At 74.2% G+C, this 56,054-nt stretch carries 50 protein-coding genes (1 of these 50 running past the window's edge); 22 read left to right on the top strand and 28 right to left on the bottom strand.

Annotation, left to right across the window (positions count from 1 at the left end):
* The 5 genes from ACFWXO_RS09735 to ACFWXO_RS09715 form a co-directional block, all read right to left on the bottom strand.
* A protein-coding gene (locus ACFWXO_RS09735) for a SagB family peptide dehydrogenase (protein ID WP_380523050.1) crosses the window boundary here: on the bottom strand, positions 1–1,608 show its 5' portion. It extends 18 nt beyond the left edge of the window; only the first 1,608 of its 1,626 coding nucleotides appear in the window; the start codon lies at positions 1,606–1,608; its stop codon lies off the left edge, out of view.
* Positions 1,609–1,634: 26 nt separating this feature from the next.
* Complete coding sequence (locus ACFWXO_RS09730) at positions 1,635–3,320, bottom strand: TOMM precursor leader peptide-binding protein (protein ID WP_380523049.1); 1,686 nt, start codon at positions 3,318–3,320, stop codon at positions 1,635–1,637.
* On the bottom strand, positions 3,313–5,328 hold the full coding sequence (locus ACFWXO_RS09725) for a hypothetical protein (RefSeq protein ID WP_380523048.1): 2,016 nt from the start codon (positions 5,326–5,328) through the stop codon (positions 3,313–3,315). Before ACFWXO_RS09725 ends, ACFWXO_RS09730 begins: the two co-directional genes overlap by 8 nt.
* 120 nt (positions 5,329–5,448) lie before the next feature.
* Complete coding sequence (locus ACFWXO_RS09720; RefSeq protein ID WP_380523047.1) at positions 5,449–5,613, bottom strand: thiomuracin/GE37468 family thiazolyl RiPP peptide; 165 nt, start codon at positions 5,611–5,613, stop codon at positions 5,449–5,451.
* Positions 5,614–5,681: 68 nt separating this feature from the next.
* The gene (locus ACFWXO_RS09715; RefSeq protein ID WP_380523046.1) at positions 5,682–6,806 is read right to left on the bottom strand and encodes an LLM class flavin-dependent oxidoreductase; all 1,125 of its coding nucleotides are present in this window, start codon (positions 6,804–6,806) and stop codon (positions 5,682–5,684) included.
* Between the two features lie 380 nt (positions 6,807–7,186).
* On the opposite strand from ACFWXO_RS09715, the gene ACFWXO_RS09710 reads away from it, so the two are divergent.
* The 6 genes from ACFWXO_RS09710 to ACFWXO_RS09685 all read left to right on the top strand — a co-directional run bounded on the left by ACFWXO_RS09710 (position 7,187) and on the right by ACFWXO_RS09685 (position 14,115).
* Positions 7,187–9,265: a radical SAM protein gene (locus ACFWXO_RS09710; protein WP_380523045.1), complete on the top strand. Its 2,079-nt coding sequence runs from the start codon at positions 7,187–7,189 to the stop codon at positions 9,263–9,265.
* A gap of 201 nt (positions 9,266–9,466) precedes the next feature.
* A complete protein-coding gene (locus ACFWXO_RS09705) occupies positions 9,467–9,883 on the top strand; it encodes a winged helix-turn-helix transcriptional regulator (RefSeq protein WP_375891027.1) in 417 nt (138 codons plus the stop codon).
* A gap of 160 nt (positions 9,884–10,043) precedes the next feature.
* Complete coding sequence (locus tag ACFWXO_RS09700) at positions 10,044–10,964, top strand: NADP-dependent oxidoreductase (protein WP_380523044.1); 921 nt, start codon at positions 10,044–10,046, stop codon at positions 10,962–10,964.
* 213 nt (positions 10,965–11,177) lie between these two features.
* The gene (locus tag ACFWXO_RS09695) at positions 11,178–11,918 is read left to right on the top strand and encodes a (Fe-S)-binding protein (protein WP_375891023.1); all 741 of its coding nucleotides are present in this window, start codon (positions 11,178–11,180) and stop codon (positions 11,916–11,918) included.
* Positions 11,915–13,408 carry a lactate utilization protein B gene (locus tag ACFWXO_RS09690; RefSeq protein ID WP_380523043.1) on the top strand — a complete coding sequence of 498 codons (1,494 nt, stop codon included), beginning with the start codon at positions 11,915–11,917 and terminating at the stop codon, positions 13,406–13,408. Before ACFWXO_RS09695 ends, ACFWXO_RS09690 begins: the two co-directional genes overlap by 4 nt.
* Positions 13,405–14,115: a lactate utilization protein C gene (locus tag ACFWXO_RS09685; RefSeq protein ID WP_380523042.1), complete on the top strand. Its 711-nt coding sequence runs from the start codon at positions 13,405–13,407 to the stop codon at positions 14,113–14,115. Before ACFWXO_RS09690 ends, ACFWXO_RS09685 begins: the two co-directional genes overlap by 4 nt.
* Positions 14,116–14,157: 42 nt before the next feature.
* Here ACFWXO_RS09685 and ACFWXO_RS09680 read toward each other — a convergent pair whose 3' ends face one another.
* The 3 genes from ACFWXO_RS09680 to ACFWXO_RS09670 all read right to left on the bottom strand — a co-directional run bounded on the left by ACFWXO_RS09680 (position 14,158) and on the right by ACFWXO_RS09670 (position 17,986).
* Positions 14,158–16,161 carry a fructose-specific PTS transporter subunit EIIC gene (locus tag ACFWXO_RS09680; RefSeq protein WP_380523041.1) on the bottom strand — a complete coding sequence of 668 codons (2,004 nt, stop codon included), beginning with the start codon at positions 16,159–16,161 and terminating at the stop codon, positions 14,158–14,160.
* Positions 16,162–16,268: 107 nt separating this feature from the next.
* Entirely contained in the window at positions 16,269–17,228 is a 960-nt protein-coding gene (gene pfkB, locus ACFWXO_RS09675) for a 1-phosphofructokinase (RefSeq protein ID WP_380523040.1), read from the bottom strand.
* Positions 17,225–17,986, bottom strand: coding sequence for a DeoR/GlpR family DNA-binding transcription regulator (locus ACFWXO_RS09670; RefSeq protein ID WP_380523039.1), 762 nt, complete (start codon positions 17,984–17,986; stop codon positions 17,225–17,227). The genes pfkB and ACFWXO_RS09670 overlap by 4 nt, the downstream gene beginning before the upstream one ends.
* A 333-nt stretch (positions 17,987–18,319) precedes the next feature.
* On the opposite strand from ACFWXO_RS09670, the gene ACFWXO_RS09665 reads away from it, so the two are divergent.
* Entirely contained in the window at positions 18,320–18,595 is a 276-nt protein-coding gene (locus tag ACFWXO_RS09665; RefSeq protein ID WP_380405335.1) for an HPr family phosphocarrier protein, read from the top strand.
* 100 nt (positions 18,596–18,695) lie between these two features.
* Here ACFWXO_RS09665 and ACFWXO_RS09660 read toward each other — a convergent pair whose 3' ends face one another.
* Positions 18,696–19,643 (bottom strand): alpha/beta hydrolase family protein, encoded by a 948-nt coding sequence (locus ACFWXO_RS09660; RefSeq protein ID WP_380523038.1) that lies wholly within the window; start codon positions 19,641–19,643, stop codon positions 18,696–18,698.
* 173 nt (positions 19,644–19,816) lie between these two features.
* Between ACFWXO_RS09660 and ACFWXO_RS09655 the strand changes: the two genes are divergently transcribed.
* The 4 genes from ACFWXO_RS09655 (at position 19,817) to ACFWXO_RS09640 (ending at position 23,403) form a co-directional block, all read left to right on the top strand.
* Complete coding sequence (locus ACFWXO_RS09655; RefSeq protein WP_380523037.1) at positions 19,817–20,431, top strand: TetR/AcrR family transcriptional regulator; 615 nt, start codon at positions 19,817–19,819, stop codon at positions 20,429–20,431.
* A 238-nt stretch (positions 20,432–20,669) separates the two neighbouring features.
* Positions 20,670–21,020, top strand: a complete 351-nt coding sequence (locus ACFWXO_RS09650; RefSeq protein WP_380523036.1) for a hypothetical protein — start codon at positions 20,670–20,672, stop codon at positions 21,018–21,020.
* A gap of 209 nt (positions 21,021–21,229) precedes the next feature.
* Complete coding sequence (locus tag ACFWXO_RS09645; protein WP_375891007.1) at positions 21,230–21,820, top strand: carbonic anhydrase; 591 nt, start codon at positions 21,230–21,232, stop codon at positions 21,818–21,820.
* 119 nt (positions 21,821–21,939) lie between these two features.
* Positions 21,940–23,403, top strand: a complete 1,464-nt coding sequence (locus ACFWXO_RS09640) for a SulP family inorganic anion transporter (protein WP_380523035.1) — start codon at positions 21,940–21,942, stop codon at positions 23,401–23,403.
* Between the two features lie 115 nt (positions 23,404–23,518).
* Here the strand turns inward: ACFWXO_RS09640 and aspA are convergent, their stop codons facing one another.
* The 5 genes from aspA to ACFWXO_RS09615 all read right to left on the bottom strand — a co-directional run bounded on the left by aspA (position 23,519) and on the right by ACFWXO_RS09615 (position 29,589).
* The gene (aspA, locus tag ACFWXO_RS09635; protein ID WP_380523090.1) at positions 23,519–24,928 is read right to left on the bottom strand and encodes an aspartate ammonia-lyase; all 1,410 of its coding nucleotides are present in this window, start codon (positions 24,926–24,928) and stop codon (positions 23,519–23,521) included.
* A gap of 76 nt (positions 24,929–25,004) precedes the next feature.
* Positions 25,005–26,033: an asparaginase gene (locus ACFWXO_RS09630; RefSeq protein ID WP_380523034.1), complete on the bottom strand. Its 1,029-nt coding sequence runs from the start codon at positions 26,031–26,033 to the stop codon at positions 25,005–25,007.
* A gap of 81 nt (positions 26,034–26,114) precedes the next feature.
* A complete protein-coding gene (locus ACFWXO_RS09625; protein ID WP_380523033.1) occupies positions 26,115–27,635 on the bottom strand; it encodes an amino acid permease in 1,521 nt (506 codons plus the stop codon).
* A complete protein-coding gene (locus ACFWXO_RS09620; RefSeq protein ID WP_380523089.1) occupies positions 27,632–28,309 on the bottom strand; it encodes a FadR/GntR family transcriptional regulator in 678 nt (225 codons plus the stop codon). The genes ACFWXO_RS09625 and ACFWXO_RS09620 overlap by 4 nt, the downstream gene beginning before the upstream one ends.
* 197 nt (positions 28,310–28,506) lie before the next feature.
* A complete protein-coding gene (locus ACFWXO_RS09615; protein WP_380523032.1) occupies positions 28,507–29,589 on the bottom strand; it encodes a lactonase family protein in 1,083 nt (360 codons plus the stop codon).
* A 608-nt stretch (positions 29,590–30,197) separates the two neighbouring features.
* Here ACFWXO_RS09615 and ACFWXO_RS09610 point away from each other — a divergent pair.
* Positions 30,198–31,223, top strand: a complete 1,026-nt coding sequence (locus tag ACFWXO_RS09610) for a ScbA/BarX family gamma-butyrolactone biosynthesis protein (protein ID WP_380523031.1) — start codon at positions 30,198–30,200, stop codon at positions 31,221–31,223.
* A gap of 82 nt (positions 31,224–31,305) precedes the next feature.
* Here ACFWXO_RS09610 and ACFWXO_RS09605 read toward each other — a convergent pair whose 3' ends face one another.
* Both ACFWXO_RS09605 and ACFWXO_RS09600 read right to left on the bottom strand, forming a co-directional pair.
* Positions 31,306–32,814, bottom strand: a complete 1,509-nt coding sequence (locus ACFWXO_RS09605; RefSeq protein ID WP_380523030.1) for an MFS transporter — start codon at positions 32,812–32,814, stop codon at positions 31,306–31,308.
* Positions 32,811–33,335, bottom strand: a complete 525-nt coding sequence (locus ACFWXO_RS09600) for a MarR family winged helix-turn-helix transcriptional regulator (RefSeq protein WP_380523029.1) — start codon at positions 33,333–33,335, stop codon at positions 32,811–32,813. Before ACFWXO_RS09600 ends, ACFWXO_RS09605 begins: the two co-directional genes overlap by 4 nt.
* A 114-nt stretch (positions 33,336–33,449) precedes the next feature.
* Here ACFWXO_RS09600 and ACFWXO_RS09595 point away from each other — a divergent pair, with 114 nt between their 5' ends.
* Complete coding sequence (locus ACFWXO_RS09595; RefSeq protein ID WP_380405365.1) at positions 33,450–34,115, top strand: response regulator transcription factor; 666 nt, start codon at positions 33,450–33,452, stop codon at positions 34,113–34,115.
* A gap of 45 nt (positions 34,116–34,160) precedes the next feature.
* On the opposite strand, the gene ACFWXO_RS09590 is transcribed toward ACFWXO_RS09595, so the two are convergent.
* The 4 genes from ACFWXO_RS09590 to ACFWXO_RS09575 all read right to left on the bottom strand — a co-directional run bounded on the left by ACFWXO_RS09590 (position 34,161) and on the right by ACFWXO_RS09575 (position 39,468).
* Positions 34,161–35,465: a sensor histidine kinase gene (locus ACFWXO_RS09590; RefSeq protein ID WP_380523088.1), complete on the bottom strand. Its 1,305-nt coding sequence runs from the start codon at positions 35,463–35,465 to the stop codon at positions 34,161–34,163.
* A 211-nt stretch (positions 35,466–35,676) separates the two neighbouring features.
* A complete protein-coding gene (locus ACFWXO_RS09585; protein ID WP_380523028.1) occupies positions 35,677–37,071 on the bottom strand; it encodes an FtsX-like permease family protein in 1,395 nt (464 codons plus the stop codon).
* Between the two features lie 5 nt (positions 37,072–37,076).
* The gene (locus ACFWXO_RS09580; RefSeq protein WP_380523027.1) at positions 37,077–37,850 is read right to left on the bottom strand and encodes an ABC transporter ATP-binding protein; all 774 of its coding nucleotides are present in this window, start codon (positions 37,848–37,850) and stop codon (positions 37,077–37,079) included.
* Between the two features lie 250 nt (positions 37,851–38,100).
* Positions 38,101–39,468 (bottom strand): HEAT repeat domain-containing protein, encoded by a 1,368-nt coding sequence (locus ACFWXO_RS09575; RefSeq protein WP_380523026.1) that lies wholly within the window; start codon positions 39,466–39,468, stop codon positions 38,101–38,103.
* A gap of 124 nt (positions 39,469–39,592) precedes the next feature.
* Between ACFWXO_RS09575 and ACFWXO_RS09570 the strand changes: the two genes are divergently transcribed.
* The 6 genes from ACFWXO_RS09570 to ACFWXO_RS09545 all read left to right on the top strand — a co-directional run bounded on the left by ACFWXO_RS09570 (position 39,593) and on the right by ACFWXO_RS09545 (position 43,867).
* Complete coding sequence (locus ACFWXO_RS09570; protein WP_380523025.1) at positions 39,593–40,117, top strand: hypothetical protein; 525 nt, start codon at positions 39,593–39,595, stop codon at positions 40,115–40,117.
* Entirely contained in the window at positions 40,114–40,863 is a 750-nt protein-coding gene (locus tag ACFWXO_RS09565; protein WP_380523024.1) for a hypothetical protein, read from the top strand. Before ACFWXO_RS09570 ends, ACFWXO_RS09565 begins: the two co-directional genes overlap by 4 nt.
* 82 nt (positions 40,864–40,945) lie before the next feature.
* Entirely contained in the window at positions 40,946–41,818 is an 873-nt protein-coding gene (locus ACFWXO_RS09560) for a ketopantoate reductase family protein (RefSeq protein WP_380523023.1), read from the top strand.
* Positions 41,819–41,926: 108 nt separating this feature from the next.
* On the top strand, positions 41,927–42,505 hold the full coding sequence (locus ACFWXO_RS09555) for a DUF6817 domain-containing protein (RefSeq protein ID WP_380523021.1): 579 nt from the start codon (positions 41,927–41,929) through the stop codon (positions 42,503–42,505).
* Positions 42,506–42,614: 109 nt separating this feature from the next.
* Complete coding sequence (locus ACFWXO_RS09550; RefSeq protein ID WP_380523020.1) at positions 42,615–43,013, top strand: hypothetical protein; 399 nt, start codon at positions 42,615–42,617, stop codon at positions 43,011–43,013.
* Between the two features lie 203 nt (positions 43,014–43,216).
* Positions 43,217–43,867, top strand: a complete 651-nt coding sequence (locus ACFWXO_RS09545; protein ID WP_380523019.1) for a transcriptional regulator — start codon at positions 43,217–43,219, stop codon at positions 43,865–43,867.
* Position 43,868: 1 nt separating this feature from the next.
* Here the strand turns inward: ACFWXO_RS09545 and ACFWXO_RS09540 are convergent, their stop codons facing one another.
* Positions 43,869–44,375, bottom strand: a complete 507-nt coding sequence (locus tag ACFWXO_RS09540) for a hypothetical protein (RefSeq protein ID WP_380523018.1) — start codon at positions 44,373–44,375, stop codon at positions 43,869–43,871.
* A 237-nt stretch (positions 44,376–44,612) separates the two neighbouring features.
* Between ACFWXO_RS09540 and ACFWXO_RS09535 the strand changes: the two genes are divergently transcribed.
* Entirely contained in the window at positions 44,613–45,788 is a 1,176-nt protein-coding gene (locus ACFWXO_RS09535; protein WP_380523017.1) for a S1 family peptidase, read from the top strand.
* A gap of 106 nt (positions 45,789–45,894) precedes the next feature.
* Here the strand turns inward: ACFWXO_RS09535 and ACFWXO_RS09530 are convergent, their stop codons facing one another.
* Positions 45,895–47,115: an ROK family protein gene (locus ACFWXO_RS09530; RefSeq protein ID WP_380523016.1), complete on the bottom strand. Its 1,221-nt coding sequence runs from the start codon at positions 47,113–47,115 to the stop codon at positions 45,895–45,897.
* A gap of 200 nt (positions 47,116–47,315) precedes the next feature.
* Complete coding sequence (locus ACFWXO_RS09525) at positions 47,316–48,188, bottom strand: SDR family NAD(P)-dependent oxidoreductase (protein ID WP_380523015.1); 873 nt, start codon at positions 48,186–48,188, stop codon at positions 47,316–47,318.
* 182 nt (positions 48,189–48,370) lie between these two features.
* Between ACFWXO_RS09525 and ACFWXO_RS09520 the strand changes: the two genes are divergently transcribed.
* The gene (locus ACFWXO_RS09520) at positions 48,371–50,122 is read left to right on the top strand and encodes a SpoIIE family protein phosphatase (RefSeq protein ID WP_380523014.1); all 1,752 of its coding nucleotides are present in this window, start codon (positions 48,371–48,373) and stop codon (positions 50,120–50,122) included.
* A gap of 61 nt (positions 50,123–50,183) precedes the next feature.
* Here the strand turns inward: ACFWXO_RS09520 and ACFWXO_RS09515 are convergent, their stop codons facing one another.
* The 3 genes from ACFWXO_RS09515 to ACFWXO_RS09505 form a co-directional block, all read right to left on the bottom strand.
* Positions 50,184–50,819 (bottom strand): hypothetical protein, encoded by a 636-nt coding sequence (locus ACFWXO_RS09515; RefSeq protein WP_375890969.1) that lies wholly within the window; start codon positions 50,817–50,819, stop codon positions 50,184–50,186.
* Positions 50,820–51,022: 203 nt separating this feature from the next.
* Positions 51,023–52,228 carry a trans-sulfuration enzyme family protein gene (locus ACFWXO_RS09510; RefSeq protein ID WP_380523013.1) on the bottom strand — a complete coding sequence of 402 codons (1,206 nt, stop codon included), beginning with the start codon at positions 52,226–52,228 and terminating at the stop codon, positions 51,023–51,025.
* Between the two features lie 163 nt (positions 52,229–52,391).
* Complete coding sequence (locus ACFWXO_RS09505) at positions 52,392–52,790, bottom strand: hypothetical protein (protein ID WP_380523012.1); 399 nt, start codon at positions 52,788–52,790, stop codon at positions 52,392–52,394.
* Between the two features lie 222 nt (positions 52,791–53,012).
* On the opposite strand from ACFWXO_RS09505, the gene ACFWXO_RS09500 reads away from it, so the two are divergent.
* Positions 53,013–54,698, top strand: coding sequence for an LCP family protein (locus tag ACFWXO_RS09500; protein WP_380523011.1), 1,686 nt, complete (start codon positions 53,013–53,015; stop codon positions 54,696–54,698).
* A 109-nt stretch (positions 54,699–54,807) separates the two neighbouring features.
* On the opposite strand, the gene ACFWXO_RS09495 is transcribed toward ACFWXO_RS09500, so the two are convergent.
* Together ACFWXO_RS09495 and ACFWXO_RS09490 are read right to left on the bottom strand one after the other, a co-directional pair.
* Complete coding sequence (locus tag ACFWXO_RS09495; protein ID WP_375890961.1) at positions 54,808–55,467, bottom strand: zinc ribbon domain-containing protein; 660 nt, start codon at positions 55,465–55,467, stop codon at positions 54,808–54,810.
* 96 nt (positions 55,468–55,563) lie between these two features.
* Complete coding sequence (locus ACFWXO_RS09490; RefSeq protein ID WP_380523010.1) at positions 55,564–55,854, bottom strand: hypothetical protein; 291 nt, start codon at positions 55,852–55,854, stop codon at positions 55,564–55,566.
* Between the last annotated feature and the right edge of the window lie 200 nt (positions 55,855–56,054).

The following is a 56,054-nucleotide window of genomic DNA, read 5'->3' as shown; positions in this document are numbered from 1 at the left end:
CTCCACCGGCACGATCACGCGGCCGCCCGGTCCGGTCCGGGCCAGCAGGATCTGGAAGACCGGGGCGTAGCGCTCCTCGGTCAGTCCGAGCACCGCGCGCACCCCCTCGGCCTGGTAGGCGTTGACGATCCGGCCGGAGAGGCCCTGCGCGGCGGCCGCGACGCAGACCCGGTGGGCGAGCAGGCCCGCCTCCTGGTTGAGCACCCGGTAGCCGCGGTCCCCGAAGGTGTCGAACGCCCAGTCACGGTCGACGACCAGGTGGACGACGGCGTTCATGTGCTGGAAGACCGGTCCGGGGATGGTGACGCGTTCGATCGCGGTGAGGGCGTCCGTGCCGGGGCCCGTCGGGCTTCCCGGGCCGACCGGGTGCAGGGCGCCGGTGGCCGGGTCGAGCCGGTAGCAGCCGGCCGGTACGCCGATGAGGTCGGCGACGGTCAGGTAGACCTCCACCGGCACCGGCGCTCCCGCCGGGACGGCATCGCTGCCGACCCCGGTACGGGTGCGGGCCAGCCGCGCCCACAGTGCGAGGCCGTCGACCCGCGAGGCGACCGGGCGGAAGATGCCGGGGCCGGAATCACGGCTCCGCAGCACCTGTGCCAGGTCCGGGTCCGGGACCTCGGTCGCGGGCAGGGCCAGCGGCTCGCGGCCCGACGCGGCGGCCACGGCGGGCCGGACGGGCGGGGCCGGCTCGGCGGCGGCGAAGCCCGCGGTGTCGGTGCGGAAGGAGGCGCGGTTGACGGCCGTGAGCCTCGGGCAGGCCCGCGCCACCGCGAGCCCGCTGCGGACCACCTGCGGCTCGATCGGGTCGACGGTCGCGGACAGGGCCGCCGCCGTCTCCGTCTCCGTGCGGCGGGGGTCTCCGGCGCCCGCACCGGCGAGGTGGAGGGGCAGCACCACGAGGGCCGGCTCCTCGTCGGGGTCGAGTCCGAGCAGCTTGTTGACCGGCTCGTCGAGGAACTGGTGGTGCACCCGGGCCCGCAGTCCCATGGCCCGCGCGACCAGGTCGAGGTTGCCGGTGAGCAGCCCGGCCTCCTGGGTGCACAGCCGGTAGGCGTAGTCGCGGTAGATGTAGGCGGCCTTGGCGAACAGTCCGGAGAGCACGAACACGGCCTCCGGCGGCGCGCCGGCGGTTCCGGTCGCCCTGGCCAGCAGCGGCCGGTGGTCCCCCTCGCGCAGCAGCACCAGCGCGTGGTGCGGGGCGTCGTAGTGGTAGACGCCGTCGGCCAGGCACACGTACAGCTGGACGGCGAACAGGCAGCGGGCGGAGGCGACCATCCGGTGGTAGGGCCAGGTCCCGTTGGTGTCGAACTCCTGCCGGGAGATGCCGTAGCCGTAGCGCAGCAGCGTCGACAGCGCCGGGTCGTCGAGCGCCTCGACCGCGCCGAGCACCCCAGGCACCCGGGTGGTCAGGGGGCGTCGGGGCAGACCCCGGTAGATCTTGAACTTCAACGGCTCGTCCGGGTTGGCGTACTCGGACTGCCGGGTCTCCATCGCCTCGGCGAGGTCCTCCAGGCTGACCCGCAGGAACTCCCGCCCCACGCCGGCCTCCTGCGCGGCCGCGGCCCCCTCGGTCATGGTCTCCTCGTCACTCACGGTCGGATCGGTCACGGCCGGATCGGTCACGGCCGCGTCGCTCACGGGAAGGGATGCGGGTGCGGGTTGCGCACCTCGGGCAGCCGGGGCAGTCCGGTCACCCGCCGGGCCGCGTGCCCGAAGGTCATCGGCACCGAGCCCGGTGCCAGCACCTTGACGCATCTGAATCCTCCCGCTGTGTGTTCCATGGAGGTGGTGTCGACGGCGACGACGTCCATCCCGGCCGCCGCGAAGCGCCGGACGGCCTCGTCGAGGTCCGCGCCGATGTCGGTGTGGCTCGGCCACCGCCAGCGTTCGAGCCCCTGCTGCCAGGTCGACGTGACCGGGTCGTCGAGCAGGAAGGCGTACCGGTCGAACGAGCCCGGATCGGCCGCGCAGAGCAGGTGGTCGGCCATCGACACGACCTCGTCCGGGTGCTCGGCCAGGTGCCGGGCCCGCTCGCCCCACCCCGGGTCGAGCGCGAGGACGCCCACGTACTCGACGGTCTGGCTCAGTTCGTGCAGCGCGGCCAGGATCGCCTCCGCCGGGCTCAGTCCGCTGCCGCCGGTCGACACCGCCCTCGGCCGTCCGGTGCCGCTGACGTCCTCGGCGAGCGTCCAGAACGACGGGATCCCGTGCTCCCGGGTGCTGTCGAGGACGTGCACCCGGTAGCCCTGGCGCTCGATCCGCTCGGCCACCAGCGGGATCCGGCGGTCGGGCACCGTGGCGAGGTCGATCCGGGGCAGCGGCGTCCGCCCGTACCAGGCCATCAGGAAGGCGTCGCGTTCGGCGACTTCGAGGATCCCGTGCAGCACGGCCTCCTCGTAGCAGCCCCCGAGCGCGTTGCCGCTGGAGATCTCACTGGCGAACCTGCGCTCCCCGGCGGGCAGCGGCAGGCGGTAGTGGACGAAGCCCTGCGGCACCAGCACCGGTCGGCCTCGGCCGAAGGAGTAGCCCCACACCCAGTCGGTCTCCGCGTCCTCGGTGAACCTCCGGTACGGGAAGTCCGGGAGCTGGAACCGCTCCTCGGGGTACAGGCCGAGCGTGCGGGGGTCGATCGCGGCCTCGGCCACGTCGGCGTAGCCGGCCCGGACCCCGGTCCGCTTGGCGGGCGCGTACGCGGCCAGCCGTTCCAGCGACTCCGCCACCGCGATGGACCACGCGGAGGCGAAGTCGCGGGTGCGGCCGTAGCCGGCCGGTTCCGTGGCGGTGGCGCCGGGCACGGCCAGGACGGCCCCGGTGAACGGGAACGCGTGCTCGGTGTACGAGGTGACCGAGGGGACCAGGCCGCTCCGCTCGTCCACGTAGGCCGCCCGGAGCGCCTCCCGGTCCAGCGGGCGGACCCGGCTGGACCCGGGTGACGGCTTGGGCCGCACCTCGCGGACGGGTTTCGCGCCCTGCTCGGTGTCGGCCACCGGCACCGAACAGGCCGGGCAGTGCGGATCGTCGAGGAAGGCGTGCCGGGACAGCGCCAGCGTGGCGGTGTCGACGGTCCGGAACCGCCGCGCCCCGGAGTGCGCCGAGGCCAGCCCGGCGACGGTGTCGGCCAGGAAGCTCGGCAGCTCCCGGTCGGCCGCCCCGACGGCCGCTCCGGCGGCCAGCTCGGCGGCCAGCTCGGCGGAGGCCGCCGCGGTGCGTCGGGTGCGCAGGCACTCCGGGCAGCCCGGTGCCCACGGCCCGACGACCACCTGTCGCGGTTCGCGGAGCACCTGCGGCGGTTCGAGCAGCGCCTGCGGCTGGTCAGCCATGGAGGACCACGGCGCGCACCACGAACGGACACGCGCCGGCCACGGCGGCGTCGTGGTCCAGCGGGACGGCGACCACCCGGCCGCCCTCCCGGGTCAGCCCGGCCACGGCCTCCTCCAGCGTCACCGAGCGGGGCGCCGCGGCCCGCTCCGGCGCGGCGGTTGCGCGCAGGTGCGGGGGCAGCTCGGGCACGGGTGCCGGCGCGTAGGCGGGCTGCTCGGTGGCCCGGGCCTGGTAGGCGAGCAGCGTCCGCTCCAGGCCCTGTTCCAGTGCCGCGGCGACGTCCAGGTCGCTCACGTGGGCGACCGTGCCCGCCGGGGTGGTGAAGGCGAAGGTGGGCAGCCCGAGCAGACCGGACAGGTCGTGGACCTCGAAGGACTCCTCGACGATCGCCAGCAGCTTCCGGTAGCGCTCGGCGCGCGGGGTGAGCTCGGCCGTGTCCAGGTCCAGCAGGGGCAGCGGTCCGGTCGCGGTCGACAGGGCCGCGACCACCGCGTCGTTGGCAGCGGCCACCACGGCGGCGCGCACGGCGGCGGCCCAGTCGTCGCCGGAGGCCACGGTCCGCGCGGGGAAGACCTGCGCGGCGTCCACCGCGACCGGCTCGCCGGTCAGCACGTCCAGGCCGTGCAGCCGGTCGCCCTTGCGGGCGTCGACCATGACGGCCGCGTAGCGCTCGAACGCCCGCCGGACGGCGCGTTGGCGCGACTCGACCACGGTCTCGCCGCAGCCGTGGACGGCGAACGGGCCGCCGGCCAGGCCGACCGGGTCCGAGACCACGACCTCGCTGACGAACAGCGGCAGTTGCTCGTGGTCGCGCTCGGTGACCTCGGCCAGGACGCCGGTCCGGGGGTCGACGAAGTCGACCGCGCGCCGGGCCAGTTCCTCGTCGCCGACGGGCGCCGCGGTCGTCAGGGCGGCCAGCCGGGCCGGGTCGTCCGGCACCACGGGCCGGGCGAGCGGGTGCGGCAGGAACGCGTGCTTCGAGGTCTCCAGGCTCTCCAGGTCGAACCGGACCAGGTGGTCGGACCGCCGGCCGGCGTCAGCACCGGTGCCACCGTCGTTGCCGGGGCCCCCGTCGATGCCGGTGAGCTGGCGGAACGCCGCGAAACAGAGCTGGTTGGCGACCAGCGCGACGGTGGGGCCGCGCAGGAACCCGCTCGGGGCCACCTCCGGGTGGTCCCGCAGATCCGCGCCGACCAGGTCGGGTGCGAGCGCGGACAGTCGACGCCACGCGGACTCCCAGGCGGTGGGATCACCGTTCCCCGCGATCACCGGGCCGATCCACGCCTCGTCCCCCGCCACGACGGTCTGGGCGAACGCGGCACCCGCGGCGACCGCGGCCCCGGGGAGCCGGCGGGCACGCTCGACCATGGGTCGGTCGGCGACGTGCAGCACCATGGTGGCGTCGGCGGCCAGCAGGTCGAGGCGCTCGACGTCCGCCTCCAGGTCGACGATCCGCTGCTCCGGGTCCAGCGCCCGGGACGCCTCCAGGTGCTCCTGGACGCGGTCGCGGTCGAACGGCGACTCACCGAACGGAGCGAGCGGGACGGTCCGCACACCCGCGCGCAGCTGGGAGTTGGCCAGCGCCTGCAGCAGCGGGCCGGAGCCGGTCAGCACCACGGGGCCGTCGCGGTAGGTCTCGAAGCGCAGTTCGGGTGAGTCGGTGAAGTACTCGATGAAGGAGATGTTGGCCGCGTAGGTGGCGGCCAGCTCGCCGGACAGGGTGTGCGGACGGTCGTCCAGCACGTTCTTGACGTACCCCTTGGCGAGCAGCAGCATGATCATCTTCGCCACCGCGGCACGGCTGGACTCCGGTACGACGGCGCACAGTTCGCCGAGCGTCCTGGTGCCGTCCAGCATCGGCGCGATCCGCTGGACGAACTCGTAGGTCGAGGCGCCCTTCAGAATCGACCCGCCCAGGTTGCTGCGGATGTACGCACCCTCCGGAACGCGCATGACGTAGACGTCCCCGCGCAGTCGTGGCCGTACCCGCTCGACATCGACTCCCATGACCACCGCTTCTTCACTCACTCATTGATGACTGGCCAGCAGGAAGGACCGAGAGCCACCCGGTCCTCTTTGATGAACACGCACCGGCTAGAGCACATGTGCCAGGAGATCAGCACCGGATCAGGTGCAGGAGCAGCACGGGCAGCAACAGCAGCAGCTGCTCTGGCCGCCGGACGCGGACAGCTCGGTCAGGCCGTAGCCGGCGGTCACCGAAGCGGGGACCACCTCGCCCAGGTCCACCAGCTCGAAGGCGCTCTCGTCCAGCACCAGGTCGAAGTCCTCCATGTCGTTCACCTCCTTTCCCGTCGTCGGGCCGGTGCGACCCCACCCACATCGGGAGCCGGCACCGGCGGTCAGAGTGCTTTCACCTCCGGCAGCACCTGGTCGCAGAAGAGCTCCAGGGTCTGCCGAGCTTCGGGGAGCGGCATCGCGCCGAAATCGATCTGCCAGAGGATCTGGTCGACGCCGCCGATGTGGTCGTTGAAAGCACGGATGCGGTCGATGACGGTGGCCGGAGATCCGACTATCGCGCCGCCTTCGGTGTAGAGCTTTTCGGGCCGCAGATTGCGCAGCATCCAGCCGAATCCGGAATAGCCGCGATAGGCGGAGGATTCCCGCCGGTCCCACGGGTTCACGGCCTCCGCCCACACGTCCAGATAGCGCCGCAGATAGGTCTCGGCGATCTCGGTCGCGCGCTCATCGGTCTCCGCGACCACCAGGGGCAGGCTGGCCGCGACCCGGGGCCGCAGCCCGGAGCCGCCGTGCGCCGCCCGGAAGGCGTCGCGGTAGAGGGTCAGCTGGGCGCGGAACTCGTGGGGCGAGATCATCGGCGTGATCAGGAGCCCCAGCCCTTCGGTGCCCAGCCAGGTGAAGCTCTCCGGTGTGCGCACCGCGGCCCCCCACATCGGCGGGTGCGGCTGCTGGGTGGGCCGGGGCAGTCCGGTCACGTCGCGGTAGGAGAAGAACGGTGTCTCCTCGCTGACCTTCTCCTCGGTCCAGATCCGCCGGACCGCCCGGATGGTCTCGCGGTACCGGTCGACGCTCTCGTCCATGTCGACGCCGAGCGCGTCGAACTCGTCCGGCAGGTACGCCCGGGCGAATCCCACGTCGAGCCGGCCGCCGCTGATCGCGTCCACCTGCGCGGCCTCCGCCGCCAGCTGGATCGGGTGGTGGAAGACCGGGAGGACGCAGCCGGTGATGAGCCTGACCGAGCTCGTCCGGGCGGCGACCGCGGAGAGGAAACCCAGCGGGCTGGGGCAGTAGCCGCCGTAGTGGTGGAGGTAGTGCTCGGTCATCTTCACCGAATCCAGACCGCCCGCCTCCGCCCGGACCGACAACTCCAGCGCGTCGCTGAAATAGTCCTGCGGAGATTTCGTCTCCGGCGTGCAGTCCGGAAGAAATGAAAGCCCGAAGCGCACCGATACCACACTCCCTTTAACAGCCGGATTTTCACCGGATGAATCTCGGGGGTTCGTCACCCGAGCACTCCGGGCCCAGTCGGCACGCCACCGGGTGTTTCGCCGCTGACGCTACATCGGGCCATCAGGACCGTCAATAACGACCGGCATTCCGGACCGTAACTCAAATTAAGCTCAAATCTTCCCGGTATCCCCGGAGATACCTACGGTCCTGGGAGTGCGTTATTGACGCCGGTGCAATGCGCTGGAAATGTTGGCAGCCGCCGGCATCCCGTACAGCCGGGCATTGCGCCGGGGCGGACGACGGCGGAGACGGAACCCGGGCGATGTCGCGCATGCGGGTGTCACGGCGCTGTGAGCGATCACGAGGAGCGTGCGCGAGGCGCCGCGGCCACGTGCGAACTGTCCGAGCTTGCCCTACTTCGCCGGGAAGTGCAGTCATGACCTCCACCATCGACTCCCACCACGTCACCGACGGCGCGGCCGACGCCGGCCGGCGGCCGGCACCGGTGCCCGAGCGGCGGAAGACCGTCCAGCTCGTCGAGTTCACCGCGATGCAGGGGGTCCGGTACAGCGTCACCCTCGGGTACCTCAAGGCGACGGCGACCGCCGACCCCGCCCTCGACGCGGCCTGCGACTTCCGGATCAGCGTGCGCGAGCAGAGCGGTGGCGAGCAGGCCACCAAGGAACTTCTCGACACCTGGGACGAGCCGTTCGCCGTCGCTCTCACCGTGTTCTTCTGGAACCGCGCCCAGTCCCTGGAGCTGGCCCGCCAGGTCAAGGAGCGCTGGCCGGACTGCCGCGTCGTGGTCGGCGGCAACGACGTCAGCTACCAGCAGGAGCCGCTGTTCGCCGAGGCGCCCTGGCTGGACGTGCTGGTGCACGGTGAGGGCGAACTGCGCTTCCGCGACCTGCTGCACGCCTTCCTGACCGACGGGGACCTCGCCGCGATCCCCGGCATCAGCCACTGGCGGGACGGAACCGTCGTCACCAATCCGGACGCGGACCGCATCACCGACCTCGACCAGGTCGTCTCGCCGATCCTCACCCCGGTGTACTCCGACGAGGAGATCACCGGCTCGTCCATGATCGTCTACGAGACCAACCGGGGCTGCCCCTACGGGTGCGCGTTCTGCTACTGGGGCGGGGCGACCAACTCCAAGGTCCGCCAGTTCGACCTGGAGCGGATCTTCGCCGAACTGGACCGGCTGATCCGGCTGATGCCCCAGGACGCCACGCTGTTCATCGCGGACGCCAACTTCGGCATCCTCGGCCGCGACCGGCAGATCGCCGAGCACATCGTGGAGCTCAGCCGGCGCCACGGGAAGCGGCTGATCGTCAGCACCAACTGGGCGAAGAACGGCAACGAGCGCATCGTGGAGATCGCGAGCATGCTGCACGCCGCCGAGCTGACCGGCGCGATCACGCTCTCCGCGCAGTCCTTCGACGCGAACGTGCTCAAGATCGCCAACCGCGCCAACATCCGCACCGACCACTACCGCCGGCTGCTGGCCCGCTTCCGCGAACTCGACGTGCCCACCTACACCGACCTGATCTGGGGCCTGCCCGGCGAAACCTTCGACTCCTACCTCGACGGGATCGAGGAGGTGCTGACCGCGGGCGGATCCCCGGTGATCTACCCACTGCTGCTGCTGAACAACACCGACTACTCGCGCGAGGCCTTCAAGGACGAGCAGGGGCTGCGGACCCGCTGGATGCCCGCCGACATCACCAATCCCGAACTCATCGCCGACGTGGTCGTCGAGCACGGCTCGATGACCGCCGAGGAGTGGGTGCGGGGCATGGAGTTCCGGGTCTCCATGACGCTGTTCCAGAAGATCCTGCTGCGCTGCGCGCTCCGGGTGCTCCACACCACTACCGGCGTCCGCATGGTCGAACTGTGCCGGCAGCTGTGGTCGTTCCTCCTGGACGACTGCGCCGACCCGTTCCTGCGCGCCGTCGCCCGCGACGTCGCCGCCGTCTACCGGGACCCGTCCAGCCTGGACATGGGACTGCTGAGGACGGTCATCGGCGACCAGGTCGTCGTACCCGAGGAGGTGCACTACCAGGCGCTGCTGTGCCGCGCGGTGCGCTCCGAACGCGCCACCGCGGACCTGCTCGGCGCGGCCGTCGACCACCTGTCCACCTGGCTGGCCGACTCCGGCTTCGAGGTCGACCGCGTGCTGGTCGACAGCGCGTTGAGCCTCGACATCGCGGCGACGACGATCCTGCGCGCCAGCCTGCGCGGCAACCTCGCCGAGGCCTCGTTCGCCGTCCCGCGCCGGGGCTGGGAACTGCTCGTCGAGGCCGGCGACGTGCCGTCGAGCCTCGACGCCGGCGGGCAGGGGGACGTCGTCCGCGGCACGGTGTGGGCGCCGCCGCGCTGGGTCGACTACCCGATCAGCGTCTACGCGCTGTCCATCTGGCACGGCACCGGGCGACCCTTGTACGACCTGCTGTTCGCACTCCCGGACGGGCTCCCGGACGGCCTGCCGGACGGGCTGCCCGCGGCCGCGTGACCGCTCTGCGGTGACCGGAGTTCGTCACTTCCCGGTAAGGGCCCGCGGGATTGACAGCCCTTCACTGACACGAACATGATGGTCACATCACGTGCATCACGCACCTTGCGCACATCACGCGCATCACACGCATCACGCACAACTTGGGGCACCCGCACCCCGCCCGAGGCCGCCGCCGTGCCCCGTGAACGTTGGGGGATCATGACCACCGAACACCCCGTCCAGTGCTCCGACATACGCCGTTCGATTCTCGACCAGATCACCGACAAGTGGTCGATGACGGTCCTGGCGGTCCTTGACGAGCCGAGGCGGTTCAACGAGATCAAACGCCGCGTCGACGGCGTCACCCAGCGGGTCCTGACCCAGACCCTGCGCCGGCTGGAGCGCAACGGGATGATCATGCGCCAGGTCCTGCCGACCTCTCCGGTCGGAGTCGAGTACTCCCTCACTCCGCTCGGCGTGTCCCTGCGGGAGCCGTTCAACCGCTTGTGCGCCTGGACCGCCGCCAATTCGGAGGAGATCCGGGCGCACCAACTGGAGTACGACCGGCGCGCGCACCACTTCCTGGACCAGAAGGCCACCGTGCCACGACAGTTGGAGGAGGCGGAACACGCCTGACGCAGCGTGCGGCGTGGTGCCCTGCCCACCGGCGGACGGCGCCGCGACGGCGGGGCGAGGTGCCGGGCGCCCGCCTCCGGCATAGCGTGACCCACGGCGCCCCGCTCACCCCGGGCGGCGGTGCGCGAGACCGCAACCCCGGCTCCCTGGAGGTCGACTCATGCGCGCGGTGACCTACGACTCGTACGCCCCGGACAACTCCCGGCTCGAGTACGGCGAGGTGCCCGACCCGAAGGTCGGCCCCGGCCAGGTACTGATCGAGGTCCGGGCGGCCTCCGTCAACCCGGTCGACTGGAAGGTCATGGCGGGCGGCCTGGACGGCATGATGGACACGGTCTTCCCCGTCATCCCCGGCTGGGACGTGGCCGGGGTGGTCACCCGCACCGGCCCGGACACCCCCGAGTTCTCCCCCGGGGACGAGGTGATGGCCTACGCCCGCAAGGACGCGGTGCAGGCCGGCACCTTCGCCGAGTACGTCGCGGTCGCCGCACCCGCGGTGGCGCGCAAGCCCGCCGGGCTCGACTGGGCGCAGGCGGCCGGGCTGCCGCTGGCCGGGCTCACCGCCCTGCGCAGCCTGGACCGGCTCGCGGTCGGCCCCGCCGACGTGCTCCTGGTGCACGGCGCCGCGGGCGGCGTGGGCAGCCTCGCGGTGCAGCTCGGCCGCGACCGCGGGGCCCGGGTGATCGGCACCGCCTCGGAGCGCAACCACGCGTACCTGCGCGAGCTGGGCGCCGAACCGGTGGCGTACGGCGACGGCCTGGTCGAGCGGGTGCGCGCGCTGGTGCCCGGCGGTGCGACGGCCGTCGCGGACTTCGTCGGCGGCCAGCTGGACACCACCCTGGCCGTGCTCGCCGACGGCGGGCGGCACGTCTCGATCGCCGACCCGGGAGTGACGCAGCACGGCGGCCACTGGATCTGGGTGCGCCCGGACGGCGCGAAGCTCGCCGAACTCGCCGCGGCGGTCGACCGCGGCGCGCTCACCGTGGAGGTCGCCGGGACCTTCCCGCTGGAGCGGACGGGCGAGGCCTTCGACGCCAGCCGCACCGGGCGCACCCGCGGAAAGCTGGTCGTCGTGCCGTGACCCCCGCCCGCCGCGGCCGGGAGCACGGGCCGCGGGGGCCCGGCCCATCCTGGTGCGGAGCGCCGGCCTCACCCGTCCGGCGTACCCGGGCGCCCGGACGGAGGCACGCGTGGAGACGGCCGCCGAGCAGGACGCGCCCACCGCCGCGCCGGGCGCGCACCGTCGACCCGCCGCAACCGCCCCGCCCCTGCCGGACGACAGGATGGCTTGCCGATGCGCATCGCGCTGTTCATCACCTGCTTCAACGACACCATGTTCCCCGGGACCGGCCGCGCCGTGCTGACCGTCCTCGAACGGCTCGGCCACACCGTGGAGTTCCCACCGGAGCAGACCTGCTGCGGGCAGCTGCACCTCAACACCGGCTACCGTGCGGACGCCGTCCCGCTGACGGCCCGGTTCACCCGCACCTTCGCCGACTACGACGCGGTGGTCACCCCGTCCGCGTCCTGCGCCGGGCTGGTCCGGGAGCACCACCCCGCTCTCGCCGAGCGGTACGGCACCCCGGATCTGCACCGACAGGTCACCGAACTGGCGCCCCGGGTCCACGAGTTCACCGAGTTCCTGACCGACGTCCTCGACGTCGAGGACGTCGGTGCCCGATTCCCGCACCGCGTCACCTACCACCCCACCTGCCACTCCTTGCGCGGACTGCGGCTCGGCGACCGACCGCAGCGGCTGCTGCGCGCCGTCGAGGGGCTCGACCTGGTCGAACTCCCGGCCGCCGACTCCTGCTGCGGCTTCGGCGGCACCTTCGCCGTCAAGAACGCCGCGACCTCCGGCGCGATGCTCGCCGACAAGGTCGGGGCGGTGCGGGAGACGGGAGCCGAGGTGCTGTGCACCGTCGACAACTCCTGTCTGATGCACATCGGCGGCGGGCTGTCCCGGCAGGCCGCCGGGGTGCGGACCATGCACCTGGCCGAGATCCTGGCCGCGACCGAAGGCGGACGCCCGTGACCGCCCCCGGCGACCGCGGAGTGGTCTGGCTGGGCTCCCCGTCCTTCCCCGACGCCGCCCGCGAGGCCCTCGCGAACACCCGGCAGCGGGCCAACCTGAAACACGCCACGACCGTCATCCGCGACAAACGCCTCGCCGTCGCCTCGGAGTTGGACGACTGGGAGGAGCTGCGCACCGCCGCCGACGCGATCAAGACCCGGACGCTGCGCCATCTCGACCACCACCTGGTGCGGCTGGAGGAGTCGGTCACCGCGGCCGGCGGGACCGTCCACTGGGCCGCCGACGCCGCCGAGGCCAACCGGATCGTCACCGAACTGGTCCGGGCCACCGGCGGCAGTGACGAGGAAAAGCTTGAGGTCGTCAAGGTCAAGTCCATGGCGACCCAGGAGATCGGCCTCAACGAGGCGCTGGCCGAGGCCGGCATCACCGCCTACGAGACCGACCTCGCCGAGCTCATCGTCCAGCTCGGCGACGACCGGCCCTCGCACATCCTCGTCCCGGCGATCCACCGCAACCGGACCGAGATCCGTGACCTGTTCGCCGAGCGGATGGGCGAGTGGGGGCGGCCGGCCCCCGAGGGGCTGAGCGACGAGCCCGCCGAACTCGCCGAGGCCGCCCGCCGGCACCTGCGGGAGAAGTTCCTGCGCGCCAAGGTCGCCGTCTCCGGCGCCAACTTCGCCGTCGCCGACACCGGCACCGTCGTCGTGGTGGAGTCCGAGGGCAACGGCCGGATGTGCCTCACCCTGCCCGAGACCCTGATCACCGTGATGGGCATCGAGAAGGTCGTCCCCACCTGGGCGGACCTGGAGGTGTTCCTCCAACTTCTCCCGCGCTCCTCCACCGGCGAGCGGATGAACCCGTACACCTCCACCTGGAGCGGCACCACGGAGGCCGACGGCCCGCAGGACTTCCATCTCGTCCTGCTCGACAACGGCCGCACCGACACCCTGGCCGACACCGTCGGCCGGCAGGCCCTGGCCTGCATCCGCTGCTCCGCCTGCCTCAACGTCTGCCCGGTCTTCGAGCGGACGGGCGGGCACGCCTACGGCTCGGTCTACCCCGGGCCGATCGGCGCCGTGCTCACCCCGCAGCTCGTCGGTGTCCGCAGTGACATCAAAAGCAGTGCGGCCTCCCTTCCCTTCGCCTCCACCCTGTGCGGGGCCTGCTACGACGCCTGCCCGGTGAAGATCGACATCCCGAAGCTGCTGGTGCACCTGCGGGCCGAGGTCGTTGAGGCCGCACGCGGCCCGGGCGGCCTGCCCACCGGCGAGGCGCTGGCGATGAAGGCGGCCGCCGCCGTCCTCGGCTCCCCCGCACTGCTGGGCGCCGCCCAGAAGGCGGCCTCGCTCGGCGGCCGGGCGCTGGCCCGCAACGGCCGGATCGGCCGACTGCCCGGCCCGTTCAGCGGCTGGTCCGCCGACCGGGACACCCCTGCGCCGCCCGCCGAGTCGTTCCGCGTCTGGTGGCGCAAGAACCGGGAGGGAAAGTGACGACCACCCGAGAGGCCGTGCTCGGACGCATCCGCGCCGCGCTCGCCGACGTCCCCACGGACGAGGGCCCGCAGGACGTGCCCGTCCCGCGCGACTACCGGCGCGGTCACACCGCCGACGGCCAGGACCTGGTGGCCCTGTTCGCCGAGCGGGTCGCCGACTACCGCGCCACCGTCACCCGGACCGCCCCGGCCGGGCTGCCCGGGGCGATCGCCGCCGCCCTCACCGCGCGCGGCGCTACCCGCCTGGCGGTGCCCGACGGCTTCCCGGACGACCTCCTGCCGTCCGGCGGCTGGGAGTGGCACCGGGAGCCGCTGGACGTCCCCGCGCTGGACGCCCTCGACGGCGCCGTCACGCTGGCCGCCGTCGGCATCGCCGTCACCGGCACCGTCGTCCTGGACACCGGCCCGGGGCAGGGCCGGCGCGCCCTGACCCTCGTCCCCGACTACCACCTGTGCGTGGTCCGGGCCGAGCAGATCGTCGACGACGTCCCCGGGGCGCTCGCCCGCCTCGACCCGCACCTGCCGCTGACCTTCATCTCCGGCCCGTCCGCGACCAGCGACATCGAACTCACCCGGGTCGAAGGCGTGCACGGGCCCCGGACCCTGGTCGTGATCATCGTCGACGACCTGGAGGTCCACCGCAGGATCGTGCCCGGCTCGAACAACGCCGGGCACTCCTGGCAACCTCCCGGAGGTCAACACTGACGTGCCGTCGGGCCCGGGCGGATCCGCTCGGGCCCCCTCGGCTCAGGCGCCGACCAGCACCTTTCCGTCGACGGCGGAGTCCGCGGCCGCCGGAGCGGCGTCCTTGCGCAGCCCCTTGAGCAGGACGACCACCGCCGTGGTGACCACCGTGCCCGCCGCGACCGCGAGCAGGTACAGGAACGGGCTGCCGATCAGCGGCAGCACCCAGATCCCGCCGTGCGGCGCGCGCAGGGTGGAGCCGAAGGCCATCACCAGGCCGCCGGCCGTCATGCTGCCGACGATGTTCGCCGGGATGACCCGCAGCGGGTCCGCCGCGGCGAACGGGATCGCGCCCTCGGTGATGAACGAGGCGCCGAGCACCCAGGCCGCCTTGCCGTTCTCCCGCTCCTCGGGGGTGAACAGCCTGCGCCGGACGACGGTGGCCAGGGCCATGCCCAGCGGCGGGGTCATGCCGGCGGCCATCACCGCGGCCATCACCTTGAGGCTGCCGGCGTCCGGGGTGGTGCCCGCGGTGGTGAGCGCGCCGGCCGCGAAGGTGTAGGCGACCTTGTTGAGCGGGCCGCCCATGTCGAAGGCCATCATCGCGCCGAGCAGCACGCCGAGCAGGATCGCGTTGGAGCCGGAGAGGCCGTTCAGCCAGTCGGTCAGGCCGTTCATCGCCGAGGCGATCGGCGAGCCGACCAGCACGAACATCAGGAAGCCGACCGCCGCCACCGACAGCAGCGGGATCACCACCACCGGCATGATGCCCCTGATCGCGCGCGGCACGTTCCAGCGGATCATCCACAGCACCAGGAAGCCCGCGGCCAGGCCGGAGACGATGCCGCCGAGGAAGCCCGCACCGACCGCCACCGAGACGGCGCCGCCCGCGATGCCGGCGGCCAGGGCCGCCCGGTCCGCGATCCCCCAGGCGATGTACCCGGAGAGGATCGGGACGAGGAAACCGAAGGAGGTCTTGCCGGTCTGGAACAGCATCGCCGCCCAGCTGTGCGAGGAGGTCCAGTCGAAGTGGCCCAGCACGGACGGCGCGGAGGCGATCCGGTACCCGCCGATGGCGAAGGCGAGGGCGATCAGCAGACCGCCCGCCGCGACGAACGGGATCATGTAACTGACGCCCGTCATCAGGTACTTGCGCAGCCGCTGGGCCCAGTGCTCGCCGGTCGGCGCGCTCGCCGCGGTGACCGGGGCGGCACTCGCTCCGCTGCCGGCCTCGGCGACCAGCCCGGCAGCCTGCGCGATCAGGTCGTCGGCGCGGTTGACGCCGGCCTTCACACCCACGTCGACGGTCGGCTTGCCGGCGAAGCGCGCGCGGTCCCGGACCTCGACGTCATGGGCGAGGATCACGGCGTCGGCGGCCGCGATCACCTCGGGGGCCAGCACCGTCGTCCCGGCCGACCCCTGGGTCTCGACCTGGATCTGCACGCCCGCCCGGGCGGCGGCCAGTTCGAGGGCCTTGGCGGCCATGTAGGTGTGGGCGATGCCGGTCGGGCAGGAGGTCACCGCGACGAGCCGCAGCCCGCCGCCGGCGACGTCCGCCTCCGGGGCGGCGGCCGTCTCCGGATCGACCGCCGCAACGGGAGCGGCAGCCGGTGCCTCCTCCCCGTTGACCAGGGCCGCGACCGCGGCCGGGCTCTCGGCCTCGCGCAGGGCGCCGGTGAACGCCGGGTCCATCAGCCGACCGGCCAGCGCGGCGAGGATCCGCAGGTGGGTGTCGTCCGCGCCGGCGGGTGCCGCGATCATGAAGACCAGGTCGGCGGGCCGGCCGTCCGGGGCGTCGAAGTCCACGCCCCTGGTGCTCCGGCCGAAGGCCAGGCTGGGCCGCGTGACGTGGGGTGATCTGCAGTGCGGGATGCCGATCCCGTCGCCCATCCCTGTGGGGGCCTGGGCCTCGCGGGCGGCCACGTCGGCGAGGAAGCCGTCGAGGTCGGTCACCCGGCCCTCGGCGACCAGGCGCTGGGCGAGGGAGCGCAGCGCCTCGCTCTTGTCCGCGGGGGCGAGGTGGAGGTCAACGAGTGCGGGTGTGATCAGTCCGCTGGTGTCGCTCATCGTGTCGGTCCTTCGACTGGTGCCTGACAGTGTTCCCTTGCCCCCGGGAATGTCCGCCGTGCCCGTCCCACACGGTCCGGCGGGGTGCCTCCGGCAGGAGGCGGTGCTCAGCCGCGGAGCGGCCGTTCGAGCGGGAGGTCCGCCGTCACGACCACGGCGGCCGGGTCCAGATCGGCCGGGGTCGGCATGACGCTCCCCGGCAGTTGTACGGCGGCGGCGCCGTGCGCCAGGGCCGCCGCCAGTGCCTCGGGGCCGGTGCCGCCGGCTCCGAGGAAGCCCGCGAGCGAGGCGTCGCCCGCTCCCACGTCGCTGCGGACGGCGGCGACCGGCGCGCTGCCGTACCAGCTGCCCTCCTCGGCGATCAGCAGCATCCCGTCCGCACCGAGGCTGGCGAGGACCTGCTGGGCGCCGCGCTCGCGCAGTTGCCCTGCTGCCGCCACGGCGTCGCCGACGGTGGCGACCGGGCGGCCCACGGCCTCGGCGAGTTCCTCGCGGTTCGGCTTGACCACGTCGGGGCGGGCCGGGAGCGCGGCGAGCAGTGCGGGGCCTGAGGTGTCCAGGGCGATCCGGGCGCCGCCCGAGTGCACCTGCGCGACCAGGTCCGCGTACCACCCGGGCCGGAGGCCGCGCGGCAGACTGCCGCAGCAGGCCAGCCAGTCGACGCCGTCGCCGGTGCCCCGGCCGGCCTGCTGGGTGTCGCGGACGAGGGCCAGCAGTGCGGCCGACTCGGCGGTGCTGAGCTCGGGGCCGACCGCGTTGATCTTCGTGAGGCCACCGCCGTCCTCGGCGATCGAGACGTTGATCCGGGTGTCGCCCACGATGGTGACCGCCGCGACGTCGATGCCCTGGCGGCGCAGCAGGTCGCGGAGCAGTCCGCCGGACGGGCCGCCGAGCGGCAGGACCGCCGTCGTCCGGTGGCCCGCGGCGGTGAGCGCACGGGAGACGTTGACGCCCTTGCCGCCGGGGTCGAGCCGGTCCTGCCCGGCCCGGTTGACCTCGCCCACGGCGAGCGTTCCCAGCTCGTAGGTGCGGTCGAGACTGGGGTTGGGGGTGATGGTGACGATCATGCGCGGATGACTTCCGGTCCGTGGTTCTCGATCTGGGCGGTCTGCTCGTCGGTCAGTCCGGTGTCCGTGACCAGCACGTCGACCTGCTCCAGCGAGCCGAACCGGGCGAAGTGGCGGGCGCCGTACTTGGAGGAGTCGGCCACCAGGACGACGCGTCGCGCACCGGCGAGCATGGCCCGCTTGACGGCGGCCTCGGCGAGGTCGGGCGTCGACAGTACGCCGTCCGGGGTGAAGCCGTTGGTGGCGACCACCGCGACGTCCGCGTGGACGTCGGCCAGGTCGCGCAGCGCCCAGGCGTCGACGGCGGCCTGGGTGCGGTGGCGCAGCCGCCCGCCGACGAGGTGCAGGGCGAGCGAAGGGTGGTCGGCCAGCCGGGCCGCGACCGGGAGGGCGTTGGTGACGACGGTGAGGGCGCAGTCCAGGGGCAGCAGTCCGGCCAGCCGGGAGACGGTCGTCCCGGCGTCCAGGATCACGCTGCCCTCGGTGGGCAGCAGGGCCAGCGCCGCCCTGGCGATGCGCTCCTTCTCGGCGGCGGCCGTGGAGTCCCGTTCGGCCAGGCCGGGTTCCAGGTGCAGGGCGCCGACGGGCAGGGCGCCGCCGTGCACCCGGTGCAGCAGGCCGGCCTTGTCCAGGGCGCTCAGGTCACGCCGGATGGTCTCCTGGGTGACACCGAAGTCCTCGGCCAAGGTCGGCACGTCCACCCGGCCCCGCTCCTGGGCGAGGTGGAGGATCTGTTGCTGCCGCTCGGGTGCGTACATGTGGGATTGAGTCCGTTTCATGTCCGTTTACGCCTGGTGAAGCCCGACCATACGCGCTTCGGACGGAAATGCAAGGGGCTGCTCCGCCTCCCGCCGTCTCTCGTCGCCTCTCGTCGCCTCCCCTTCGGTCCGTGACGTACGCCCGAATGTGTTGACATCTGCTCGCAACCGGGCGTAGAACCAACCAAAACAACACGCCAACGGGCGTGAAACCAAAGACCGCCCGGCCCCCGCGACCGCCCCCGTACCGCGGGGGGCCGGGCACCACCGGGCCCGGATCCCACCCGGGCCGACCGTCGTCCCCTCCTTCTCCCCCTCTCCCCAAGGACTCCCATGCACTCGACCCAGGTCACCGTCGGCTCCAGCAGCGGCCTGCACGCCCGCCCGGCGTCACTGTTCGTCCAGGCCGCCACCGCCCGGCAGCCGGTCAAGGTCACCGTCGGACGCCCGGGCCAGACCCCCGTCGACGCCCGCAGCCTGCTCTCGGTGCTCGCCCTGGCCGCCCGCTCCGGCGATGTCCTGGAGCTCACCGCCTCCGGCGACGGGGCCGAGGACGCCCTCCGGGCACTCGCCGACCTGCTCGCCTCCGACCTCGACGCGGCGGCCTGACCGCCCCCCGCCGGAAGGTGCCCGCCCGGCGCCGGGCGGGCACCGGGCCGGGCTCCCCCGTGAGCCCTGCGGCCCCGGCCCAGCGGCACCGGCCCTGCGCCTACTTGACCTCGACCCGGCCGACCGGGTCGGGGCCGGTTGCCAGCGCCTCGCACGCGGCCTGCCAGGCCCCGTCACCCGGCGTGAGCCGGCTGCGGAGGTAGGCGGCGGTGAGCCGTCCGAGGGCAACGACCCGCCCGGGGTTCTCGTCGGTGGTCTCGGCGGCGTCGTACCCGGCGATCCCGCCGAGCCCGTGCCCCGCGTCGAACAGGGTGAGCAGGTCCTTGGGGCCGGGGGCGAGGGTGTAGGGGTCGGCGTGCCAGTCCGGTCCCATGTCGGTGAAGTGCCGCGAGTCGTCCTTGTCGCCCGCGACGACCAGCGCGGGAGCGGTCATGGTGGAGAAGTCGACGGCTCCGATGACGGGCCACTGCTCGGCCATGGGCCCGTTGAAGACCTCGCCGCCCCTGCCGGGCGCGGCGAGCAGGACGCCCGCCTTGATCCGCGGTTCGGCCAGCTGCACCACGTTCCCGGTGGCGGGGTCGTTGAGTCCGGCGCCCAGCAGGAGAGCGGCCGTGAAGCCGCCGAGCGAGTGCCCGGCGAGGGCGACCTTGGTGCGGTCGATCCGTCCCGCGAGCTGCGGCACGGTGCGCTCGATCTGGTCGAGCCGGTCGAGGACGTGGGTCATGTCCTCGGCGCGGGAGCGCCAGAAGTCCGGTGCGCCGGGGGCGTCGGCGACCAGGTGGCTCAGCGTCCGGGAGGTGAGGTGGGTGGGCTGGATGACGACGAAGCCCTGCTCCGCCCAGGCGTTGGCGAGCGGCGCGTAGCCGTGCAGCGAGGACAGGTGGTGCGAGGGGCCGTGGCCGTGGGAGAGCAGGATGACGGGCAGGCCGCTTCCGGTCCCGGGCGCGGAGACGCGCACCTGGAGGTCCACCGGCCGCCCGGGCACGGACAGGACCACCGGGCTGTACGACAGGACCGGGACGGGTGCGGTGCGGGTGGTTGCGCTCATGCTGAGCAGTGCTCCTTCTGCGATGGGCGTCGCCCTGCGATGGGTGTCGCCGCGGTCGGCCCAGGCCGGGCGGCGGCAGGCAAGCAGGCAGGGGTTCAGGGGCGTCCCGCTTCGGCTAAGCTGAAGCGGAACGCTGTCCCACTTACTATCCGGAACATGGTTCCGCTTTGTCAATGGATGCTGGAGGAAGAGTCGTGCCCGGCGAGGACCCCACGGGAAGGACGTCGGCCCGGAGCAAGCGGGCCGACGCGATGCGCAATCAGCAGGCGCTGCTCGCGGCCGCGGCCGAGGTGTTCGTGACCTCGGGCGTCGACGCACCGATCCGCCGGATCGCGGCCGAGGCCGGCGTCGGAACGGGAACGATCTACCGGCACTTCCCGACCCGGGCCGATCTCATCACGGCCGTCTACCGCCACCAGATCGAGGAGTGCGCACAGGCCGGCCCGCGACTGCTGGCAGCCGCCGACTCCCCGTTCGACGCGCTCCGCCGGTGGATCGACCTCTTCGTCGACTTCCTGGTCACCAAACACGGGCTGGCCGACGCGATGCAGTCGGACAGCACCGGCTTCGCCGCCCTGCACGGCCTCTTCCTCGACCGCCTGCTGCCGGTCTGCGCGCAGCTGCTCGACGCCGCGGTCGAGGCCGGTGAGATCAAGGCGGGCACCCGGCCCTTCGAGCTGATGCGCGGCATCGGCAACCTGTGCATCGGAGGCAGCGGCCCGCAGTACGACCCACGGCGCCTGATCGACCTGCTCCTGCACGGGCTGCAGCACCCCCGGCCGGCGTGACGCCGACGGCGACCGGGCGACCGGGCGGTCGGATCGCCTCCGGAACGGAGCAAGCCGACACTCCCGCCCCGAACGGTTCACCGCCTGCCCGCATTCCACCCCGTCAGTTCATGGACCATCACCGGTCGGCCGAACTGATTCACGGACTGTTCACGACAAAACCGGAACTCGCCCCCGCCCGTGGCCGTCAGAATTCATGACGGCTCGACACATCCCACAGGCAGGGAAAGGAACGGCAATGTCCTTGGCCAGGAGGGTGATCGGCGCCGCCGCCGTGGCCCTCGTGGCCGTGCTCGGGCTGGTGGTGCTGTCCCAGTCCGCATCCGCCCTCACCCGCGAGGAACGCTGCCCCCGGATGGTCGCGGAGGCGAAGCTCGCCGAGGAGGCGGTGGCCCCCAAGTGCCCGCCGGGACTCGGCTGGACGCGTCCGCGGAGCGTCGAAGTCCCCTCGTGCCAGCGGGAGTTGCACCCGGCCCTCGCCGCCGAGGGGTGCCCCCGGGCCGTCCCCGGGGGGGCCCGCGGCGCCGCCCCCCCGCCCGGGGGGCCCCGAACGCCCACAGCCGCCGGCCCGCCCGTGTTCCGCTGCTGATCGGTCCCGACCGCGCACGCACGCTCGACGACGGTGGCGACACTCCCCACGGGTGACCCACCGCCCCACGTCCCGGCAGTCCACGACGGCCCGCGGCAGTGCTTCCGCCTGCCCGCGCCGCCGCGCTCCGCGCTGCCCCCGTACCGAGCGAGCGGCACGGTCCCGAAGTCACCGTTCCCACAGGACTTCCGAAGGGCCCGAGGCACGACATGCAAGGATTCATCGACCACGCCCGCACCTTCCGCCGCCGCGCCGCGCAGGAGGCCGACGCCTTCGGGCGGCTGGCGGCGGGCCAGAGCCCGCAGGCGCTGTTCATCACCTGCTCCGACTCCCGCATCATCCCCTCCGCCGTCACCGGCGCCCGGCCCGGGGACCTCTTCGAGCTGCGGACCGCCGGCAACATCGTCCCGCCGCACCGCCCGTCCGCCCCCTCGGCCGAGGCCGCGACCATCGAGTACGCGGTCGAGGTCCTGGGGGTCGCCGACATCGTGGTCTGCGGCCACTCCCACTGCGGCGCCGTGGGCGCCGTCGTCCGGGGCGAGGACCTCACCGGGGTGCCCGCCGTACGCGACTGGCTGGCCGACGGCACCGAACTGACACCCGCCGGGGAGCCCAGCCACGACCTGGCCGCCCCGGTGCAGCGGCACGTGCTGGACCAGCTGGCGAGGCTGCGCACCCACCCGAGCGTCGCCCGCCGGGCCGACCAGGGCCGGCTGGGCCTGCACGGCTGGTTCTACGAGGTCCACACCGGCGCGGTGCTCAGCCACCGCCCCGGCAGCGACGTCTTCCTGCCGCTGTGACCCGGCGGCCCGCCCCACCGCCGCCCACCACGCCATCGCCGGCCGCCCCGCGGCCGGCCACACCACAGCCGACCACGCCGCGGCCGACCACCCCCGGACTCCCACCGATGAGGGCTCCCATGCGCTTTCCCACGCTCAAATACGACCTGACCGCCTCGCTCGTCGTCTTCCTGGTCGCCCTCCCGCTGTGCGTCGGCGTCGCCGTCGCCTCGGGCGTGCCCGCCGAACTCGGCCTGATCACCGGCATCGTCGGCGGCCTGGTCACCGGCATGCTCCCCGGCAGCAGCCTCCAGGTCAGCGGCCCGGCCGCCGGACTGACCGTGCTGGTCGCCGAGACCGTGCAACGGTTCGGCCTGCCGGCCCTCGGCCTCGTGGTCGCCGCCACCGGCCTGCTCCAGCTGCTGCTGGGCGCGCTGCGCTGGGGCCGGTGGTTCCGCGCGATCTCCGTCGCCGTGGTGGAGGGCATGCTGGCCGGCATCGGCCTGGTCATCATCGCCGGCCAGCTCTACGCGATGGCCGACCGGCCGGCGCCCGCGAGCGGGGTCGACAAGCTCCTGGGCCTTCCCGGCCTGCTCGCCCGGCTCGTCTCCTCGCCCGCCGCCGGCTACTCCTTCGTGATCGGCGCCGGCACCATCGCGGTGATCCTGTTGTGGCAGCGGCTGCCCGCCCGGGTGCGGGTCGTCCCCGGCGCACTGGTGGCCGTGCTGCTCGCCACCGGCACCGTCTGGCTGCTCGACCGCCCGGTGAAGAAGGTCGAGGTCCAGGGCCTCCTGGACGCCGTCCAGCCACCAGGCAGCGGGGTGTTCGAGCAGCTCACCCCGGCGCTCGTCGTGACGGTCGTGGCCTTCACCCTCGTCGCCTCGGCCGAGAGCCTGTTCAGCGCGGCGGCCGTCGACCGGCTGCACGACGGACCGCGCACCGACTACGACAAGGAGCTGATGGCGCAGGGCGCGGGCAACGCGCTCTGCGGCGCCCTCGGCGCCCTGCCGATGACCGCGGTCATCGTCCGCAGCGCCGCCAACGTCCAGGCCGGTGCCCGGACCAAGGCGTCCCGCGTGCTGCACGGCGTGTGGCTGCTGCTCTTCGCCGCGCTGCTCCCCGCGGCCCTCGGCGTCATCCCCGTCGCCGCGCTGGCCGGGGTGCTGGTGCACGCCGGGTTCAAGCTGCTGCCGTTCAAGCAGTTCGGGCCGCTGTGGCGCGAGCACCGGGCGGAGGCGCTCGTCCTCGCGGCCACCGCCGTGGCCATCGTCACGGTCAACATGTTCGAGGGCGTGCTGATCGGCCTGGGCCTGTCGGTCGTCAAGTCGGCCTGGGAGACCTCCCGGCTGCACGTCGACACCGAGGAGCGGCCCGGCGGCCTGCTCCGGGTCCGGCTGACCGGCAACGCCACCTTCCTCCGGCTGCCCAAGCTCCTGGACGCCCTGGAGGCGCTGCCCGCCGACCGCGTCGTGGAGCTGGACCTCTCCGGGCTCCGGCACCTCGACCACGCCTGCCAGTCCGCGCTGACCACCTGGACCGAGCGCCACAACGCCCGGGCCCCGGAGGACGTGCGGCTGATCCCCGCGCTGGCCGGTCCGGCCTGACCCTGGCCCCGTCCCGCGGAACACGCGTCGCCGCACCGGAACTCCGGTGCGGCGACGCGTCGTTCGACGCGTTCGCCGTGCTCCGTGCTCCGCGCTTCGTTATCCGTGCTCCGCGTCAGGCCACCGGCGCGCCGGTGCCCGCGATCACCTCGGGCCGCAGCAGGGCGGCGAGCCGCTCGGCCGGGAGCAGCCCCTTCTCCAGGACGAGTTCGGCCACGCCCCGGCCGCTGGCCAGCGCCTCCTTGGCGATGTCGGTGGCGGCCGTGTACCCGATGTGCGGGTTGAGGGCGGTCACCAGGCCGATGGAGTTCTCGACCGTCGCGCGCAGCACCTCGGTGTTGGCGGTGATGCCGACGACGCACCGCTCGGCGAGGGTGAGGCAGGCGGCCCGCAGATGGGTGATCGACTCCGAGAGCGAGTGCAGGATGATCGGCTCGAAGGCGTTGAGCTGGAGCTGCCCGGCCTCGGCGGCCATCGTGACGGCGACGTCGTTGCCGATCACCTCGAAGGCGACCTGGTTGACGACCTCGGGGATCACCGGGTTCACCTTGCCCGGCATGATGCTCGAACCGGCCTGCACCGGCGGCAGGTTGATCTCGCCGAGGCCCGCGCGCGGCCCCGAGGACAGCAGGCGCAGGTCGTTGCAGCTCTTCGAGAGCTTGACGGCGACGCGCTTGAGCACCCCGGACATCTGGACGAACGCCCCGCAGTCCTGGGTGGCCTCGACCAGGTTGGCCGCCGTAACGAGGGGCAGCCCGGTGAGGTCGGCGAGGTGGCGGCGCGCGGACTCGGCGTACCCGGCGGGGGCGTTGAGGCCGGTGCCGATCGCGGTGGCACCGAGGTTGATCTCCAGGATCAGCTCGACGGCCTCCCCGAGCCGGCTGCGGTCCTCGTCGAGCATCACCGCGAACGTCGAGAACTCCTGCCCGAGCGTCATCGGCACGGCGTCCTGCAACTGGGTGCGGCCCATCTTCAGCACGTCGCGGAACTCGACGGCCTTGCGGGCGAAGGCGTCCTGGAGCACGGCCATCGCGTCGAGCAGGCCGCGCACGGCGAAGACGGTCGCGATCCGGACGGCTGTCGGGTAGACGTCGTTGGTGGACTGGCCCAGGTTGACGTGCTCGTTGGGGTGCAGGTGCCGGTACTCGCCCTTGGCGTGCCCCAGCAGTTCCAGCGCCCGGTTGGCGATGACCTCGTTGGCGTTCATGTTGGTCGAGGTCCCGGCGCCGCCCTGGATGACGTCCACGACGAACTGCTCGTACAGCCCGCCGCCCCGGATCTCGCGGCAGGCGGCGACGATCGCGGCGGCCTTCGCGGGCTCCAGCAGGCCGAGTTCCTCGTTGGCGAGGGCGGCGGCCTCCTTGACGGCGGCGAGGGCGTCGATCAGGTGCGGGTAGGTGGAGATGGGCGTGCCCGTGATCGGGAAGTTCTCGGTGGCGCGCAGCGTGTGGACGCCCCAGTAGGCGTCGGCGGGGACGTCGCGGTCTCCGAGCAGGTCGTGTTCGCTGCGGGTGGCGGCGGTCATGGGGGTCGCGGCGATCGTGGGTATGGCGGCGGTCATGGGTGTGCGGTCCTCTTCCTTCGTGGAACGGTGGATCGGGTCAGACGGGGGCGGGCAGCGCCGACGGGTCGAGCGCCGCCACCGGCCGGACGCCGCCGACGAGCCTGCCGCCACCGGTCGTCGGCGCCCCCGCGAACGCGGTGAGCAGCCGCGGCTCGACCCCCGCCAGGGCCAGCGCGGCCGCCGCCACCGGGACGCGCGCCCGGTTCGCCCCGTCGGCGATCTTCACGGCCACGGCGCGGCCGTCCGGCAGCGCGGCGATCTGCACACCCTCGAAGCCGTCCTTGGCCAGCAGTCCGGGCACGGCGCGCATCAGCGCGGCCGTGTCCCGGCCCGCGCCGGAGGCCATCTCCGGGTGCCCGCGCAGCGCGTCCGCCACCCGGGACTCGGGGGTCCCCGGCGCGCCGGTGGCGATGCGGGCGGCGGCGCGGGCGAGGCCGTGCAGCGAGACGGCGAACAGCGGGGTGCCGCAGCCGTCGACGCTGACCCGCGCGATGCGTTGGCCGGTGAACTCCTCGACGACCCCGGCGATCAGCCGCTGGAGCGGGTGGCCGGGGTCGTCGTAGTCGGCCGACGACCAGCCGTTGAGCCTGCAGAGGTAGAGCATCGCGGCGTGCTTGCCCGAACAGTTCTGGGCGAGCCGGGAGGCCGGGCGGCCCTCCCGGATCCAGGTGTCGCGGACCGCCGGGTCGTACGGCAGGTCCGGGACGTTGCGCAGGTCGTCCTCGGAGAGGCCGGCGAGCTCCAGGATCCGCCGGGCACCGGCGAGGTGGCGCTCCTCGCCGGAGTGGCTGCCCATCGCGAGGGAGAGCAGTTCGCCGTCGAGCGGCAGGCCCGCCCGGACCATGGCGACGGCCTGGAGCGGCTTGAGGGCCGATCGCGGGTAGCAGGCGGCCTCGACGTCGCCGAGCCGGAACCGGACCTCGCCGTTGCCGCCGCCGTCCTCACCGAGGACGACGACGGAACCGTAGTGGACGCCCTCGACCACTTCGCCACGGATCACGTGGGCGACGGGCTCGTGGCGGGGCTCGCGGATCGCGGGGGCGTCCGCGAGGGGACTGTTGAACATGAGACGTGCCTCGATCGGTGGTGGTTGTGCCGGCGGCCTGCGGGAGCCCGGCGTGTGGGATCCCTCGGGCCGCCGGCGGGTTCAGTCGCCGGCCCCGGCGGCGACACGGGCGATCCGGCCGCGGATCGCGTACCAGCCCGCAACCAGCGCCCCGGCGATCAGCGGCAGGCACAGCACGGTGGTGCGCCCGGCGCCGCCGTCGGCGTACATCAGGACCAGGACGGAGACGAGGAAGGCCAGCGTCACGAGCTCGGTCCACGGCGAGCCGGGGAGGCGGTAGCCGGGCCGGGTCAGTTCGCCGGCCCGGGTCTTCCGCCAGAAGAGGAGGTGGCAGACCATGATCATGCCCCAGGTGGCGAGGATGCCGATCGCCGCGAAGTTCAGCACGATCTCGAACGCGTCGGCGGGGACCACGAAGTTGAGGCCGACGCCGAGCACGCACATGCCGCTGGTCAGCAGGATGCCGCCGTACGGCACCTGGGTGCGGCTCATCCGGGCGGTGAACCGGGGGGCCGAGCCGCTCACGGCCATGGAGCGCAGGATGCGGCCGGTGGAGTAGAGGCCGGAGTTGAGCGAGGACATGGCCGCGGTGAGGACGACCAGGTTCATCACGCTGCCGGCCGCCGGGACGCCGATGTGGGACAGCACGGTCACGAACGGGCTCTGGCCGGAGCTGTACCTGTTCCAGGGCAGCAGCATCGACAGCAGGACGACCGAGCCGACGTAGAACAGGCCCACCCGCCACATGATCGAGTTGATCGCCTTCGGCATGATCTTCTCGGGATTCTCGGTCTCCCCTGCCGTGACGCCGACGAGTTCCACCGAGGCGTAGGCGAAGACGACTCCTTGGATGATCAGCAGCATCGGCATCAGGCCGTTGGGGAAGATCCCGCCGTTGTCGGTGATCAGGGACGGGCCGGGGACGGCGCCGTCGACCGGGTGCCGGGTGACCAGCAGGAAGATCGCGATGCCCATGAAGACCAGCAGCGCGCCGACCTTGACGATGGCGAACCAGAACTCCAGTTCACCGAAGATCCGCACCGAGATGAGGTTCACCGTCAGCACCGCGGCCAGGGCCACCAGCGCGATCACCCACTGCGGGATGTCGGAGAACAGGTGCCAGTAGTGGGTGTAGGTGGCGACGGCGGTGATGTCGGCGATACCCGTGGTCGCCCAGTTGAGGAAGTACATCCAGCCTGCGGTGTACGCGCCCTTCTCCCCCAGGAACTCCCGGGCGTACGACACGAAGGCGCCGGAGGACGGGCGGTACAGGACGAGTTCGCCGAGCGCGCGCACGACCAGGAAGGCGAAGGCGCCGCAGACGGCGTAGGCGACGAACAGGGAGGGCCCGGCGTCGGCGAGCCGACCGCCCGCGCCGAGGAACAGGCCGGTGCCGATGGCGCCGCCGATGGCGATCATGTTGACGTGCCGGGGCTTCAAGGACTTGCTGTAACCGGCGTCACCGGCGTCGACGTGACGGGTCGTGGAGGTGGTGGGGGCGGTGAGGTTCGTGGGGCTCTCAGGGCTTGTGGGGGCAGTCGGGATAGTGGAGGTGGTGGGGGTCGTGCGGCGCTTCTCGTCGTCGAGGAACTGCTCGCTCACGCCTCGGCTCTGCCTTCCGTGGGGGTCTCCGTGCGTCCTGGGTGCACGATGTGGGTGAGGGTCGCCTCGACGCGGTGGAGGTGGTGCGACATCGCCGCGACCGCGTCGGGCTCGGAACCGTCGACCAGCGCCTCGACGATCGCCCGGTGCTCGCAGTTGGACTGCTCGCGGCGATCGCCCAGCTCGTTGAGGAAGGCCGACTGACGCGCCAGTGCGTCGCGGATCTCCTCGATGACCCGGCGGAAGACCGGGTTGCGGGAGGCCTCGGCCACCGCCAGGTGGAAGACCGTGTCCAGCGCGACCCACGCGGTGGTGTCGGTCTCCCGGTCCATCCGGTCGAGCAGGTGGGCCAGCTGGTCCAGGTCCTCCGGGGTCCGGCGCAGCGCCGCGTACCCGGCGACCGGGATCTCGACGTGCCGACGCACCTCCAGCAGGTCGCTGGCCGCGTAGTCGCCGAAGGTCGGGTCGTCGACCGTGTTCGCCACGACGAAGGTGCCCTTGCCGGTCTTCGAGACGGTCAGGCCCATGGTCTGGAGCGCCCGGAGCGCCTCCCGCAGCACGGGCCGGCTGACCTCCAGCGTGCGGCACAGCTCCGCTTCGGAGGGGAGCTTGTCCCCCACGGCGTACTCGCCGCGCTCGATGGCGCCGCGCAGGTGGCCGAACACCGCTTCCATCGCGCTCACGCGTCGGGGGACCGATCCGGCTGTCTGGCTGTCTGACAGGTTCACAGGACGATCCTGGGCCGACGGGGCGGACGGTGTCAAGACGTCGGGAGCGCTCACCTCAGAGACCGCATGAGGGACCGCTTGAGAACGTCCACGGGCCCGTCGGTGCCCGACGGCTCACCCGCCGGGCACCTCGGGGCCCGAGGTCAGCGGGCGATCGGCAGGACGGACGTGGGCTCACTGACCGCCAGCGGCTCCCCGGCCGGGCTCAGGAGGCCGGTCGACGGGTCGCGGTGGAAGACCGTGACCGTGTCCGAGCGCTGATTGGCGCAGAACAGCAGTCGGCCGTCCGGCGTGAGCGCGATGTCGCGCGGCCAAGTCCCGCCGCAGGGAACGGTGGTGAGCAGCTCCACGGACGCGCCGTCGTCGTGCACGGTGTACACCGAGATCGCGTCGTCGCCACGGTTGGTCGTGTAGAGGAAACGGCCGTCGTCCGACACGCGGACCGCGGCGGCGGAGTTGGCGTTCGGCGCACCCGGATCCCGTCGGGTCTCGACCTCGGCGACCGGGTCGAGGCGGCCGGAGAGCGCGTCCCAGGTGCAGACGGTGAGGGTGGAGGAGAGTTCGTTCAGGACGTAGGCGTACCGGGCCGACGGGTGGAACACCAGGTGCCGGGGGCCGCGGCCCGACGGCAGTTGCACCGTCCGGTGGGCGCTGAGCGGGCCGTCGGCCGGATCGAAGGCGTAGACGTACACCCGGTCGGTGCCGAGATCGGTGCACAGCAGGAATCGCCCGTCCGGCGAGGGGGCCGCCATGTGGGCGTGCGGGGAGGTGAGCCGGTCCCCGGAGGCCTCCCGGCCCGGGTGCCGGACGGTCTGCACCGGCTCGGCGGTGGCGACCGCGCCGTCGGCGCCGGTGGCGACGACCGAGAGGACGCCGTCGCCGTAGTGGGCCGCGAAGACGTGCGACCCGCTGGGGTGGACCGCGAGGTGGCAGGGGCCCGCACCGCCGCTGACGGCGTCGGCGACCACGGCACCGGGCTCGGCACCACTCGCCACGCGCACCGAGACGATCCGTCCGACCGCCTGTTCCAGGACGGCGTGGACGACCGCGCGCGTCGGGTCGACCGCCGCGTAGGAGGGGTGGTCCAGCGGGAGTGTGCGGACGGGACTCATGGCGCCGGTTCCGTCGTAACCGACCGTGCACAGCCCCGCTCCGGGAACGTCGGCCGGGGCGGCACTGCCGATGACCAGCAGTCCGCCGGGCGACGTGGTCGGAGGATGGTTCACGAAAGACCTGCTCTCTGCTCTCCGGGTGGCGCGCGATCCGCGACGCCGGTCTCACCCGGCACCGGCCGTACGGGATCGGCCGTACGCGCTCGCGCCGAGCTGTCGAGGTGGTCACCCCACGAGCGGGCGGACCCGTCGATCGTCCCGGTGGCACCGGGCCGTGAGGTGGGGGGTGGGGTGAGGTGGGGCGGGAAGTGCCGAAGTCTATCCGGCGGCCGAGCGCGCGGGAACCGGCATCGGGCGGGTGGTACGGCGTGGCAACTGCGCCTCCCGGTCGGCCGTTTGACGACCACCCGGGAAGGCCCGGCACCGGCCCCGTTCCGCTGCTACGACCGGGCCGCCCGAGCCGGTGACGCCCCTGCTCCCGGCGCTTGTGATGATGGGCTCGTCAACCCGGATCGTCCGCATCACCGCAGGTGAACGGCCGTGTGCTGACCGTCGAGGTGATCGGTCGGGCGCGGACGGGCAACCCCGGCGTTGACACGGCTGCGCTCGGCCGCCGACGCGCCCCCGGCCCCGGCTCCCCGACGAGCGGACCGGCAGGTGCGTACCCCCACGCGCCCTGAGCAGCCGGTCCCGCCCACCCCGGCCCCTTGGAGCGCTCCCCCATGTCCCTGCTCGCCTACTTCGCCCCCACACTCGCCCCGGCCCCGACCCCGGCCCTCGCCCCGGCCACCGGGCCCCTCGGCACACCCCCCGCGCCGATCCGTCCGGCCGCTCCGGCTCCCCGACTGACCAGCACCGTCGCCAAGGAGTACGTCCACCGGGCCTGCCACGCCGAGGTCTTCATCACCGGCAGCGAGCCGCTCGGCGACACCGCGTTCACCGTCACCGCCCAGTGGCCGCGGGCGCACACCTTCTTCAGCACCCCGGACGGGACCGGGTACGACCCGATGCTCGCCGCCGAAACGGTTCGCCAAGCCGGGCTCTACCTCGCCCACACCCGGTACGGTGTCCCGCTCGACCACAGGTTCATGATGTGGAACCTCGACTACACCGCCCGCGCCCGCCGGCTGTCCATCGGGGCGACACCCACCGACCTCACCATCGAGGCCAGACTCCTCCCCCGCCCTCGGCGCACCCGCAGCACGGTCGACTTCACCTTCACCGCGACCGTCCGCCGCGGCCCCCACCTGGCCGCGACCGGCGAGGCCCGCTTCACCACCGTGCCGGACTCCACCTACCGCCGGCTGCGCGGCGCCCGCCCCGTAGGCAGCCCGATACCGGAGGCAGCCGAGGCAGGGACCGCCCGCCCCCTGCCGCCCGCCCTGGTCGGGCGGGTCCGGCCCTGCGACGTCGTGCTGACCCCGACCGACACCCCCGGCACCTGGCTCCTCACCCCCGACCTCCGGCACCCGATCCTCTTCGACCACGCCGGCGACCACATCCCCGGCATGGTGCTGCTGGAGGCCGCCCGCCAGGCCGCCAACGCCCTCGGCGCCCCGGCCACCATCGCCCCGACCGCCGCGGCCACCGCCTTCCACCGCTACGCCGAACACGACGCGCCCACCACCGTCACCGCCCGGCACACCCCCGGCGAGGAGCCGGACACCGTCACCACCACGGTGACCGGACACCAGCACGGCGAGCCGGTCTTCACCACGGTCCTCACCGGCCGACCCGACCGGGGCTGACCCGCACGCCCCCGTGCGGGCCCGTCCGGCCCCGGGTCGGACGGGCCCGCACCGCTGACTGACGGTCCGTCATGTCCCTTGATCAGGAAGCACTCCCGAGTCGGCCGAGCGAGCGGTCGGGGAGGACGAGGAGGAAGAGCAGGGCCGCGCCGCCGAACATGAACAGCGCGAGGTGGTGCAGTCCGGCCGTGGTGGCGCCGTGCGGGAAGAAGGCCGCGTTCGCGGCCGAGGCGGCCATCGCCCCGAGGTACATGAAGGTCCGCAGCAGCCCGGCCGCGGAGGCGATGGCGGCCGGGTCGGCCTGGTGGTAGAGCGCGGTCTGGTTGCCGAGGCCGATCAGCCCCTGCGGGATGCCCGCCAGCACCCCGACGGCGATCAGCAGCACCGGCGGACTCGCCGACCCCGCCGTCAACAGCGCCGCGCAGGCCGCCATCTGGACCGCCGCGCCGACCACCAGCTTGCCCCGCACCGCCGCACGGCGACCGGTCGCACCGGAGACCGCGAGGGCGGTCAGCGAGAGCGGCAGCAGCACCAGCCCGGCGGAGGCGGCGCTCAGGCCCCGCCCCTGCTCCAGCCACTGGGTGTAGCCGTAGAGGAAGGCGTAACCCGCCGTGCAGCCGAGCACCTGGCGCAGATAGGTGGCGACCAACGGACGGTTGCCAGCCAGGGCCCGCAGGTCGATGAACGGGCTGCGGGCCCTGGTCTCCCGGAGCACGAATCCGACACCGGCCAGGACCGCGAGCACCGGCAGGTACCAGCGCTCCGACCCGGGCCGCATCACGAACAGCATCAGTGCCAGCAGGAGGACGGCGAACAGCGCGATCCCGGACCGGTCCAGCCGCCCCCCGCCGTCCCGGCCGTCCCGCCGCGGCCCGGCGACGGGCAGCCGGGCGGACCCGAGCACCAGACAGGCCAGCGACAGCGGGACGTTGACCGCGAAGATCGTCCGCCAGCCGCCCAGCCCGATCAGCAGGCCGCCGAGCGTCGGCCCGATCACGGCGATGGTCTGGTTGGCGACGGCGAGCACCGTCAGCACCCCGGTGGGGCTGGTCCGCCCGGTCCGCCCGGTCCGCTCGGCCTCGCTGCGGGTGAGGTACATCGCGGCCGGGTACGCGGCGGAGGTGCCGATCCCGAGCAGCACCCGGGCGACAACCAGCAGCCCGAGCGTGGGCGCCAGCACACCGACCAGTCCCGCCAGGCCGACCAGCGCCGTCCCGGCCAGGTAGAGCCGGCGCGGCCCGTAGGTGTCCACCAGCCGGCCGATCACCGGCTGGCCGACGGCAGTGGCGAGGTAGAGCCCGCTCACCAGCCAGGCCGTCTCGGCGGGCGGCGCACCGAAGGCGGTGCCGACGGGCACCAGGGCCACCGCGATCATCGAGGAGTTGATCGGGTTGAGCACCGAACCCAGCACCATCGGAGCGAGCAGCCGACGGTTGAACCCGTCCCCGGGCCCGGGCCCAGCCGGCCCGTCGGCTCCGGTCGGGGCCAGCGGGGCCGGGACGGACGAGGCGGGGACGGACTGGGCCGCTGCCCGGTCCGCGCCCTGGCGTCGGGAGCGCAGCCGCGCCAGCAGCGTCGACGGGCCGGTCATCGCTGGTTCAGCCGGCTCGGTCGGCTCAGCCGACTCGCCCGGTTGAGCCGGTCCAGCAGGGGCAGCGCCGCCAGCACGGTGGCGCGCTCGGCCTCGCTGAACTCCTCCCCCAGGGCCCTGGCCAGCCACTCCTCACGGGCCCGGCGGCTGTCCGCGATCCACTCCAGCCCGGTCGCGCTGAGGTCCACCACCTGGCGGCGCCCGTCCTCGGGGTCGGGGCGGCGGGCGACCAGCCCGTGCGCCTCCAGCGCGGCCAGCGTGGCGGCCATCGACTGCGGCCGGACCCGCTCCGCAGCGGCCAGCGCGCTCGCGGCGGCCGGCCCGTCGGTGATCAGGCGGTTCAGCACCGCGGTCTGCGAGGGGGTGAGCCCGCTGGAACCCTGTCCCTTCTCCTGGAGGGTCCGGCGCAACCTGCTGAACACGGCCCGGAGCTCCCGGGCGGCCAGCGCGGCCGTGTCGGCATGGGACTCCGAGGCAGGCGGTGCCTCCGGAACGGCTGGGGCGGTTCGCTTCTCGGTCACCGCTCCACGGTAATTTCATCAGTCCAAACTGTCCAGCCTTGCTGTAGACCTACACCGCCAGGACGAACCGGACCCGGCACCACCGCCCACCCGGACGGTCCGGATAATGGCGTCATGATCGACAAGCAGCTCCGCGTCGTCCTCGCCGAGGACTCGGTGATCCTCCGCGAGGGGATGGTCGAGCTCCTGACCGCCCGTGGGTGCGCGGTGGTCGCCACCGCCGGCACGGCCCCCGAACTGGTCGCCGCCGTCACCGAGCACCGGCCCGACGTGGCCGTGGTGGACATCCGGATGCCGCCCACCCACACCGACGAGGGGATCCGGGCCGCGGTCGAGATCCGGGCCACCGCACCCGGGACCGGCATCCTGGTCTTCTCCCAGCACGTGGAGACCGCCTGGGCCGCCCGGCTGCTGGCCGGCGGCGCCGCGGGCATCGGCTACCTGCTCAAGGAACGGGTGGCCCGCACCGCCGAGTTCGTGGACGCCCTGCACCGGGTCGCCGCGGGCGGCACGGCGCTCGACCCGGAGATCGTCAACGGGCTGATGCACGGCGGGCGGCGCAACCGGGTGGACTCGCTCACCGCCCGCGAGCGCGAGGTACTGGAGCTGATGGCCCAGGGCCACTCCAACCGCTCGATCGCGGGACGGCTGGTGGTCTCCGAGCGAGCGGTGGAGAAGCACGTGGCGGCTGTGTTCACCAAGTTCGACCTGCCCGCGACGGACGCCGACAACCGCCGGGTCAAGGCCGTCCTGGCCTACCTCGCGGAGACCGGGGCCTGAGCGGCCCGGCCCCCTGCCCGTCCGGGGCGACACGGCCCAACGGCCTCACAGCCTGCTCGGCAGTTCCGCCGTGACCAGCGTCGGCCCACCGGGCGGGCTGTCCACCCGCAGCCTCCCGTCCACCACCGCCAGGCGCTCGGCCAACCCCGTCAGCCCCGTCCCCGTACCGATCCCGGCGCCCCCGCGCCCGTCGTCGCGCACCGTCAGCCGGACCCGGCCGTCGACCGCGCTCGCCGTCAGGTCGACCGCCCGGGCGCCGCTGTGCTTGGCCACGTTGGTGAGCAGTTCGGCCGCGCAGAAGTACACCGCGCGCTCGATCACCTCCGCCGGCCGCTCCCGCAGGTCCAGCCGGAGCGTCACCGGCACCGGCGAGGTGGCGGTCAGTGCGGGCAGCGCCTCCGCCAGGCCACCGTCCAGCGCCACCGGGTGGATGCCCCGGGTCAGCCGCCGCAGCCCGGTGATGGTGTCATCGGTCTGCCCACGCGCCCGGTCGACCAGGGCGCGCAGCCGCCCCAGGTCGGCACCACTCCCGGTGTCGCTCCCCGCGCTGGCACCGGCCTGGACCCCGGACGCCGCCGCCCCGCCGAAGGCCACTACCCCGCCAGGCGCCGCCCCGCCGAGCGCGTCGTCCGCCAGCGAGAGGGTGATGGCGAGCGCGACCAACTGCGCCTGGGTGCCGTCGTGGAGGTCGCGTTCGAGCCGCCGCAGCCGGTCCGTGTTCTCGGCGAGCAGGGTGGCGCGGGCGAGCTCCAGCTCCCGCACCCGCTGCTGCGACCGCACCGGCCCGAGCAGCGCCCGGGCCAGCGCGCGATTGGCCCGGCTCAGGGCCCGCAGTACGGCCGGTACGGCGGCCAGCACCGCGAGCCCCACCGGCGGCCCGGCGACGTCCAGCCAGTCGACCGCTCGCGGCCCCGGCTCCAACAGCCGTACCCAGAGCGGAAAGCCCGCCAGCCACACCGAGCCGAGCGGCAGTCCGACCACGGCCAGGAAGCCGAGCGCACCGAGCGGCAGCCGGAGGAGCAGGTAGAGCAGCGCCCGCCAGGCGACCGGGTCGGTCAGTACGACCCGCCCCCGGGCCAGCAGCCCCGAGGGGCGTGCCGACGCCGGTGGCGCGGCCACCCGTTCGCCCAGCAGCCGCCCGACCAGCCGCCGGTGCAGCCCGCCGATCCCGCGTGCCCCGACCAGGGCGGCCGCGACGAACGGCAGCCCCAGGACGGTGAGCGAGAGCAGGGCCCCCGCGTAGAGCACGGCGACCGCGTAGACGCCGCCCAGCACTCCGAGTGGCAGTCCGAGGAGGGCGAACGCCACCTCACCGCCCCGCACCGACAGTCCGCGCCGCCACCGAGTCACCACGTGCCCCACCGTTCACCGATCAACCGACCCCCAGCATCCCTCAGCCACCACCAGGTCCGCCGCCTGCCCGGACCCTCCGTCACCGCAGGCCACCTCACGGCCCGAGGCCGCCCCGAACCTCCTCTCACCTCCGCAGTCCTCATCCGCCCTCATCCCTCCTCAGCTGTCCAAGGCCGCCCGCAGCCGCCATCCTCCCGCTCACCCCCACTCACCCCCGCTCCCCGCCCACCTCCTCCACCGCGCGCCCGCCGATCGCCCAGAGCCCCGTGCCGACGATCCCCGGCACCGTCAGCACCGCCGCGCCCGCCACCACCCAGCCGCAGGCGGCGCCCGGCACCACCGGCAGCAGCGACCCGGTGACCGCCCGGCTGAACGCCCCGGTCGCCGCGGCCGCCACCGCCGCACCGAGCAGCACGCCCACCGCCGTGGTCAGGACGGCCTCGACGAGGAGCATCCGCAGCAGCTGCCGCCGCGTCGCCCCGACCAGCCGGAGCAGTGCGAACTCCCGCCGCCGGTCGGCCGTCAGCGCGACCAGGGTGTTGACCGTGGAGACCGCCGCGAAGCCGGCCAGCAGGCCGAGCTCCGCCTGCCGCAGCCAGACGTCGCTGGCCTTGGTGACGCTGGTCGTGGCCCCGGTCGCCAGCGCGGCCCGCTCCGCCGTGCCGGTCATGATCAGCATGGTGGCCGAGAGCCCGACCAGCAGCGCGACCGGGACCACCGCCGAGGAGAGCCGGACGGCGTAGCCGCGCAGGTTGGCGTCCGCCAGCCAGCCGACCCGGGGCAGCAGCGCCCGGACCGGGGCACCGAGCACCGCCATCGGCAGCCGGGCCACCACCGGCCCCAGCAGGGCGACGGCGACCAGCAGCACCAGGGCGCCGAGCAGGGCCGCCTGCCCCGCCTTGTCCAGTTCCCCGGCCGGTCGGGTGCCGGCCAACCGCAGCAGCAGACCGCCGCCCACCAGCACCGCCCCGCCGATCAGCAGCCGCACCACGCCCGTCCACCGTTGCCCGACCGCGCTGTCGGTCAGCGCGGCCGCCGGGGCGGGCCGGGTGATCCGCCGGACCGTCAGCGCGGTGGCCGCCAGGCCGACCAGCAGCGCCACCGCGAGCGCGATCAGCACCGGCACCGGTGTCCCGGGTATCCGCAGCCCCGGTGCGGCCATCCCGCGCCGCTGCAGCGCGGTGAGAAAGGCCCGGGCGGCGAAGTGGCCCGCCGCACCGCCCGGAACGGCCGCCGCCAGCACCGTCGCCGTGACCTGGAGGCGCACCAGCCGCCGGATCTGGCGGGGCGTCGCCGCGACCGTGCGCAGCAGGGCGAGGTCGCGGTGCTGCTGACGGAGGGTGAACCCGAGCGCGTTCACCACCACGAACAGCGCGACCAGGACGGCGATCTCACCGAAGGCCCCCGCGATCACCAGCAGCCCGGGCCCGGCCACCGCCGCCCGCGCCACCGGGGCCGGCGCCGTGACCTGGGCGGCGACCAGGGAACCGAACAGCGTCACCGCCGCCACCGCCAGGAACAGCGCCGCCGCGAGCCCGGCGAAGGCCGCCGGCCGGCGCCTGATCTGACCGACCGCCAGGGTCGGCACGGAACCGCCACGCATCGCCCTCACCCGCCCAACCTGCTGAGCCGCTCGCCGACCTGCGCCGCCGTCGGCCGGTCCAGTTCGTCCACCAGCAGGCCGTCCGCCAGCAGCAGCACCCGGTCCGCGTAGCCGGCGGCCACCGGATCGTGGGTGACCATCACGCACGTCCGCCCGTCCTCGTCCACGCCCGCGCGCAGCAGGTCCAGGACGTCGCGCCCGGTCGCCCGGTCCAGCGCGCCGGTGGGCTCGTCGGCGAACAGCACCTCGGGCCGGGCGGCCAGGGCGCGGGCGATGGCCACCCGCTGCTGCTGGCCGCCGGAGAGCCGGCCCGGCCGGTCCCGCTCCCGCCCGGCCAGCCCGACCCGGGCCAACGCCTCCCGCACCCGGGCCCGCTCCGGCGGGTTCCCGGCCAGCCGCCCGGGCAGTTCGACGTTCTGCGCGACCGTCATCGCGGGCATCAGGTTGAAGGCCTGGAAGACGAACCCCACCCTGGTGCGCCGCAGCTCGGCGAGCCGCCGCTCGGGCAGGCCGGACACCTCCGTACCGCCCCAGCGGACGGTGCCCCGGGTGGGGCGGTCCATCCCGGCCAGGCAGTGCAGCAGGGTGGTCTTGCCGGAGCCCGAGGGCCCCATCACCGCCGTGAAGGTGCCCGGCGCGAAGGCCACGGACACCCCTCGCAGCGCCCGGACGGCGGCCGCGCCGCGCCCGTACTCGCGGTGCAGCCCCTCACCGCTGAGGGCCGCCCCCGTCACCTCGCCGTGCGCCGCCCGGTCGGCGGCTGTCGTGATCCCGTTCATGCCCCCAATCCTGGACATCCGGGACGACCGGGTCGATTGTGCTGGCACCCCAATCCGGGGTTCGGAAAACCGAACCCCGCAGGTGGTGCCAGGGGGTGTCTTGTGGCTCAGGTCGGATGAGCCCGCGGCGTCAGGGTGCGTGCATCGCAAGGCGGAGGAGGGAGTCCATGCAGCGCATTGGCGACCGACGACAACGCGGCGAGGTGCGTGCCCTGGCGTCGCGGGCCCGGCCTGAGCCACAAGACACCCCCTACGTCCCCTCGGCCCCGCCGCCCGTCCGCCAGGCCCAGATCGCCTCCGCCCGGTGGTCGTAGCGGTACTCGTGCCAGGGGAGGGCCCCGACCCGGTCGACCGCCTCCGCCGCCCGCCGGTCGCCCCGCACCACGAGCCCGTACGCGCCGACCACCCGCGCCCGCTGGTCCTCCTCGTCCGACAGCGCGGCCAGGGCGTCGGCGACCTCGCCCGTCCGGTCGTCCGACGCGTCCGACTCCGCCAGGGCGCACCCGGCCGAGAGCCGCACCCGGGCGTCCTCGTCCCCGGCGAGCGCGAGCAGCACCGCCCTGAACTCCTCCGTCAGCGGACGGTTCTCAAGCCTCCAGGCCACTCCGGCCCGGACCGGCGGCCACTCGTCCCGCGCCAGCCGCAGCAGGCAGGCGGTGACCTCCGCCGAGAAGGGCTGACCGCCCGCCCCCAGACAGTGCGTCGCCACGGTGCGCACCTCCCGGTCCGGGTGGTCGGCGTGGCGCAGCGCCAGGCCCTCCGTCCCCGGGTGGTCGCGCATCAGCAGCGCCTGGAGGACCTCCGCGAGCACCTCGCCGTCGGTCTCCTCCGCCGCCCAGACGGCGAGCAGCTCGTCCTCCTTCTCCTCCTCGAAGGAGGGGACCAGGGCGGGCGGCACCATTCGGTTGGTCGTCAGGAAGGAGGCCGTGAAGCGGCGGTGGCGCGGGTCGGGGTGCCGGCGGTACGCCATCACCGCCTCCCAGGTCGCCCTGTCGGGGCGCTGTGCGAGGACGTACTGGCACGCCGCCCCGTCGACGTGGCGGTCGTCGGGCTGCCGCACGGCCCGGGCCACCAGCTCGTCGACCGGGGTGGCGATCCGGAAGGTCCACTCCAGCGTCGTCAGCACGGCCCCGTGCCCGGCCCGGACGGTGAGCCCGCCGAGGGAGACCTGCTCGACCTGGCAGAACCCCTCTTCGATCAGCAGGGTCTCGCCCGGCCCCTCCGCGCCCGTCCGGCGGCGCAGCTCGGCCTGCGCACCCGTCGCGTACCAGGACCGGGCCAGCCCGAGCAGCCGCTCCCGCTCCGCCGGCCCCAGCCGCAGCGCGGGGTCCTCGCCGAGGACGGCTCCGAGGACGGCGTACGAGCCCAGGTCGACGGCGCGCAGCAGCGGGGTCGTCCCGTCCGGCAGCGGGAGGTCGGGGTCGGCGCCCATGGTGACCAGCGCGTGGGCCACCGCGTGGTCGAACCCGGCCACGGCCGCGCACAGCACCGGCAACCCGTCCCCGCCCCGCACGTCGGGGTCCGCCCCCGCGCCGAGCGCCGCCCACACCGCGTCCTCGTCCCGGGCCCGCACCGCCTCGACGAGCCGGGCGTCCGCAGGTACCTGATCCGCCGCCATCCGCTCCCCCTCCGGTTCCGCCTCCGCGCCACCCCGCACCGAGCCTACGGCGGCTCGCGCTCCGTGACGCCTGCCACGGCAGCACGGACTCCCGTCGGCGGGCCCGAGGAGGAATCATGATCGGGTGACCATCGACCTGCTGCCCGGCCGAGGCGTTCGCCTGCCGGCCCCGCTGCCCGAACTGCGCTTCGGCCTCACCGAGGAGGCCGTACGCGCGCTGCTGGCCCCGCACGGCGAGCTGCTGCCGGACGGGGTGCGCCCGACCTTCGTCTGCGGCACCAGCTGGGCCCTGGGCTTCGGACTCCCCGGGGTGGGCGTCACGCTGTCCGGGGGCGAGGACGGCGGCCTGGAGGGGGTCTCGGTGGGCCTGAACCGGTACGACGACCGGCCCCCCTGCCCGGTCGGCCACCTCGGGATCGACGTCTTCGCCTGGCCGGCCCGGGAGTTGGCCGAGGCCCTGCGCGCCGAGGGCCTGCCGGTCCCGGACCCGGAGCACGGCACGCTGCGCCACCAGGGGCTCTACCTCCACGCGAGCACCGGACGCCCGCCCCGCCCGGCCCCCGGCCGCAAGGCCCGCCACGAGGCGCCCTACCACTTCGACTTCGTCTCCCTCCACCGCACCATCGCCACCACCGAGGCCACCCGATGAACCACCCCCGACCGTCGCCCCCGCGCCCCACCGGCACCGCCTCCGGCCCGTACGACGCCGCCTTCCTCCCCCGCCTCGCGCTCTCCGCGCGCCCCGCCGAGCGGCCGATCACCGAGCCGGTCGCCAAGCTCGGCGGCGAGCCCTGCTGGCTGGCCGAACCCACCTGGCCGCTGGCCCCCGGCACCGGCGAGCCCCTGGTGTTCATCGGCCAGTTCCCCGTCCCCGGCGACGAGTTGCGGCTGGCGTACCTCTTCCTGGAGGAGGACGAGCTGATCATGGGCGGCCAGGATCCGGAGCACGGCGACGGCGTGCTGCTCGTCCAGCCGGGCGGCCGCATCCCGTCCTTCGCCGTGATCGGCCCGCCCGGCACCCGGGGCCGCACGCTCTGGCGCGACGATCCCGACGCCGACCGGACCGTCCCGGTCGAGTTCCACCTCGACCTGCTGCCGCTGTCGGCCGAGCTGGACCGCTCGATGGACCAACGGGCCGCCTTCCAGCGGTACTTGCGCCACGAGGGCCCCGAGGCCCCGGTCCCGGACGGCGACCACGTGCGCGACCACCTCGGCGGCCTCCCGTCCTTCCCGAACGGCCGGGCCCGGGTGCCCGCGCCCTGGCAGTTCCTCTTCGCACTCTCGGACGCCCCCGACGACGGCGATCCGTACTTCCTCAACTTCGGCTACGGCGTCGGCTCCGGCTTCCTCAGCCCGGACGGCCTGGAGGGCCGCTTCTCCTGGGAAGCCCCGTAGCGACGGCCCCGAACGCCCCGCTCACGCACCGGTCACCAACCCCTCCCCACCCCGCCCCACCCCGCCCCACGAAGGAGTCCGCATGACCACCACCCCCCTCACCGTCGCCGTCCTCGGCCCCGGCGGCGTCGGCGGCCTGATCGCCGGGCTGCTCGCGCGCGACGGCCACCGCGTGATCTGCCTGGCCGGCGAGCAGAGCGCGGCCGTCCTCGCCCGCGACGGACTGCACGTGCGCAGCACCCAGTTCGGCGAGTTCACCGCCCGGGTCGAGGCCGCGACCGAACTCCGTGCGCCGGTCGACGCCGCCTTCGTGACCGTCAAGGAGACGGCCCTGACCGCCGCGCTCGACCGGATGCCGCCGCAGACGCTCGGCACCGGCATCGTGGTGCCGCTGCTCAACGGCCTGGACCACATGACGCTGCTGCGCGGGCGCTACCCGGCCGGGCAGGTGGTGGCCGGCACGATCCGGGTCGAGGCCACCCGTACCGCGCCGGGCCGGATCGAGCACACCAGCCCGTTCGCCGCCGTGGAACTCGCCGGTCCCGTGACGGAGTTCGCCGAGCAACTGCGGCGCACCGGGCTGGACGTCACGCTGCGCGAGGACGAGACCGCGATGCTCTGGAGCAAGCTCTCCTTCCTCGCGCCCTTCGCCTTGCTGACCACCCGCCACGCCGACGGCGTCGGCGTCGTGCGCACCGAGCACCGGGACGAACTGCTCGCCGTCCTGGACGAGATCACCGCCGTCGCCGACGCCGTCGGTGCCCCGGCGGATGCGCAGGCGCTGCTCGCCGCCTTCGACCGGATCCCCGCCGGGATGAAGTCCTCGATGCAGCGGGACGTCGAGGCGGGCCGACCGACCGAACTCGACGCGATCGGCGGCGCGGTGCTGCGGGCCGCCGAAGCCCACTCCGTCCCCACCCCGGCCATCGCCCGACTGGTGCGCGAACTCTCCTGACGCCTCGAACTCCCGCCGTCGAACCTCTGCACGGACCGACGGCGGGCGTTCGACACCCATGGCCGAACCCGGTTGCGGGCGGTCGGGCACCGGAGTAGAACTCGTCGGATGACCTCACCCGATCACCCCACCGCTCCCGCCTGGAGCCACATCGAGGAGTTCCTGCGCGCCCACGAGGCCGACCGGATCCCCCACCCGGGCGGGACCCTGCTGGCGCACCTGACCCGGGTGGCGGCCCGGTTGGCCGACTGGGGCACCGACTCCGCCGTCCAGACCGCCGGGCTCTGCCACGCCGCGTACGGGACCGACGGGTTCGACGGCGCCCTGCTGGCCCTGGACGAACGGGCCACCCTGGTCGACCTCCTGGGCGACCGCGCCGAGGCGATCGTCTACCTGTACGCCAGCTGCGACCGGGCCGCCGTCTACCCGCGCCTGGGCCGGGACGAGACGCCGCTGTTCCACGACCGCTTCACCGGCGAGGACCACACCCCGCCGGAGGAGGACCTGCGGGCCTTCCTCGCCATCACCGCCGCCAACGAGCTCGACGTGTTCGTCCACAACGCCGAGCTGGCCGCCCGCTACGGACCCGGCCTCTACGAACTCCTCTCCCGCAGCCGCACCTTGCTCCCGCCCGCCGCCTGGCAGGACTGGCAGGACTGGCATCACCAGCGGCCCCACCTGACCTGACTATTCGTCATCATCCCACTCGCGGTCGAGACTTCGCCGACCGTTCACCCTCCACACCGGAACCGCCGCGCGAGCACGGGACGTTCTAGAACGCGGGAGGGATACAGACATGACAAAGAAGCCGTACCGCCTGGCCGCCACCGCGCTCGTTCTGCTCGTGGCGGCCCCCTTGTTGACCGCGTGCAAGAACACCGACCAAGCCCTCGACTGCGGGAAGCGGGCGATCAGCCTCACCGGCGACGTCCAGGACCTCACCGACTCCGCGGTCAACGTCGGCCAGATCACCGACGACAGCCGGCGCAAACACACCGTCACGGCCCTCAAGAAGATCGTCGAGGACGTCAAGAAGATCCGCCAGGACGGGGACGGCAAGGTGGACGCGGCGGCCGACAAGCTGTCCAAGGCCGTGGACAACGCCCAGACCGCCGTCTCCAAGGGCAAGGAACCCGACTTCGGGCCGATCGGCGACGCCGCCGGCGAGCTGACCAAGGCCTGCGCCGGAGCCTGATCCCCGCACAGCCGCCACCCGGGCCGGGAGCGCCGAACCACCGGGCGCTCCCGGCACCCGCACCGCCCGAGCACCCCCGGGACATCCCCGAGCGCTCCCGGGACATCCCCGAGCGCCCCGGGCACCCCGGCCTGTCGCCACCGCACCGAGGCCCGCACGCGGTAGGAATGGGCACCGGACCGAACCGCACCCCGGAGGCACCGGTGAACCACCCGATCCTCGACCAGATCCGCCGCCTGCGCGCCGAGTCGGCCCCCGGCGACACCGCGCCCGCCCTGGTCACCGCGCTCGCCGCCGGCACCGCCCCGCTCTCCGCGGTGGCCGAACTCGCCGCCCAGCAGCAGCGGATCATCACCTCGGACCGGCGCAGCCTGCTGCTACTCGCCACCCGCTGCGCCGACCGGCCGCTCGGCGCCTGGTACGTCACTCTCGCCGGGGGCGAGAGCGCCGCCCTGCGCGCCCTGCCCGCCCTGGCCGAAGCCTGCGGCCTGGACCGCCGGGCGGCCGCCGCCCGGGTACCGCTCCCCGGCTGCCAGGCCTACCCGTCCTACCTCGCCTGGCTCGCCCTGAACGCCCCGCCACCGGCCGCAGCCGCCGCCCTGGTGGCCAACTTCGCGGCCTGGGGCGGCTATTGCGCCACCATCGCCGCGGCGCTGCGCCGCCACCACGGCTTCTCCGACGAGGCCTGCGCCTTCTTCGACTTCTTCGCCCAGCCGGCCCCCGAACTGGAACAGCAGGCCGCCGACGCCCTCGGGCCGGACCCGCTGGACGACCCCGCACTGGCCGCCGCCCGGGAGTACGGCCTGCTGCTCCAGGCCTACGAGCACCTGTTCTGGGACACCCTCGGCGGGTGACTCACGCCTGCCAGTGCGGCTTTCCGCTGACCATCCGGCAGTAGATCATCCGCCCGTTGGCGTCGTGGGTGCTCCGGCCCAGGTCGTCGTTGCGGCAGAACTGGCCGGCCGCGTAGCAGTTGCCCGCGTTGGAGCGGAGCTCGCACTCGGTGCCGCCCGCTGCCTGGGTGTACTGGGGCTGCGGGTCGTTCGGCGGCTGGGCGGTGGTGACCTTGGGCTGCGGCTTGGCGGACGGCGTCTGCGGGTGCGCGGCGGGCGGGGCGGACGGCGGCGGGGCGGACGCGACGGGCGGCGCCGAGGGGGTGACCACCGGCGGCGCCGGGACCGTCGGGCTCGCCGCGGTGGGCGTGGCGGAAGCCGGCGTGGCCGCGACGGTCGGGGAGGAGGTCGGCGTGGCGTCCGCCGCCGACGGGTCGCAACCGGTCAGCGCCAGGCCGACGGTGAGGACGAGTCCGGCGAATCCGGCCAGGCCGGCCGTTCTGCGGCGCCCGGATATCGGTGAGGCCATGAGGGGAGAACGCTCCGTTCCGTAGGTCCGTACGGGTGAGGCGTGCGATTCAACCAGAGTCCGCACACGCCGTGAGCACCGTTTCCCCACTCGTTGGCGGATCGAGATCTTCCGGCCCCCACGTCGAGCCTCCGGCGGGGGGTATAGCGCCGGAGCGCGGGGCGTTACGACATGTTCCGGACATGCCAATCAGGTCGCTACGGTTCCGGCAACCCCCACGCCGAACGAGGAGACCCCATGCTCCGGATCCGTGCGCTGGCCGTCGCCGCAGCCTTCGCGACCGTCGCGCTCACCGCAGCACCCGCCGTCAGCGCACCCGCTGACGACCCGTCCGTCACGGCCGCCCTGGCCGCCACCCCCACCCGCACCACGGCCGTGCCCACCGCCCTGCTGCACGCGATGCAGCGCGACCTCGGGCTCGCCCCGCAGGCCGCCGCCGACCGGATCGCCCGCGAGGGCCGCGCCACCGCCGTCCAGCACGCCCTCACCCAGGCGCTCGGCGAGCACTGGGCCGGCGCCTGGATCGACGGACCGCAGGCCGACCTGGTGGTCGCCACCACCGACGCCTCCGCCGCCCGGACCATCACCGCCCACGGCGGCCGGGCCACCGTCGTCCGCCACGCGCTGGCGTCCCTGGACCGGGCGAAGGACGCGCTCGACCGGGCCTCCCGGGCGGCCGCCCCGGACGCCACCCCGCTCTGGTACGTCGACGTCCGCTCCAACGCCGTCGTGGTGCAGTCCGCCGACGACGCCCGCACCGGGGCCTTCCTGGACCGGGCCGGGGTGGACCGCTCCCTGGTCCGGGTCGAGCGGGCCACCGCCGCACCCCGACCGCTCGCCGACCTGCACGGCGGGGACGCCTACTACATCGACAACGCCGCCCGCTGCTCGATCGGCTTCCCGGTCACCCAGAACGGCCAGCCCGGCTTCGTCAGCGCCGGCCACTGCGGCCAGCCCGGCTCCAACGCCACGACCTCCGACGGCAGTTCGATCGGCACCTTCCAGGGCTCGACCTTCCCGGGCAACGACTACTCCTGGGTGGCCGCCGGATCCGACTGGACGGCCCAGCCGCAGGTGAACGACTACGCCGGCGGCGCGGTCACGGTGGGCGGCTCGTCCGAGCAGGCGGTCGGCGGCTCGGTCTGCCGCTCCGGTTCCACCACCGGCTGGCACTGCGGCACCGTCCAGGAGCTGAACGCCACCGTCAACTACCAGGAGGGCAGCGTCTACGGCCTCACCCGCACCGACGTGTGCGCCGAACCGGGCGACTCCGGCGGCTCGTTCATCTCCGGCAACCAGGCCCAGGGCGTGACCTCGGGCGGCTCCGGCGACTGCACCTCCGGCGGCGAGACCTACTTCCAGCCGGTCAACCCGATCCTCAGCACCTACGGCCTGACCCTGGCCACCGGCTGACCCGCCCGGGGCCGGTGGGCTCCCCCACACCCACCGGCCCCGGCCCCACACCCACCGGCCCCGGCCCCACACCTACGGACCCCGCCTCACACCTACGGCCCCGGCCTCACAACTCCGCCGTCCGACGCTCGAACACCTCGGGACGCGCCGTCTCCAGCGCCGTGGCCACCGCGCCCAGGAGGACCGCCTCCTCCCCCAGCAGGCTCGGGGCGAGCGTCGGACGCATCGGCGCGAAGCGGCGCAGGGCCCGCTCCAGCGGTTCCAGGAGCAGGTCCGCGCTGCTGCCGATCCCCCCACCGAGCACCAGCAGGTCCGGGTCCAGCACGGCGGACAGCACCGCCACCGCGTACGCGAGCCGCTCCGCCTCCCACTCCACCGCCCGCAGCGCAGCGTCCTCCCCGGCCCGGGCCCGTTCGAAGACCTGCTTGGCGGTCAGCCGGCTCCGGCCCTTCCCCGCCAGCCCGAACTCCCGGGCGGCACGCACCACCGCGTCCGCCGCCGCCTCCTCCTCCAGCGTGGTCACGGCCGGCTCGCCCGGGCGGGCGGGCAGCGGCACCAGGCCGATCTCGCCGAGCGCGCCGTGCGCACCGAGCAGCAGCTCGCCGTCCTTCACCACCCCGACCCCGAGGCCGGTGCCGACCAGCAGGTAGGCGAACATCCGGCTGCCGCGCCCGGCTCCCAGGGTGTACTCGCCGAGCGCGGCCAGGTTGGCGTCGTTGGCCACCGTCACGGCCGTGCCCAGACCCTGGCCGATCCGGTCGAACAGCCCCGGCCGGCCCCAGTCGGGCAGGCTGGTGGCGTACCGGAGGCCGCGCCGCTCCTCGTCCCACACCCCGGGCGTGCCGATCACCGCGTGCACGAGGTCCCCGGCGGCCAGGCCCGCCTCGGCGGTCGCCTCCCCCGCGGCGGCGACCACCGCGTCCGCGACGGCGTCCGCGGTCCGCCCCCGGTTGGGCACGTCCCGCCGGGCGACCACGGTGCCGGCCAGGTCCGCCACGGCGACCCGCAGCCGGGCCCGGCCGACGTCCACGCCGAGCACGTGACCGGCCGTCGGGTCGACCTCGTAGAGCACCGCGGTGCGGCCCCGCTCCGGGGCCACCCGCCCGGCCTCGCGGACCAGCCCGGCCTGCTCCAGGTCGGCCAGCGCGGCGGACACGGTGGGCTTCGACAGGCCGGTGTCCCGGGCCAGTTGGGCGCGCGAGGTACCGCCGCCGGTACGCAGCAGCTCCAGCAGCAGCCACTCGTTGTTGCTGCGCAGCCGCTGCCGGTTCCACGGCACCCCGGGGGCCCCTGCCGCCGGACGACTGGTCGGCTGGTGGGGGCTCATCGGTTCCTCCGGTCTGGGCTGCCGACGGGCCGCTCCTGGCGGCCCGTTGCCTGCGGACGGCGCTGTGGCACCGTCTGCGGCACCCGGTGTCGGGCGCCGCCGCCCAAGTATGACCGTTGATCACCCGCGACCCGTCGCCCGGACCCGGAGCCGCACGCACCCAGCACCCCGGTGCCCCCACCCCCGCACCCCGCCCGACGTCAGGCGCCGCCGGTCGCGACCCACCCGCCGGTCATCGCCCCCACCGCCGAACCGTCCAGGTCGGCCAACTTGACCCCGACGAAGGCCCGGGCCGCCTCGGAGGTCTGCACCCGCAGCGGCGGCCGCTCGGCGGTGAGCACGTCGACGATCGGCGCGGCCGCCTCCTCGGGGGTCTGGGCGCTGCCGAAGGCCTTCAAGGTCCGGTCGACGTACGCCTCCAGGGCGGGGCCGTACGGGCCGGCCGCGGCGACCAGCGCGGGCACGTCGATGCCCTGGTTGCCGATGAACTCGCTGGCCACCGCGCCCGGTTCGACCACGGTGACGGCCACCCCGACGGCGGCGGCGACCGGCGCCAGCGACTCCATGAAGCCCTCGACGGCGAACTTGGCCGCGCAGTAGGCCTCGTTGAAGGGCTGCCCGACCACCCCGCCGACGCTGGTCACGGTGACCACCCGGCCGCCGGCGGCGCGCAGGTGCGGCAGCGCCGCCCTGGTCACCTCGACCACACCGAAGTAGTTGACCTCCATCGCGGCGCGCACCGGTGCCATGCCGTCCTGCTCGACGGTGCCGACGAAGCCCGCGCCCGCGTTGTTGACCACGGCGTCCAGCCGCCCGTGCCGCTCGACGACGACGCCGAGGCAGTCCGCGACGGAGGCGGGGTCGGTGACGTCGAGCCGCTCGATCTCGATCCGCTCGGCGACGCCCGCCTGCTCCGCCGCGCGCAGCAGGTTCCCGGCCCGGCCGGTGTCGCGCATGGTGGCGACGACCCGGAAGCCGGCCCGGGCGGCGGCCACGGCGGCGGCGAGGCCGATTCCGGAGGAGGTGCCGGTGATCAGGACGATCCGGGTGCCGTTCATCGGGGTGACTGCCATGCGGGCCCTCCTCGCGGCCGCCGGACGGTTCCGGACGGCCATGACTGTGTGCGTGTGCACGCACTCTACAAGTGCGTGTGCGCGCACGCAACCGGGCACGCTTCGCTACAACACCGTCTCCGAGCGGTCAAGGTTTCACCCAGTTGTGGGCGTGCCGCGCCCCGACGCGTGATCATGGGCCTATGCACTTCCGGCACGGGCCCCGCGCAGAGGGCACCCCGCCCCCGGACGAGGACCCCGCCTCCGAACCCTCCGGCACCGACCCCGGCCACGACCCCGGCCACGACCCCGGTCACGACCCTGGCCACGGCCCCGGGAACGACCCCGACCTGCTCCGCGAGCTGCTGGCCACCGCCCCGGTCGGCGTCGCCCTGCTCGACGACCAGCTGCGCTGGCACTACCTCAACCCCGCGTTCACCACCGTCACCGGCCTGCGCCGCGCCGACCTGCTCGGCCGCGCCGCCGCGACCACCCCCTTCGCCGGTGCCGTCGCCACCCTGCGCCGCGTCCTCGCCGACGGCCGCGACCGCGAGCACGTCACCGGCGGCCCCGACGGCGCGGGCGCCCCCGTGCCACCCGGACTGCGGGTGCGCTACCGGCCGCTGCGGCACGGCGGGCGGACCACCGGCGTGATCGTCGTGGTCCTGGACGACCCCGACCCGGCCCGCGCGCAGCTGCGCGAGCTCGAACAGGCGCGCGCCCGGCTCGCCCTGCTGGACGCCGCCGCCGAGCGGATCGGCACCACCCTCGACATCCGCACCACCTGCGCCGAACTCGCCGCCTTCACCGTGCCCGCCCTCGCCGACCTCGCCGTCGTCGACGTGCTGCCGCCCGAGGCCGAACCCGCCCGCCCGGGCCGGGCCGGTGCCCAGCGGCTGCACCGCGCCGCGGTCCGGGCCGTCCCCGGACTCGACGCCGCCCTCGCCGAGCTGGCGCGCCCCGGCGAGTCCGTGCGCCACCGCGAGGGCTCGGCCGCGGCCCGCGGCCTGGCCGGCGGCGTCGCCGTGCTCACCGCACCGGGCCCCGCCGACGCCTGCCCGGCGGGCACCGCCTCACTGCTGGTCCTGCCGCTCGCCGCCCGCGGCCACCTGGTCGGGGTGCTCACCCTCGGCCGCACCGACGCCACCCCGGCCTTCACCCCGGACGAGGCCGCCCTGCTCGGCGACCTCGCGGCCCGCGCCGCCACCGCCATCGACAACGCCCGCAGCTACACCCGCTCCCAGGGCATCGCCCTGGAACTCCAGCGGGCCCTGCTGAGCGAGCCCGGCAACCCGCACCAGAACCTCGCACTGGCCTCCCGCTACCTGCCCTCCGGCAGCAGCTCGGTGGTCGGCGGCGACTGGTACGAGACGGTCCGGCTGCCCTTCGGCCGCACCCTGCTGGCCATGGGCGACGTGATGGGGCACGGCGTCGAGGCCGCCGTCGACATGAGCCACTACCGCTCGGCGCTGCGCGACGTCGCCGGCATGGACCTGCCCCCGCACCGGATCCTGCGCCAGCTCGACCACGTGATCTCCGCCGACGACACCGCCCGCCCCGCGACCTGCCTGCTGGCCCTCGCCGACCCCGGCCGCGCCCGCTGGACCTTCTCCAGCGCCGGCCACCTGCCGCCCGCCCTGATCACCCCGGACCACCCCACCGAACTGCTGGCCGTCCCCACCGGCCCACCGCTGGGCACCGGCTTCGGCGGCTACGAGCAGTCCACCCATCCGCTCGACCCCCGGCAGACCCTGCTGCTCTACACCGACGGCCTGGTGGAGCGGCGGAACGAGGACATCGACACCTCGCTGGCGCGCCTCGCCGCCCTCCGGCTCCCTGCCACCGGCGACCTCGACGAGCTGCTCGACGCCGTCCTGCACTCCCTCGCCCCGCCCCCGGCACCCGCCGCCGAGGACGACATCGCCCTGCTCGCCGCCCGGCCCAGGGCCCGCTGACGGCCGGCCCGCCGGCTATTCCTCGCTCCACGCCACCGACCCGGCCCACCCCTCCGCCGGACTACTCCTCGAACCAGACCACCAGCCGGACGTGCTGCTCCCCGTGCACCTCGGCGAGGGTGCGCAGCACCGTCCACACCGGCCGCCACGGCCCGTCCGCGGGAACGGCGTCGCGGCGCCGGTCGCGCTCGGCCCGGAAGAGCAGCGGTCCGGTGTCCCACTCGGTGCCCTCCGCCCAGTGCTCGCCGAGCCGGCCGAAGTCGAAGGTCCGGCTGTCGATCCCGGCGGCCCGGGCGAAGGCCCGGCTCCAGTCCTCCCGGCGGACCGGCTCCAGCGAGCCGTCGGGCCGCCGCCGGTACCGGGCGATCCTGGTCGCCCGGGGCAGCGCCGGCTCGTCCCAGTCCACCGCGAGCACCTCGTCCCAGCCCAGCCAGGTGGCGCCGAAGGCCGCCGGGCCCCAGGAGGCGTGCCCGGCGCGGGTGGTGGCCGAGGCGTCCGCGGGCAGGCCGCGGGCGCCGACCACCGGCCGCCAGTGACGGTGCGGGTCCCGGACCCCGAAGAGGCAGGCGAAGGAGCCGTAGTCCCTGGTCGGGCCGAGCAGCGACAGGTCGACGGCCGCCTGCCAGGCCCGCTCCCCGGGGTCGAGGCCCGGGGCCCAGGTGCGGCACTCCACGAAGCCCCGGATGTCCGTTCCCATGGACCGGATCATGCCCGGTCCGCCGGTACCCCCGCAGCCGGATTTCCACCCCGCCGGGGCGGGTCTCACCCGGTCGTCCGCTCAGGCCCCGCCCGGCCTCCCGCTCAGGCCCCGCCCGGCCTCCCGCTCAGGCCCCGCCCGGCCTCCCGCTCAGGCCCCGCCCGGCCTCCCGCTCAGGCCTCCCCCGGCCTCCGGGTCGGACCTCAGGCCTTCGCGAGGGCCTGCTCGACGTCCGCCCACAGGTCCTCCGGGTGCTCGATGCCCACCGAGACCCGCACCGTGCCCGGGCCGATGCCCGCCGCCGCCAACTCCTCGTCCGACAGCTGCCGGTGCGAGGTGCTGGCGGGGTGGACCACCAGGGTGTGGACGCCGCCCAGCGAGGGTGCCAGCGCGGCCAGCCGGACGGACTCGGTGAAGGCCCGGGCCGCCTCCCGGCCGCCCGCCAGGTCGAAGGCCAGCACGCCGCCGTGGCCGTCGGGCAGCAGGCGGCGGGCGAGTTCGTGGTCGGGGTGGTCGGGCAGGCCCGGGTAGTGGACGGCGTCGACGGCCGGGTGGGCGGCCAGCCGGGTGGCCAGGTCGAGCGCGGAGTCGCAGTGGCGGCGGACCCGCAACGCCAGCGTCTGGAGGCCGCGCAGGGTCAGCCAGGCGGCGAAGGGATCGGCGCTGGCGCCGAGTTCGGTCCCGTGGTGCCAGACCTTCCGGTGCAGTTCGGGGTCGGCGAAGACGGCGATCCCGGCCAGCACGTCCGAGTGCCCGCCCAGGTACTTGGTGGCCGAGTGCACCACCACGTCCGCACCGTGCTCGATCGGGCGGCACAGCAGCGGGGTGGCGAAGGTGTTGTCGACCACGCTGAGCACCCCGGCCCGCTTGGCGACGGCGATCAGCCCGGGCAGGTCGGTGACCCGGGTGGTGGGGTTGGAGACGGTCTCCAGGTGCAGCAGCCGGGTGGTGGGCCGCAGCGCCGCCGCCACCTCGTCCGGGTCGGAGCCGGAGACGTGGGTGACCTCGACGCCCCACCGCTGCGCGAGGTCGGCCAGCAGCGCGAACGTCCCGCCGTACAGGCTCCGTTGGGCGATCAGGTGGTCGCCGGAGCGCAGCAGGGCGAGCAGTACGGTGCTGATCGCGCCCATTCCGGAGGCGGTGGCGAGCGCCCCGGTGCCGCCCTCCAGGTCGGCGACGGCGTCCTCCAGCGACCGGACGGTGGGGTTGCCGTAGCGGTTGTAGACGAACGCCCCGTCGGGGCCGGCGAAGGAGGCGGTGAGCGCCTCGCTGGTCTCGAAGGCGTACAGGTGGCCCTGGTGCAGCGGGACGCCCAGCGGCCGGGCGCCGCCGAGTCCGGCCAGCGGCGGGTGGACGATCCGGCTCTCGGGGCGCAGCGCGGCGGAGGGGTTGCGCGGGAAGTCGCTCATGTCGCCCATCCTGGGGCGCGGCGGTCGGGCGGGACAGGGCCAATCACCGCCGGGTGGCCCGGCCCCGGCGCCGTGTCGGCGCCCGGGCCGGCCGCCCCGGAACCGGCCCAGCGGCTCAGCGGCTCAGCGGCTCAGCGGCTCAGCCGCTCAGCGACCCAGCGGCTCAGCGACGGCGGAAGAGCTTCCGCACCAGGTGAACGATGCCCCAGATCACCAGGATGATGAACAGGATGATCAGAATGACCACGACCAGCAGGAACTTGCCGAGCTTGGCGAAGAAGCCGGACTTCTTCTTCTCCTCCTTGGCCGCGACGTGCGCGACCTGCCGGTCCTGCGCGCCCTGAACGCTCTGAACGCCCTGGGCGACGGTGCCGACGGTGCCGACGGCATCGGGCGCCTGGGCGGCGGCGCCGGCCGCCGGTCCCCCGGCAACGGCCGTGCCGCTCGCGGCGGTCCGGGGTGCGGCCACCGCCGTCGCGCTCGACGCCGCGGCGCTGAGGCCGACGGCGGCCAGCAGTGCCACCAGGGCGCCGGCTATCGAACGTGCGATCCGGTGAGTCATCGTGCTCCTCGTGCGGGTACGGAGCGACGGAGATGAGACCCGGTCGACCTTCTCTCATGGTCTGACCAGTATTTTTCTCATCTGCGCCTAGTATGCTCCTCTGGAAGTTCTACAGCGGTGTAAAAGTTTAGCGGCGGGACGACCCGGATCGACACTCCGACCCAGGACCACGCAAGCCACCGCTCCGTCGGGGGTTCCGTGGCAACTGTGGAGGATGACGCCGTGTCGGGTCGCAGGGGTTCCACCGAGGGCGAGAATTCGTCGCACCGGGCCGGTGGACGCAGAGCGGCGAACCGCAAGCCCGGTACGGGCAGGGACGGTTCGGCCAAGGACGGTTCGGTCGAGGACGGCCCGGGCAAGGAGATACCCGACGCCCGCCCCGCCGGCCGGGCCAAGTCGAAGCCCAAGCGCAGCACCAAGCAGAAGGTGCTCTGGGTCACGGCCGGCTGCACCGCGCTCCTGGTCCTCGCCGGCGGCGCCGTCTACTACCGCCTGAACAGCAACATCACCACCTTCGACCGCGACGCCCTGAGCAAGGACCGCCCGGAGGCGGCCGCCCCGGACGCCCAGGGCCGCACCCCGGTCAACGTCCTGATGATCGGCTCGGACAGCCGCGGCAACGGCAACAGCAACCTGGGCGGCGGCGGGGACGACGGCGCCCGCTCGGACACCGCGATCCTGTTGCACATCTACGCCGACCACAAGCACGCCGTCGGCATCTCGATCCCCCGCGACTCCCTGGTCGACATCCCGCCGTGCAAGCTGCCCAACGGCAAGTGGACCAAGGAACAGACCAATGTGATGTTCAACAGCGCGTTCTCGGTCGGCAACACCGACCAGGGCAACCCGGCCTGCACCCAGAACGCCGTCGAGAAGCTCACCAACCTGCGCGTCGACCACACCATCGTGGTGGACTTCGGCGGCTTCGCCGCGATGACCACGGCGGTCGGCGGCGTCGAGGTCTGCCTGCCGAACAACGTCTACGAGGGGGACCTCAACCCCAACCTCGGCCACAAGGGCAAGCAGATCTTCGCCAAGGGCAAGCAGAAGGTCGAGGGCCAGTCCGCACTGGACTTCGTCCGGGTCCGGCACGGCATCGGCGACGGCTCCGACATCGGCCGCACCAAGCGCCAGCAGGCCTTCCTCTCCTCCCTCATCAAGGAGGTCAAGTCCCGCGGCATGGACCCGACCACCCTGCTGCCGCTCGCCGACGCGGCGACCAAGTCGCTGACCGTCGACCCCGACCTCGGGTCGGCCGCCAAGCTGATGTCCTTCGCCATGTCGATCAAGGACGTCGACCTGCACGACGTCAAGTTCCTCACCGCACCCTGGCGTTACGAAGGCCCCCGGGTCGCCCTGGTCCACCCCGACGTGGAGCAGCTCTGGGCCGCGCTCAAGGCCGACCGCACCATCGACGGCCAGGACGCCAGCGCCCAGAGCCCGGCCGCCACCGACTCCGCCGCCCCCAGCACCCCGCCCACGGCCGAGGCCACCCCCTCCCCCGCCGCGGCCGCCAGGAACGCGGACATCAAGGTCGCCGTCCTCAACGGCACCGGCGAGAGCGGCATCGGCAGCAAGGGCGCCGAGACCGTCAAGGGCGCCGGCTACACCGTCACCGCCGTCGGCAACGCGGCCGGCAAGGCCCGCAGCACCACCGTGGTCGAGTACGGCGCGGGCGAGCGCAGCAACGCCGAGGCCGTCGCCAAGCTCTTCCCCGGGGCGAGCGTCCAGGCCGGCGGCAAGGGCCTGAGCGTGGTGCTCGGCCACGACTTCGCCGCCGCCAACCCGGCCCCGGCCGCCGGTTCGACCCCCGGCGCGCCCGCCGCCCCGGCCCCGCTGCCGAGCAGCGTCAGCGGCACCGCCCGCTCGGCCGACGACGACCCGTGCGCCAACGTGTCGTACGGCTGAGCCTCCCGCTCCGGGGCCGTCCCGCGACCGACGGCCCGGAACGAACCGACGGGGCGCCCACGGACCTCACCGGTCCGCGGGCGCCCCGTCGCGTCGACCTACCGGCCGCTCAGCGCCTCGCCCCGCAGGACGGGCAGAACGCCGCCCCGTCGGGCACGTCCTTGTGGCACTGCCCGCACTGGACGGGCTGCGCCAGCTTGAACCCGCAGCCGGGGCAGAACGGCGTGCCGTGGGTCTCCGTCTGGCACTGCGGGCAGACCAGTTGGCGCGGCGTCCGCACGTCGTACTCCGCGCCGGACTGCTGGCCGACCTGGTAGGCCCGGTCCGAGACCATGTCGTTGAGGCCGCGCCGCTGGGCCGCGGCCGCCTCGGCGGCGGTGTCCGGGGCGCAGTCGAAGCACAGGCCCTGCTCCGGGTTGAAGCAGCGGCCGCAGACGTAGCGGGTGCAGCGGGCACAACGGTTGAAGTGCGACTGGGCGTTGTCGATCGCGCGCTGGAACGCGGCGTCCCGCGAGGTGCCCCAGGTCTGGCCGGCCAGGCCGTCCGCGGCGTTGCTGATCGTGTTGGCGTTGCCGCCGATGAGGTTCCACGCCGCACTGACGCCCTTGCCCAGCCAGCCCGCCACCTGACCGGTGGTGAACCGCTCGAACGGCGAGCGCCAGGTGTCGGAGCAGCGGTAGCAGGAGAACTCGAACTGGAAACCCGCGCCCGTCCCGTACTGTTCGCACAGGTCGCGGTAGTTGTTGTTGAAGTAGATCTCGGAACTCACGTCGTCCCCGGTTGCTGAAAGTGGCCTAGTCGGCGTTCGCTCCCAGGGACGACAGGGGTCCTCGAACGGTTCCGCCAAGAACTCCTGACACTCTCTTCACAACCCGGAGACCGGGAGCAGCCGTACCCGGTCGGGTTCGAACGGCCGCCAGTCGGCGGGCAGTCCGCTGCGGCCGACCCGCAGCCGGCACCAGTTCCGCCCGGCCGGGTCCTGCCACCAGCCGCTGATCCGGCCGGGCGCCCAGTGGCCGCCACCGAGGTCGACCTCGACCGGCTGGTACACCCACCGGACCTCCCGGTCCGTCGGCGGCACGGGCACCTCGGTGGGCGCCGCGGGCACCGCGGACGACACGGCGGGCGCCGCGGGCCCGTTCGAACGCTCCACCACGGTTCCGCCTCCGATCCGACCGGTGCGACCGCGCCCGACGCCGCGGCCCGTCGCCGGAACTCTACAGCCGTGGTTAAAACCGCGGGCGGGGATCCGGCGGAGCGGGACCGCGGAGCCGCCCGTGGGCCCCCCCCCCCGGCGCCGCCACCCGGCCCGCCCCCCCCCCCCCTCCCGCCCCGCCGCCGGCTCGGCCTGACCGC

The organism is Kitasatospora sp. NPDC059088 (genome assembly GCF_042738155.1).
In the GTDB taxonomy this organism is placed as follows: domain Bacteria; phylum Actinomycetota; class Actinomycetes; order Streptomycetales; family Streptomycetaceae; genus Kitasatospora.
This window is presented reverse-complemented; position numbering and strand designations above follow the sequence as displayed.

Excerpts from the sequence above, each read along its gene's own strand:
- ACFWXO_RS09505 (WP_380523012.1), bottom strand. The coding sequence starts at position 52,790 with ATGACTCACCGGATCGCACGTTCGATAGCCGGCGCCCTGGTGGCACTG.
- ACFWXO_RS09620 (WP_380523089.1), bottom strand. The coding sequence starts at position 28,309 with ATGGAAGCGGTGTTCGGCCACCTGCGCGGCGCCATCGAGCGCGGCGAG.
- ACFWXO_RS09530 (WP_380523016.1), bottom strand. The coding sequence starts at position 47,115 with ATGAGCCCCCACCAGCCGACCAGTCGTCCGGCGGCAGGGGCCCCCGGG.
- ACFWXO_RS09585 (WP_380523028.1), bottom strand. The coding sequence starts at position 37,071 with ATGCGTGGCGGTTCCGTGCCGACCCTGGCGGTCGGTCAGATCAGGCGC.
- ACFWXO_RS09510 (WP_380523013.1), bottom strand. The coding sequence starts at position 52,228 with ATGAGCGACTTCCCGCGCAACCCCTCCGCCGCGCTGCGCCCCGAGAGC.
- ACFWXO_RS09645 (WP_375891007.1), top strand. The coding sequence starts at position 21,230 with ATGCAAGGATTCATCGACCACGCCCGCACCTTCCGCCGCCGCGCCGCG.
- aspA (WP_380523090.1), bottom strand. The coding sequence starts at position 24,928 with ATGACCGCCGCCACCCGCAGCGAACACGACCTGCTCGGAGACCGCGAC.
- ACFWXO_RS09595 (WP_380405365.1), top strand. The coding sequence starts at position 33,450 with ATGATCGACAAGCAGCTCCGCGTCGTCCTCGCCGAGGACTCGGTGATC.
- ACFWXO_RS09630 (WP_380523034.1), bottom strand. The coding sequence starts at position 26,033 with ATGTTCAACAGTCCCCTCGCGGACGCCCCCGCGATCCGCGAGCCCCGC.
- ACFWXO_RS09525 (WP_380523015.1), bottom strand. The coding sequence starts at position 48,188 with ATGGCAGTCACCCCGATGAACGGCACCCGGATCGTCCTGATCACCGGC.
- ACFWXO_RS09660 (WP_380523038.1), bottom strand. The coding sequence starts at position 19,643 with ATGAGCGCAACCACCCGCACCGCACCCGTCCCGGTCCTGTCGTACAGC.
- ACFWXO_RS09640 (WP_380523035.1), top strand. The coding sequence starts at position 21,940 with ATGCGCTTTCCCACGCTCAAATACGACCTGACCGCCTCGCTCGTCGTC.
- ACFWXO_RS09720 (WP_380523047.1), bottom strand. The coding sequence starts at position 5,613 with ATGGAGGACTTCGACCTGGTGCTGGACGAGAGCGCCTTCGAGCTGGTG.
- ACFWXO_RS09705 (WP_375891027.1), top strand. The coding sequence starts at position 9,467 with ATGACCACCGAACACCCCGTCCAGTGCTCCGACATACGCCGTTCGATT.
- ACFWXO_RS09725 (WP_380523048.1), bottom strand. The coding sequence starts at position 5,328 with ATGGGAGTCGATGTCGAGCGGGTACGGCCACGACTGCGCGGGGACGTC.
- ACFWXO_RS09565 (WP_380523024.1), top strand. The coding sequence starts at position 40,114 with ATGAACCACCCCCGACCGTCGCCCCCGCGCCCCACCGGCACCGCCTCC.
- ACFWXO_RS09560 (WP_380523023.1), top strand. The coding sequence starts at position 40,946 with ATGACCACCACCCCCCTCACCGTCGCCGTCCTCGGCCCCGGCGGCGTC.
- pfkB (WP_380523040.1), bottom strand. The coding sequence starts at position 17,228 with ATGATCGTCACCATCACCCCCAACCCCAGTCTCGACCGCACCTACGAG.
- ACFWXO_RS09575 (WP_380523026.1), bottom strand. The coding sequence starts at position 39,468 with ATGGCGGCGGATCAGGTACCTGCGGACGCCCGGCTCGTCGAGGCGGTG.
- ACFWXO_RS09520 (WP_380523014.1), top strand. The coding sequence starts at position 48,371 with ATGCACTTCCGGCACGGGCCCCGCGCAGAGGGCACCCCGCCCCCGGAC.
- ACFWXO_RS09655 (WP_380523037.1), top strand. The coding sequence starts at position 19,817 with ATGGATGCTGGAGGAAGAGTCGTGCCCGGCGAGGACCCCACGGGAAGG.
- ACFWXO_RS09605 (WP_380523030.1), bottom strand. The coding sequence starts at position 32,814 with ATGACCGGCCCGTCGACGCTGCTGGCGCGGCTGCGCTCCCGACGCCAG.
- ACFWXO_RS09535 (WP_380523017.1), top strand. The coding sequence starts at position 44,613 with ATGCTCCGGATCCGTGCGCTGGCCGTCGCCGCAGCCTTCGCGACCGTC.
- ACFWXO_RS09515 (WP_375890969.1), bottom strand. The coding sequence starts at position 50,819 with ATGGGAACGGACATCCGGGGCTTCGTGGAGTGCCGCACCTGGGCCCCG.
- ACFWXO_RS09680 (WP_380523041.1), bottom strand. The coding sequence starts at position 16,161 with ATGAGCGACACCAGCGGACTGATCACACCCGCACTCGTTGACCTCCAC.
- ACFWXO_RS09610 (WP_380523031.1), top strand. The coding sequence starts at position 30,198 with ATGTCCCTGCTCGCCTACTTCGCCCCCACACTCGCCCCGGCCCCGACC.
- ACFWXO_RS09670 (WP_380523039.1), bottom strand. The coding sequence starts at position 17,986 with ATGTACGCACCCGAGCGGCAGCAACAGATCCTCCACCTCGCCCAGGAG.
- ACFWXO_RS09540 (WP_380523018.1), bottom strand. The coding sequence starts at position 44,375 with ATGGCCTCACCGATATCCGGGCGCCGCAGAACGGCCGGCCTGGCCGGA.
- ACFWXO_RS09650 (WP_380523036.1), top strand. The coding sequence starts at position 20,670 with ATGTCCTTGGCCAGGAGGGTGATCGGCGCCGCCGCCGTGGCCCTCGTG.
- ACFWXO_RS09700 (WP_380523044.1), top strand. The coding sequence starts at position 10,044 with ATGCGCGCGGTGACCTACGACTCGTACGCCCCGGACAACTCCCGGCTC.
- ACFWXO_RS09580 (WP_380523027.1), bottom strand. The coding sequence starts at position 37,850 with ATGAACGGGATCACGACAGCCGCCGACCGGGCGGCGCACGGCGAGGTG.
- ACFWXO_RS09555 (WP_380523021.1), top strand. The coding sequence starts at position 41,927 with ATGACCTCACCCGATCACCCCACCGCTCCCGCCTGGAGCCACATCGAG.
- ACFWXO_RS09550 (WP_380523020.1), top strand. The coding sequence starts at position 42,615 with ATGACAAAGAAGCCGTACCGCCTGGCCGCCACCGCGCTCGTTCTGCTC.
- ACFWXO_RS09665 (WP_380405335.1), top strand. The coding sequence starts at position 18,320 with ATGCACTCGACCCAGGTCACCGTCGGCTCCAGCAGCGGCCTGCACGCC.
- ACFWXO_RS09710 (WP_380523045.1), top strand. The coding sequence starts at position 7,187 with ATGACCTCCACCATCGACTCCCACCACGTCACCGACGGCGCGGCCGAC.
- ACFWXO_RS09695 (WP_375891023.1), top strand. The coding sequence starts at position 11,178 with ATGCGCATCGCGCTGTTCATCACCTGCTTCAACGACACCATGTTCCCC.
- ACFWXO_RS09730 (WP_380523049.1), bottom strand. The coding sequence starts at position 3,320 with ATGGCTGACCAGCCGCAGGCGCTGCTCGAACCGCCGCAGGTGCTCCGC.